Consider the following 57,671-nt stretch of genomic DNA (forward strand, 5'->3'; position numbering starts at 1 on the left):
TTCGCAGTATAATTTTTCAATTGCCGACTCCCTAAAAGTTCTGGCTGATACTCTTGACAAAATCCTTCTCCGAGGGAATGAAACAGCCCTGCTTATCAAGGGTGGAAACAAAAAATCCAATTTCCTCCCCTTTATAAGGGGAGGTTAGGAGGGATAAAAATTATGTGCAGCTTCATATTAAATTGTTATTAGCTACTTGTTAATTCAATCCAATAACGCTCGTAAACTGCTTCAATTTCTTGTGCCAAAGGAGCAAGACGTTCGCATTTTGCCAAAATTGGCTCTGCAGGAAACAAGCTGGGATTGTTCTGTATTTTCTGTGGCAATTGCTCAAATCCAGCACGGTTGGGAGTGGAAAGACTCAAGCTTTGACTCATTTGGGCTGCCACATCTGGTTGTAACATCAAGTTCATCCAAGCATAGGCTGCTTCAAGATTTGGCGCTGTTTTGGGAATGACGATGGTGTCAGTCCATAAGGAGGAACCACTGGTTGGAATGACGTATTTTAATTTAGGGTTTTCTTTAGCAATTTTGACTGCATCTGATGAATAACACATTGCGATAAGTAAATCTCCCGCAACAATTTGATTGCGCCATGCATCGGTGGTAAAGGCTGCAATATCTGGTTTAAGGACTTTCAATGTGTCATAAGCTTGTTTAATTTCATTTTCGTTGGTGGAGTTGTAGGAGTAACCAAGCATCCGCAACACGGCACCTATCACTTCTCGGACATCGTTCATCAAGGTCATCCGCTTTGATAGGAGTTGTTTGTTCTCCCAAAGATAGTCCCAGTTATCAGGTGGGACTTTTAGCTTCTCGGAATTATAAATAAAACCTGTAGTTCCCCAACTAAAAGGAATACTGTGAGTGTTGCGAGGATCGTAAATAGGATTTTGAAATCTGGGAAATAAATTATCTAAACCAATTAAGCGATCGCGCTCTAATTCCTTTAACAATCCCAAGTCTACCATTTTTCTGACCATATAGTCACTTGGGTAAATCACGCTATAGGCGCTACCTCCACCAGCTTGGACTTTACTAAGCATGGCTTCGTTAGAATCATATAAATCTGCAAATACTTTGATCCCTGTTTGGGTGCTAAAAGTTTTTAATAATTCTTTATCAGTATATTGCTCCCAAGTATAGATGTACATTTGGTCGCGGGAACCTGTTGTAGCAGATGCTCGAACATTTCCCAATCTCCAACCACAGGCTGATAAAGACAGGCTTGATAGTGCTAGTGCTGCTTGAATAAATTTTCGTCTGTTTGTCATTTGACTCTTGAATCTTAAGTATTAACTAAAGCCAAACAATCACTTTCCAACCACCAGGCATAGATTGGTGTTTCGCGGTCTGGCAAATTAATAAATGTGTTGGGTTGTAGAACATTGATACGCGAACCATTTAACAATTGCACAACATAATTAATATGGGTTCCCAAATACATAATGTTAACTAGCCGTCCTTCAAAGTAGTTATTTTGTAAACTGGGTTTGTAGAGGGATAGCTGTATTTTTTCGGGTCGCACGCTGACAACTACCGATTGTGATAATTCTGTTGGTGTGTTTTCTTGACGGGTAACGACAATTGAAAGCCCGGTTTTTGTCATAATTCTGATGCTAGAAGCATCTACACCTGTGATTTCACCTGCTAGTAAATTGGTATCGCCAATGAAATCAGCAACGAATACTGTTTGCGGTTGTTCGTAAATTTCGCTGGGGGTGCCTACTTGTTCAATTTTGCCTTGGTTCATCACGGCAACCCGATCCGACAAGGAGAGCGCTTCTTCTTGGTCGTGAGTTACCATGATAAAGGTCAAACCCAATTCTTTGTGTAAGTTAGAGAGTTCAACTCTCATTTCTTTTCTCAGTTTTAAATCCAGCGCCCCAAGGGGTTCATCTAAAAGTAATACTGCAGGACGGTTGACGATCGCTCTTGCCAAAGCTATCCTTTGCTGTTGTCCCCCTGAGAGTTGGCTGGGAAAACGCGATCGCAAACCCTCCAATTTCACCAGTTCCAAAGCCTGTTTCACTCTGCTTTCAATTTCTTTAAAGCGGAATTTTTTCAGCCGCAGTCCGAAAGCAACGTTATCCCACACGTTGAGGTGGTTAAACAAAGCATAGCTTTGAAATACGGTGTTAACGGGTCGGCGATATGGGGGAACATTGGTCATAGATTGACCTCGAATCAACACCTTACCCGAGTCAGCCCTTTCAAACCCAGCTATCAAGCGAAGAGTTGTTGTCTTGCCACAACCAGAAGGACCAAGGATACTGAAGAATTCTCCTTGCCGGACATCGAAATCTACTCCATGTACTGCTCTTTCTTGGTTAAAAAACTTAAAAACGTTAAGCAGTTCCACATCCAGTGCTTCAAAAGCTGCTGTTCCCCCCCGATCCTGCATTAGAGTTTGAGCCATAATTGTTTGTTTAACCCTGAGAGTATAAGTGTTTTTGTTAATTAATGTAGTCGATTAGGCAAACGACAAGTTACACTTTGGTTTATTCTATCCGGCAAAAACAACTTACAGAAAAAATATACTGTTCGGTTTATTTTTCCCGTAAATACACTTAAGAATATCAAGATATTTTATCTCAAAAAAGAGTTATTGCAGAATTTGGTTTCGGTTTATGGAATTAAAGTCATCTAAATTTAGTGGATTTATTGGAAATAAAGGTTTACGCACTGTAGGAAAAAATTACCAGTCCGTCTTTTTTATCGCATTTACCATAATAATGATGATTGGTATTAATGCTCGTTTGGGGTATTTACAGATTGTTGAAGGCGCAAAACTCCGAAAAAGAGCAGAAGCCAACCGAGTTCGGACAATTCCCAAACAACCAGAACGCGGCAACATTTTCGATCGCAATGGTAAACTGTTAGCGACAACTCGCTATCCCCGTTCCGTGTACCTTTGGCCGATGGCGCACACGAAGCCATCATGGCGAGTCGTGGCATCGCGTTTAGAGCAAGTTCTCAAAATCCCTAAAGAGGAGATACACAAGAAATTACAAGAAGCGGGTCCAGATTCAACATCACTTGTACGGGTTGCGCGTGACCTGAATGAAGCGGAAATTACGGCATTGAAAGAGTATGAAAACGAACTTCAAGGAGTGGAAATTCATACGGAAGCTGTACGCTACTATCCTAACGGAGAAGCGATCGCCCATATCATAGGCTATACTCGCGAACTAACCCCCGAACAGCTGAAACAAAAGCGGAAAGAAGGCTACCGAATGGGTGATGTAATCGGTCAAATGGGGGTAGAAAAGGCGTATGAAAATCTCCTACGAGGTGAATGGGGCGGTCAGCAAGTAGAAGTCGATGGGAAAGGTCGCCCAATTCGCGTATTGGGAGAAAAGCAAGCTCGTTCTGGGAACGATGTTCGCCTGACCATAGATTTGGATTTGCAAAAAGCAGCAGAAAAAGCTTTAACCGTCCCCAGAGGTGCTATTGTCGCCCTCGATCCAAACAATGGTGCTGTCTTAGCACTGGTATCTCACCCCACCTTTGACCCAAATATTTTTTCCAAACAAAAGCTGACCCAAAAAGACTGGGAAAGCGTACAAGGCAAAGCTCATCCTCTCGTCAATCGTGCCCTGAGTGCTTTCCCTCCCGCCAGTACATTCAAAATCATCACCACCACTGCTGGATTGGAATCGGGAAAATTTTCTCCTGACACAGTACTGCAAACCTACGGTTCCCTGACTATTGGTGGGGTGACTTTTGGAGAATGGAACCACGCCGGATTTGGCCCTTTGGGATTCCCAAGAGCGATGGCAATGAGTAGCGACACCTTTTTCTATCAAATTGGTAGAGGTGTTGGCGGTCCAACCTTAATCTCTTGGACGCGTAAGTATGGATTTGGTAAGAGAACTGGAATTGAACTTTCAGACGAAGAATCAAAAGGTTTAGTTCCAGATGAAAAATGGAAGCAGAAAGCATGGAAAATCCCTTGGACTATAGGTGATACCATAAATATGTCCATCGGTCAAGGGGCTTTGCAAGTCACCCCACTGCAAGCCGCTATCATGTTCTCTGTCCCGGCTAACGGTGGATATCGGGTGAAACCACATTTGCTCAAAGACCGCGAAGAAGCTAAAAAATGGCGCGAATCTTTAAATATGAAGCCAAGTACCATTAGAATTCTTCGTGATGGGCTGCGGAAAGTCGTCACTGAAGGCACGGGTCAGCGTTTGAACGTGCCATCAATTGCCCCAGCCTCCGGTAAAAGCGGTACTGCTGAAGCTGGAGTTGGTCGTCCAAATCATACTTGGTTTGGGGCATATGCTCCAGCAAATAAGCCAGAAATCGTTGTTGTGGCATTTGGTGAAAACTCTGGCGAGCATGGGGGTAGTCTCTGTGGACCAATGGTTCTACAAGTCTTGGAAGAGTATTTTCACAAGAAGAATCCAAGTAAGTATAAAAAATCGGAGCTTAATTAACACCCCTTCCCATTGTAAGTCACGTGTAGGTTGGGTTGAGGCACGAAACCCAACAATTCTACAGTGTACGTACAAGAGACCAGGTTAATGTGTAAAAAAATACGTATGTAGAGACGCGCTGTTTGAAGCGTCTCTACATTATGTAACTGATAGTGTCAATTAAACCTTATTGAGAAGCGGCAACATCTTTGTTCAATCCGCTGCATCATCATGAGCAAATTTGTTGTATAAAAAGTCAAGGGCGCAGTTCCGCAATTCGTAGAACTTTGGATCTTCCATAATTCGGGCACGATTGCGGGGACGGGCAAATGGGATTTCCAAAATTTCGCCAATTTTCGCTGCAGGGCCGTTGGTCATCATCACCACACGATCTGCCATAAATAGGGCTTCATCAATGTCATGGGTAATCATCAAAATAGTGACTCGATGCTTCCGCCAAATTTTGAGCAGTTCTTCTTGGAGTTCTTCTCTGGTAATGGCGTCCAACGCGCCAAATGGTTCGTCTAAAATCAAAACTTGGGGGTGAATCGAGAGGGCGCGAGCGATCGCAACGCGCTGTTTCATCCCACCAGAGATTTGAGTTGGTTTCTTTTGTGCAGCTTCTAAAAGCCCTACCATTGCCAAATGTTCCTTGACAATGGCTCTTTTTTCTGCTTCATTTTTTTTGGGGTAGACTGAATCAACTGCCAAATAAACATTTTCAAAAACGCTTAACCACGGCAGCAAACAGTAGTTCTGGAAGACCATCATCCGGTCTGGTCCTGGTTCTGTAATTGGCTGGTTTTGCAGCAGCACTACTCCATCAGTAGGCGTGTTGAATCCAGAAATCATATTGAGCAAGGTTGATTTGCCGCAGCCAGAGTGACCGATAATACAAACAAATTCACCTTCATTTATAGTAAGGTCAATCCCATCTAGGACGGTATAAGGTCCATTGGCAGTGGAGTAAATTTTTGTCACACCCTCAATAACCAGAAATGGTTCTGGTTGTTGTGTTTGAATTTTATAGTTCTCGGGTTTGCGTTGAATTTTATTTAAAGATTGCATAGTTTATTTGGAAGGTAGTGGTTAGGAGTTAGTAGGTAGTAGTTAGTAGTTAGTAGTTAGTAGGTAGTAGGTAGTATTCTTAGTAACCACTAACCACTAACCAATAACTCCTAGATAAATACTTCTTCAACACGCAGTTGCCGTTTAATTTCGAGGCTGTTAAGATACTCGATTGGGTCGGAAGGATTAAAAACCTTACCATCAAATAGCTGGATTGGAGCATCCTGGCCAATATCAAGGAAACCAAGTTCGCGTGCGGCGGCACCGAATACATCTGTAAGGCAAACCCTTTCAATAATGTCTACCCAGTTCTTCGGAAACGGTATTAAGTTCCAACGTGCAAACTGGGTCATAATCCACAGCATTTCACTGCGTTCGGGGTAATTGCTTTTATTGACTTTAAACTGGTTGTAGGTTGGCAGTTGTTGGGGTTGGTTGCCATCGCCACGAACGTAAGGGTCAATGAAACCAAGACGGGTGTATGCTGGATGCGTCCCCAAGTATTCAGGACGACAAAGTATTTCTAAAATTTCTTCACGGTTTCGGAGGTCGTCGCAATAATCGCAGGCTTCTAAAAGTGCTTTAACAAGGGCAAGGTGTGTTTCTGGATTGTTCTTTGCCCAATCTTCCCGTACTCCCAATACTTTTTCTGCATGTCCCGACCAGATTTCTAAGTCGGTGGCGATGACGTAGCCGAGGTCTTCATGAACGGCGGATGAGTTCCAAGGTTCGCCGACACAGAAACCATCAATTGTCCCAAGTTTGAGGTTAGTAACCATCTCTGATGGAGGAATGACCACTAAGCTAACGTCTCTATCCGGGTCAATACCTTCAGCAGCTAGCCAGTAACGCAGAATGAGGTTCTGCATTGATGCCTGATGTACTATGCCTAAGGTATGAGTCCGATCCAGATGCTTGTTAAATGCAGCTTTTAAATCTGCTAGAGTTCTGACACCTTGATTGTAGAAGTTTTTGTTGAGAGTAATTGAGTTACCGTTCCGGGAAAGTGTGAGCGCTGTGACGACGGGTACTGGGGTTTTACCACCAGCGCCTAAAGTGAGGGCAAGGGGCATACCAGCAATCATTTGGGCGGCATCCAGTGTTCCAGTACCAACGCCTTTGGCAATTTCCTTCCAGCTGATTTCGCGATTGAGGGTAACCTTTTCTAATCCATACTTTTCAAATAAGCCTTTTTCCTTGGCAACTATCAGAGGTGCAGCATCGGTTAGGGGAATAAAGCCAATTTCTAAATGGGTTTTTTCTAAGCCCGTGGCGGTTAAAAATTCTGGTGCCTGAATTTTTGCTTGGCGTTTTTTGGCCAGTTTTTGTTGATTGAGGAAGTAAATGATTTGGTTGCGTAAGTTGTAGTAGCTGGGATGATTGACGACTTCCAAGCGTTGGCGGGGACGGGGAATAGGTACTTCTACGATTTGCCCAATATGCGCTTCTGGTCCATTGGTTAGCATCACAATGCGATCGCTCAATAAAAGAGCTTCATCTAATAATTAAATCTTTGGCTCGACCTGTAATGAAGAGTTCTCCATTGTGCAAAAAGCCTAAATCACCAGTGCGTAAAAATGGTCCCTCTCCTGTGTCTTTGAGATAGGCATGAAATGTTTGCTCTGTTTCAAGAGGGCGATTCCAATAACCCTGACCAATACTAGGTCCTGATACCCAGATTTCTCCAACTTCATGACTGTGACAACTCATGAGCGTCTCTGGGTGTGCGATCGCTATTCGTTGTTGTGGTACAGTTTGACCGCAACTAACAAAGGTCTGGATATCATCACTATCGGCAGATGCTTCAACAATGCAGTTTTTCTCTAATGAAGATTTTGCAACAGTTTTGCAAGGAGGTAAAGCCTTCTTGACCCCACCGGAAACCATCAAAGTTGCTTCCGCCATGCCGTAACAAGGGTAAAATGCTTCCGGACAAAAACCACACTCCGCAAAGGTGGCAGAAAATCGTTCCAGAGTCTCTTGTCTAATAGGTTCAGCACCGTTAAATGCAACACTCCAACTACTTAAGTCGAGAGTTGACCTTTGCTCAGGGGTAATCCTCTGAATGCATAACTCATAAGCAAAGTTGGGACCTCCGCTTGTCGTACCACGATAGCGAGAAATTGCTTGTAGCCATCGATAGGGACGTTGTAAAAAAGCTGTTGGAGACATTAAGACGCAAGGAAACCCACCATACAAGGGTTGCAGTATTCCGCCAATCAGCCCCATATCGTGATATACAGGAAGCCAAGAGATAAACTGGCTCTCTGGCGAATGTTCCATAACTTGATAAGTGACAGCAGCGTTGTGCAGCAGGTTGCCGTGATTGAGCATTACACCTTTGGGTGTACCTGTAGAACCTGATGTGTATTGCAGAAATGCTAACGTTTGTGCAATTATTGCACGTTCTTCCCAAGAATCTTCTATCCCTTGTGGCAAGTCGTCTGTTGTCAACCAACGTAGATTTCCCTGGCTTGATTCTTTTTCAAGTAAAGATTGTATGGTGGGGAAAATCGTTGTTGTTGTCAAAATAATTGCTGCTTGTGCATCTTTTATAATTGCCTGAATCCTGGGCGTATTACGTTGATTGCGTGGTGGGTAAGCCGGAACAGCCACAATTCCAGCATATAGACAACCAAAAAATGCTGTTAAGTAATCCAGTCCAGGAGGATACAGTAGTATGGCACGCTCTCCACTCAAACCAAGGGCTTGAAGTTGAGCTGCTACAACCCGAGAGCGCCGATCCAACTCATGATAAGTCAGCGTTAATTCCTGCGTTTCTCCATCTTCAAGGAAGGTAAACGCTTGTTTGTATGGTGTCCTGAAACTGCGATCGCGCAGAATATCAACGACTGTCGCACACTGATGAGAATTTTCTGGGAAGTTATTGAGAATTTGAGTCATTTTTAAGTCTCAGGCAATTAAATGCACGCAAACAATATTAAACAGGTCAAGTTGAAGACAAACGCCATTCTGTGTAAGTTGGAGCAACGCCTTTAAATCTTCGTATTATTCAGTTGAGAAAGTTTTTCTGAGTAACCTCTACTATGTCCTTATAGAGTATATAGCGGAATTGCTTGCTAGTTGAGCAAAAATAGATTGAAATTTGCTGCAAGTTATTCTTGTTTAGCTTTTTTCACTCTAAAAGAAAATTACTATGTTTGCAACCCCCCGATACATAGACAATAGTTATCATGATTTACTCTCGCCATAGGCTATAAGTTATTCAAGTAAATACACTACTTTTGATAGATGCTAAAACTAAAATAATACTTGTTTAAAGATTTTATATAATTTATGTGATTAATGGTAGCCGATCGAAAAGAGCTTGCTGCTTAATGCTATCTCTATTTCTACGGAGAATTCTGTGGTGTAGGAATGAACTCGTACCACGCAATTTTTTTAAATACCAACTTCACATAAGTGCGAAATCTGAGGGGTAAGTGAGAAAGTATAGCAATAAATTAAGAAAAACTCGCTGAGTATATGCAAAATTTATTGACTATAGTATTATTAATACTTGCAAAATGACTGATAATGACTTTCAATAAGTTTACAGTAACTGTCTAATCCAACGAGCGGCAACTCAGTGGTGTGATGGAGTTTAGAGGAAAAGGATGAAATTAAAGCGATTCGTTCCCAACTTGTTGTTATCAAGCTCAATAGCTGTGTTGGTCACAACTCCTGCCAAAAGCAAGGAAGTATCAACAAGTGAAGTTCATAAGAGTGCAGCATCTGCTGACAACACTCATGTGAGTATTCGCCCGTTCAATTAACCAATCACGATCCCAGTTATCAGAGGTAATGCCAATGGCAAGGGCACAAAAAGTAAATAGAGAGCAGTTGTGGCAATATCCACTTGTGCAAGATTTGCACATTCACCAAATGCTTCATAAACATTAATAAAGTTGCAAGCTGTACGCCGACTCCAACCAAATTCAGCTTTCAAGCACATTTCAAACTGACCATGCTACAGTTAACGACCATCAGGAGTATTTATGTTACTAAAAATTTTTAACTAAAAAGCCTTAAATAGAGGGAAACTACTCTCATTAAGGCTTTGCCCACCATAGGAGCTTAAAAAATTGAACAATAAGACTTTACGTCCAAAAATGATTGTTAAAGTCAGGAAACCCTGATTTAACAACAGTAACTTAAATCAAAATCAAAATCAAAAGGAAAGTCCTAGTGCAACTTAGTTAAATTTATTATCAGTAATAATTTTTACTATAAGTTTTTATTAAAAGCAATTGTCTCTATGTATACTTCCGACTCTCTCAAAGCAGAACTTCGTAACAAAGGTTATCGACTGACACCACAACGCGAACAAGTCTGGCAACTATTTCAGCATCTTTCTAGAGGGACTCATTTAAGTGTCGAAGAAGTTCATCATTTGCTTGTACAACGTGGAGAGAAAATGAGTTTGTCCACGGTGTACCGTAACATCAAAGTTCTGGCAAAGATGGGAATTTTGCGAGAGTTGGAACTTGCAGAATCATACAAGCAATATGAACTCAATACAACTTTCCCTAATCATCACCATCATATGGTTTGTATCCAATGTAATCAGACAATGGAGTTTGAGAATAGCTCCGTTCTCAAGCAAGCGATGAAACAGGTGGAGAAAGCCGGACTGGATATGATCGACTGCCAGCTAACCATTCACACTATTTGTCCAGAGGCATTGCGTTCGGGGTGGCCAGCACGAATATCAAGTCGTTGGATGTGTTCCCGAGCTATTGCTTTGATGAAAACTTCACTTACATCCAAATGATATCATGTCCGGGTAAAAACTTATCATTAAGGCAGATGGGGAGATGGGGAGAGGGTTTTCCGGTTTTTGCGATTATTGTTTAATAATAACTAATTAACCGGACTTAATATGAATTATAAGCACCTGTAATAATCTGGCGTGCATTAAAACTCAAATGAAATAGTTCCCTGTACTGTGAATGGTTCACCAGGGAAAACATTTAATCTATTGTTTGATGCCGTCTCAAAATAGTCAACATCAAATAGGTTTTTAAAATTCAGAGATGCGCGAAATTGTCTACGTTTGTAGAAGAGCGCAGCCTCTGTTATAAGATAGCTGGGCAAGCGGAAAGTATTGGCTAAATCCCCTTCTCGCTCCCCCACAAAGAAGAATCCTGCACCAACCCCAAAACCCCGTAGTGGAGCTCGTTGAAATTCATAGCTCGTCCACAGGTTGAAGGTATTTTGGGGGATTAGGTTCAACTGATTGCCCACAAGATTCGTGTTATCTTGTGTGATTTGTGCGTCAGTGTAGGAGTAGCCCGCAATGATATTCCACCCCGGCACAATCTCTCCGGCAAGGCTCAACTCAAAACCTTTGCTCCGTTGTTCTCCCGTTTGAATGGAGAAGCCTGGAGGTATTCCCAGTCTTGTGTCGGCAGTCGAGACATTCGATCGCGTCAGGTCAAAGAAGGCAAGTGTTGCGGAGAGGCGAGCGTTTAAGTCAGCCTTGATCCCGACCTCGTACTGCGTACCCCGTTCTGGTTGAAAGGCACTGCCCTCAAAGGTAACTCCTGAGATCGGGTTGAAGGAGCGAGTGTAGCTAGCATAAAGAGAAATTGGGGTAATCGGCTGATAAACAATACCGATGCGTGGACTAAAAGCATCGCCAGAAACTTCTGGTGTGAATGTTTCGGTTTCCGATCGGCTATTGAAGGTGTCAAACCGCACGCCTAACAGCAATTTCAAGTCTTCGGCCAGCGTCACTTGGTCTTGTATATAAATGCCTAGAGTATCTGTTTTGCTGTAACTCTCGCTGTTGCTAATAAAATCACCAAGAGGGCGACCATATATAGGGTTAAATAAGTCAATTGGAGAGGCTTGTCTGGTAGAATTGACGAACCCAAGTTCATCTCTGGTAAGATTAAACCCTGTAACGAGTTGATGCCGAATGCTGCCTGTAGCAAACTGACCGACAACGTAAGTGTCAATGTTGAAGAATTGACGAAAAACATCGGATACGCTGAAATTTCTACTTACAATGCGATTGTTTATAGCTAATCCGACGTTAGTGAACAATTCCCTGCTAGGAAAATCTACTCGTGAAAATCTGAAGGCATTGCGGATTTGCCAGTTATCACTAAACTGATGTTCTAGATCGTAGCCAACCCGAATGGCAACCGAATCATCAGTGGCATCTGGTTCACCGAGGTTGCGGTTACGCGGTATCCTGCCATTCGGATTGGGCAACACCGTACCAACGACTGGTAAACCTTGCTGACCTGATGATTTTGGTCGATTGAGATATTCGGCAGTTAAAGTCAGCCTGGTGCGATCGCTAATCTGCCAGGAGAGCGTTGGGGCCACAAGGTATTGCTGTCCATCATAAAAGTCAATAAAGCTTCCGGTTGTCTGGGCTGCTAAATTTAGCCGATATAACACCGTTCTGCTTTCATTGAGAGGACCAGTCAAGTCAATAGCACCACGATAAAAGTCGTAATTACCAACCGAGAATTCTGCTAAATAGAAAGGGTCACGCAGCGGCTTCTTAGTTACTAAATTGATTGCCCCACCGGGCGACCCTTGACCAAAGAGAACAGAAGCGGGTCCCTTCAAAACTTCAATTCGCTCAATGTTAGCGACATCAAAACCAGTATTAGAGTTTGAAGTATCTCTCAATCCATTCCTTAAAATATCGAGGGTGGCATCAAAGCCTCGGATCAAAGGAAATGCAGCTAACCCACGAGTTGATGGGTTAGTTCCTTGCGCTGTACCTGGTATGTTTCTGAGAGCTTCACGTAAAGTCGTTACCTGTTGATCTTTTAGCACCTGTTGCGGTACGACTTGAATAGATTGGGGAATGTCGCGTAGAGGTGTATCGGTACGGGTTCCTACGCTAGTATTAGGTACGCGATAGCTATCTGGTTCACCCGTCACGACTAACTCAATCGGCTCATCACCCCGCGCTGCTGGTTCATCTGAGGGTGTTTCACTCGTTGTCGGTTGCTCAACTTCAGGCTGCATTGCCGTTGTCGCAGATGTCAGAGCAAAAATCAATCCTTCATCAGTGTCAAATAACTCAACTGTGGGCAATCCTGTTTCACCTACTACTGTCACCCGAATTGTATTAGCATCAAAGTTAGTAACCGTTATCTTACTAATCCCCTGAATGGGATTTTGGGAACTGAATGTGAACGCATCACCATTGGATAAACGTAGTTGAGCATTGAGAATATCTGCAATAAAGTTATTCTCAGCACTGCGATTGGTGATTTGTAGTTTTTCCCCAAGAGTTGTTTGTAAAATCACCTCCACACCTTTTTCAGTGGGAATAGCTTTTACTCCTGTTACTTCAATCACACCCTGCTGCTCAGGGGGGTTAGTCGGTGTTGGCAACTGCACCAACATCATGGCGCTAGTGCTGGGACGCTCTATTTCACTGATTTGGCGAACTTTTTGCTCCCCTTTACCCTTCTGCAAAAGTAGAAAATCATCGCTCTCACCAGACAAAACCGAAACTTTGTTTAACTCATTGACCTGCTTTTTCCGGTAGTGTACACACGGTTGGCTCAAAACCTCATCCTTGCTTTTAACTAGACTACAATCTTTCCCTGTGGGAAGTTGAGACAGAAATGCCGCACAAGCTACGGTGAAGTTGCGTTGGGATATTTTTCCTGGGGGTGTAGGTTTGATTTGTTGAGTTGAATTGTCAATACTTTTTAGTATAAGTTTATCCTGATTCTCAAGTTGAGATTTCGCCCCAGCAGGTTGAGTAACGAAAACACTTATAATTCCTACCATACTGGAGGCAATACATAGATATAATATATAGAGCGATTGCCAAGTTTGCATATCTCTTCTCACACAGTTTTGACTCACAGACTTATTGCAGATAAGTAGCTAGGCGTAATATCATGTCTGGGTAAAGACTTATCATTAAGGCAGAGGGGGAGAGGGGGAGAGAGGGAGAGAGGGAGAGAGGGAGAGAAGGAGAGGGGGAGCGAGTTTTCTGGTTTTTGCGATTATTGTTTAATCATAACTAATTAACCGGACTTAATATAATTAATAATTGCTATAGCCAAATCATAGTTATTATCAAACATCTGCCCTTCTACTCCCACATCAAAGCCCAAAATTAGGTAATGCACAGTCCTAAGTCAGCCTAAAAGAATTTATCCACAGGCTTGAACAAGAAAAAGCCTTTTTTTGCTTGAATCAATTTACGGCTTGCGACCAGATTGTTTGTGTTGAGAATACTAAGTGCTTCGTGACACAACTCATTTAGCACTCATGGCTCAGCACTACTTTGGTCAAGCCGGAAACGCAACTTGAACACTCCTCCTAAGATAGGGATTGAACGTAAATTATCTCTTGTGTTCATTCAAGCATTAATGAAAATACTTGTCAAATACTTGAACACAGATGAGGTATGGCGAAACTTCGCTCAAAATGTAGTCAAATATAGTCATTTCTCATGGAGGTGCATCAAGCTGTGCTATCCAGGCTCAAACAATATCTGATATCAAGGCCATAGAGTGTATTAATGTTATTGCTTTGGCGATCGCTCAAAAAATTAAAGTTAAAGATTTAGCCGATTTAGTTCCTCTTTTTCCCAGTTTTTCGGAATTTTTAGGTCAAATAGCTTTTTCTTGGAGTCAGCAAAAGCTCAATAACAATCTTGCTAGGCAAGACTTTCTTGAAAGCTTTTTTCACTTCAGGCGTAATTGGAATATTTGAGGGGTTAGGAGTTAGTAGATAGTGGTTGGTGGGTAGCGATTCCTTCTGTGCTGGCTGTAGATTACCTCAACCCTTAAGTGGGCAATGCTTACCCTACAAAAATCCATAATTTTTTTGTCACAAGGAAGCCACAGCCCAAATTAATCCCTAACTACTAACTACTAACGTTTATTTCTTTCTTTCTGGTAAAGAAACATTACCAATTCCTTGAATAATACCGCGAGCGATTAAACCAATACCCCGACCAACAATCCGTGTTAAAACAAAGACAATACCATTCCCTAAAAAAGATAATAGTGATTGTAAGCGAGGTGTTAGGGCATCCCGAAATTCCAGCCCTAAGGTCACGATAAGCGGCACTCCAGAAAGCTGTGCTAATTCTTGAGTGCGAGAGGCATAAATTGAAATCATAGCAATTCCCCGAGGGGCAAAAATAAATAGTTCATAGCGACTTTCAAAAATTGCTTTCGGCTCCAAGACATAATTTCTTAGACGATATTTCCAGGACAAATTATTTCTAAATTTTTCTATCTCTCTTGTAGAAATTAATTGTCGATCGTAAAAAACTTGCTTGATTGCTTCTACATCTGCTAAAGAGTTAAGCAATGGCTGAATCACACCATTAGCAATCTGAATCAAGATATTTTCAAGAATATTTTCTGCGTGTACTTTTGCTTCAGGGCTACCAGCTGGATATAAGGTGTTGTCTATCTGTAAATTGGTTTGAAACAATAAGTATGAAAACATCTCTACAACCAGAGGAATTTGACTGAGAATTTCTCTTTGAACAACAGCGGCATCTTGTAGTAAGATATTGACAATTTCTAAACTGCGATCGCTGACTTTTATCCTAGAGAATTTTCCAAAAAAATCTATGGTAGCTTCTCGCCATATATCAAATAATACTGTATCTTTTAAACTATAGAGTTGATGAATTTCAACTTGAGAAGCACGCATTTCATCCAAAGCATCTGCAATTTTTTGCAAAATAAGATAAAACAGTTCTCTTTTCTTATCCCAACGCAAAATATCAGTTTCTAAAGCTATATCTGTTAAATTTCCTAAAGGAAACTGAAGTTTGGCAATACAAGATGCAAACAATGCTGCTTGTAGTGCTCTTGGGCTAAGTAAAACAGGTGTTTTTGAAGATTTTAAGAATTCAGAATTGGAAAGCGCAGAACTAAGGGGAGGGTCTGGAGAAAACTGTGACTGATTTGAAGCAAAATAATTTCCGTGGGGAATACCAGGCGTTAGCGAATCTTTTGTATGGGAGGCATCCTGCTGTGTTTGTTCTCTTTCTAAGGATGAAGTTAATAAGCGATGGAGTAACCAACGGGCAGCTAGGAGTTCTCGACGTTGCCCTGCTAAAATTGCTCGTTCTAGCAGTGGTAGTCCGGGAACTTGCAATTGCTTCGTTACTGTTGCCAAATTAGCATTGATATAAAAAATGCCTGATGAGTGAAAATGATTTCGCAGCCTTGTAAAAGGTAGGCGGTAAGACTTGAGGCGACTGGTAAACGCGGAGGACAGCACGGAGAAACTTTCTCCATTGTCCACGTCGCTGCGTAGCTGTATCTCCGTATCCTCTTGTTTCCCATGCCAATATGAGCCACCTGAAGCAACTGCTTGCATCGCAGCAACTAATTCGGAAACAGATGTACCTTTGGCGCAGTAACCATTTACCCCAGCCGCTTTAGCAGCTAAAAGCAGTCCTTGTTCCTGAGTAGAACTGAGGAGCAACAGTGGCAAGTTGGGGTATTGTATTTTCAATTGTTGGCAAAGTAGCAAGCCTAGTTGCTGGCTGGAGATGGAACGTCCATTACCCAATTCCAAGACGACTAAGTCTATATGATTAGGGTCATTTTGTGCAAGTTCTGCTAGAATCTGCAATGCAGTGGTATCGGTTTCGGCTTCAGACACCACCTGTAGCTCGGGGGCTGCTTCCAAAGCAACCTGTAACCCTAGCCGAAAGATAGGGTCTTGGTCAATTAACAGTAGTTTTAGAGGGCGATCGCTCATATTCCGTTAAAAAACAAGACTTGTTTTCATCCGGTGACAAATAAGCCTTATAAATTAGCTTAATTTCCTTATTGTGACCTGTTTCGGCTGCTGATTAATAAATAAGTGGTATTCCTAATTTAAGAATGAGCTTGAGTCTTCGACATTGGTTAGCAGAACACGATCTTGAAATTCCCCATATAAACAAATTTTCATCGGGGCAGATAGCAGGTTTGGCATTCCGTATCCTTCAAGATATGGAAGCCAAAAGCCTTAGCATATTTGATATTTGTACCTTAGTAGAAGTTTTAGAACTACCTCTAGGTGCTGTCTGGGAGGAGATTCCTGTTTTTGCCCAAGTCACTCAGAACCTAGTAAGTAATCTTAGCCTGAAAAAACCCTTAAAACGCAGTGAAGGAACTTGGTTGGCATTCCAGATTGCTTACCTTCGTGCTTTAGAGCAAATTCTAAATCAGGAGAAAAACCTGCACCGACCTTGGTTAGGTAGAGTGACGATCGCCGATAAAGGGACAAGAGGACTTGGGGGACAACGGAGACAAAGCGAATTTCCCCATTACCCCATCTCCCCTTCCTCTTCTCGTCCTCTCCAAGATCCACAACTGCAAGTGCTACTAAAAACTCTTCGCCCTGGAAAGTTAACTGATACTCAGGCTGAGCAAGCACTGGCGATAGTTGCAGATTCATTACTCGTGCAACAGATGAATAATGCCGTTGTGGCTTGGTTAATAGCTAATAGTGCGGAAGAAGTAGAAGCTAAGCTAATAGTACAGCGCTTAGTCAATGGGCTTCCCGGACATTTGCTGGCAGTTATCGCTGAAAACGCTCCCGCGTTCGCCCAACTACAAAAATTCTTTCGGTTGGGGAATTCCTTAACTCCTAATTCTGGAAGCCTGACACCAACAGTAGAACCAGTGGAAAGCATCACGCCAACAGCATCAGCTACTGGTGATAGAATTGACCTGTACCGAGAACTCTACCGAGCTAGTTTAATTCAGAGCTACTCAGAGCCATTGTTAATAGAATCTTTTTCTCTCAAAGATATTTATGTTCCTCTCAAGGGGACACCCATTGAGAAGAAGACTTTACAACAGGTTTCAAAAACTTCTCAGGTGGTTGATTTAATGGCATGGGCGCAGCAACAGCTATCTGATTTAAAAACTGTGGCTCTAATTGAATCGGACGCAGGTTACGGAAAAAGCAGTTTCTGTCACATTTGGGCAGGGGTGGTAGCACAGGAACTTTATCCTAACTGGGTGCCCGTACAGATTCGCCTGTGTGAGGTAACACCCAGCGAAACTTTAGAAGAAACGTTGAATACTGGTTTCAAAGGAAATTTTCACGTTAACCTTTCAGAATGGTTGGAATTAGATTGTCCAAAATGCCTTCTGCTTTTGGATGGTCTAGATGAATTACCGCCTTCTTATCAAGGCAATAGAACAAGAGCTATTTTTATTCAGCAGTTGCTTGACTTTCAGTCCAAGTGTCAACACAAGATTTTTTTGACCAGTCGCTCAACTGCCGTGCAAGAACTTGCTCAAGAACTGCCATCGCAATTCAAACGAATTACCATAGATCCTTGGGAACAGGATGAACTCAGACAGTGGTTCCAGCAATGGGCAAAAGTACAATCTTTGCCTACTGCTCAAAATTACTTTACATTTTTGAAACAGGCAGGTGTCTTCTCTGCGAAATCAAAGCTAAAGGAACTCTCTGCCTTTGTTCGCCAACCTTTCATGCTCTATTTATTGGGCATTTTGCACCGTGATGAATTCCTAAACGATGAAATCTTGCAGTTAGCAGCCCAAATACAGCCAGAAAAAAATGCTTCTCTACTCTGGGAAATTTACTATTGCTTGAGTAGATGGCTATTAGGATACCCTCAAACTGGTGGTATTAAAACAATGCAAATGCGCTGGGGATTGAGCCATATTCATCGCACCCAAGAGGCTTTAGCCGAGCTATTACAAGCTTGTCATCCTCAAGAGTTACTTGAAAAAATGCAAGACATAGCGCTGCGTATTTTACATTCAGGACGCTGTCAAATAACTTTAGCTGGTGCATATGATAAATTACCAGCTTTTTACTTTCGAGTTCAAGATTCTCATGACTCATCTACACTCGAAGGCAGTGCCTTGACAAGCCAGAGGGTTGCTTTGGATTCCAAAGTTGAAATGGTTGCCGTGCAAAGAAGTTTCATTAAATTTTCCCACCCTAAGTTAGGAGATTATCTCTGTGCGAAAGCTGTAATTGCCGGATTGAAACGCTTAACTCAACGCCAACCTAATGCTTATGGTGAAGCTAATTTCGTCTTGGATTCAAGACATGAAATTGCCCAGCACCTCTACAAATTACTCGGTTATGGTGTGGTCGGCCAGGAAATTGAAGCACTTGTTATTGAGGGATTGCGGCGCTTGCCAAAGACAGAGTTGTCTTTTGAGGTATTGTGCTATCGACTGTTACCTTTTTGGTACGCCTATTGCCGGGGTTATTGGTTAAATGAGGGCATAGGACAAAAAGCTTTGAGTTATTTTCAAACGCTGCAAAACCCTGTTAATCTTGAGCAGGTCAATGCCGCAGTAGGCTTGAATGTTTTTTTATTGCTTGTTCACAGCCATCAGGAAGCGAAAATTCCCTTTTTGCCTTGTGGGAATCCAAGTTCTTTAACTGAATTTAATCCCGAAGCTCTCATGTGGCTGATAGGCAGAACATCAGTTTTGGGTAAAAACATTCTGAGAGAGCGCTTTTTCTCAAAATCTTTTGCTTGTGTGAACCTATCAGGAGCTTATTTGCACGAAATGATGCTAGCAAAGGTAAATTTTGCACAGACAAATTTATCAAATGCTAAGTTAGTTGGGGCAAATTTAACAGAAGCTAATTTCCAAGAAGCAACCCTTGTTGGTACAAATTTCACGGGTGCAAATCTAAAAGGTGCCAACTTTATGGGAGCAGACCTTACAGGTGCAAATTTTATAGGTGTGAATCTTGATTCTGTAAATTTGACGAACGCCTGTTTATTCCAAGCTTTATTAACAGATACTGATCAAGAAATTGCTTTAAACAAGGGTGCTATATTCTCTTTAGAACAATTTCAAGCTATCAAAAACTTGCTGACACAACAATCCCAAGTAAATGCTACTAATAGTACAGAGAATACAGTTGCCTGGATTAATAATGTGCCGGAAAGAGGACATATTGAGAGCATAGAAGGAGATTTAGTTATGCCAGAAAATTTATATGATGATTATGGAAACGATGCGACAGTTGTCAACCCAAACCAGCAACTGGGTAGTGATTATTAATAATTGTAGAGATTTCCTGTTGGAAGCTTACTTAATGTCTACTAACCACTAATAGGTCATTTATAAAGTAAATCTTAAATTTTTAAAAATATTATGTAGGTTGGGTAAAACCCTTGTGTTACCCAACATTTAATTAAATTGTTGGGTTTCGTTCCTCAATTCAACCTACGCTCTAACAGCTGATTAGCTTTCTTTTAAGTTACGATAACCGTAAAAGTTGATACTGTAGTCACTAATTTTTACTCCCGTTTGTTCTTCAACTTGGCGAATAAAATCTTCGGGTAATTCTATATGAATATCTAAAATCTGATTTGTATCCAAACAGTTCACGTGACTGTGGGAATCACTAATATTGCCGTATAAACGCCCATCACAGCGTTCGATACACTCAATAATGCCTTGACTTGATAAAGCTTCTAAATTTTGATACACAGAAGTATGACCAATCGCTTTTCCTTGTATATTTAAACGATCGTAAATCTCTCGAGCAGAAAGATGCTCTTTTACATCCCATAGGAGTTCCAAAATAAACCGACGCTGACGGCTAACCCGCATACCCAACGCTTGACAGCGATCGAGAGCATCTTCTAAGGAACGAATTGGTGTTGTAGATAACGCTTGTTTTTGCATATTTATCTTAAGTTTTTTAACTTAATTGGCTGACTGTGCCTTCTAAACGTTTATTTGTTAATTTATGTACCAACTGCTTTTGCTCTTGTAGGTTTACCCTTCCCTGTGATTTCGTTTGGCTTTTTGAGGAAACCACAGGTTGATGTAGAGTATCTTTTTTGCCTTTTAAGCCTAACTTTGCCACACCCTAATTTAAAACAAACTCATTACCACTTTAGCTTAAAATCACTGTGAACGTCTACTTTACGGCTTGTCTGTTGTCAATAGTTAATAATTATTTGCTATACGAGTGCGGTTCCGCTGAAAATTACCCCCCTTAATCAAGCTAGTATGATGGTGAAAAAGTTGGATTTATCCCCCCTTAATTCATGCCACTTGCGGGACTGTCGGGGAACCGCGATGGCGCAGTGGTTCCCCCCGATCGAGGGGGAAGCAAGAAATCAAATTGCCGGACTTTTATCAGGTCTGGGCTAGGGAGCGGTAAAACTTGTAACCTTTTTCAGACTTGTACACGGGGGTAATCAACTAGCGACTTAAACGAAAAGGTCAAGGAATGTAATAACAAGGCAACTTGGTGATACTCTGGATTATCGGACATACTCGTGAGTTTCATTTTGTAACTGCTGAGTCAATGAAGATCGCAATCACACTCAATACCGACCACATTAACTCGTTAAATCTCTCTCCTGCCATATCAGTTATTGAAAAACTGGTGCAAGAGGGAGCGATCGCGACTAACGAGCAGCAGTTGAGCTTTGATATCAACTATCCGCTAGAACAAGGCGATCCGAGGGAATTCTCAGAAGTTCCAGAAATTCGGTTGTGGTTTATCCGTTTGGATACTCGCTATCCTTGGTTGCCATACAATTGCGCCACAATCCGAACACTTTTGAGATGTTATTCTCGGATTGACTGCAATGACTGTGGTATCAAACTTTGTTAAGAGTTCCCTTCTTCGATAAATGTGCAGACATAGTTCGACGGAGGCATAAGCTTGTTTACTTTCCTCTATGTATTACAGGCAACTAAGAGACGCTAGATTTTGGTCAGCTGCAATATCCCCGATATCTTCAAGCAGCCCGATAACTAAGCAAGCGTCAGTGTAGAACCCCAAATACAAATATAGTATAAATATTTACTGATATTTGAAATTTTATCGGATTTTTAAGGATAAAGCGGGCATTATTGAAATACGAAGGAAATTTGTTCGCTTTGCTATGGGTACTGTATGTTTATGTTTTCAAATCCTTATCCAGATGTTCCTTGACTGACAGGAAGTTATTAACATGACGAATAAAAAGTACAATTTCTGTTGAAACTCGATCTCATCCCTCTATTTGACTTATGAGCCATCGCTCCTCTCTAACCATTTTGCTGATTGATGATTGCACCCAAGATCGGGTAAGGTTTTGTCGCTTTTTGCAGCAGGACAGCCTGTATACTTATCGCATTTTAGGGTTTAAGACGGCAACAGCGGCAGTGAAATGGTGTCAGCAGGAGATACCAGATGTAATTTTGCTGGATTGCGTGTTACGTGATGGACATGGGTTAGAGTATCTTCAGCAATTCAGGGAGCACCTGGGTAATACTCAATCTGCTATCATCATGCTAACAGAAAAGGGGGATGCACTCACTGGTATCCGCGCTATGAAAAGTGGTGCCCAGGATTATCTGGTTAAAGATAAGCTCACGGCTGAAATCCTTCAAAGTACAATTCATAGTGCAGTAGAACAGATGCATCTCATTCGCCAGCTAGAACAAAGTCGGGCACAACAACAACTGATTGGCGCGATCGCAAGACGAATTTGTCAGTGTGTGAAACTAGAAGAAAATCTGCGTGTCACAACAGAAGAAGTGCGCCAGTTGCTTAAGGCAGACTGGGTAGTAGTTTATCAATTGCAGCCGGATATGAGTGGCACCATTGTTGCGGAGTCCGTTGTGCTAGGTAAGAAAATGGCATTGGGGACATTGAGTCAGGACAGCAGCTCTCAACAGGGAGGTGGAAGCGACTATACCAAAGGGAGAAAAGGGGGGATCGACCATATTGAGCCAGCAGGGTTAACGGGCTGTCAAGTGCGACCTCTTGAAAAACTTCAGGTGAAAGGCAATTTGGTAGCGCCCATTCTGGTTAAAAATCGGTTATGGGGAGTATTCATTGCCCATCAATGTTCTCCATCTCATCAGTGGCAATCCGTTGAACTAGATTTTTTAGAGCAAGTCGCAGTGCAAATATCGCTCGCGATTCAGCAGGTGAACGCCGATGAGCGGGTACAAGTAGAACTGGCAGAACGTCAACGGGCAAAAGCAGCGCTACGAGATAGCGAAGAGAAACTGAAGCTCACCCTGAATTTCGCTCACATTGGCTATTGGGAGTGGAACCCCATAACGAATGAACTATTTGGCAGTGAGAATGCCCTTCGCTGTCTGGGCTGTGAACCCAGCAGAGTAAACGTAACATATGAGGAGTGGGCAAGTCAAATACATCCAGAGGATCGTCAATGGGTTGAACGGGAACTTAGGGTGGCGATGGTTAGCCAAACCGAGTTGGATGTGGATTATCGGCTCATCTGGGACGATGGCAGTATTCACTGGCTATCTGCCAAAGGACGGGGAGTTTACGACGAAAACGGACAACCGCAACGGATGCTGGGGGTGGTGATGGATATTAGCGCTCGCAAACAAGCCGAGGCAGCTCTGCGGGAGAGTGAAGAACGGTTGCGCCTTGCCCTGATGGCAGCGAATCAGGGGCTCTACGATCTCAACCTGCAAACAGGGGAAGCCATCGTTAACCCGGAATATGCTACCATGCTGGGCTACGAGCCGGCAGAATTCCGTGAAACCAATGCCAAGTGGATAGAGCGATTGCATCCAGAGGACCGGGAGAACGCAGCCAGTATTTATCGAGCTTATGTGGCAGGGGAAATTCCAGAGTACAAGGTGGAATTCCGCCAGCGTACCCAGAACGGTGGTTGGAAGTGGATTCTTTCCCTGGGAAAAATTGTAGCTTGGGATACAAATGGTCAACCGTTACGTATGTTAGGAACCCATACGGATATCAGCGATCGCAAGCAAGCAGAGGAAGAGCGACAGCGAGTGGAGAAACTGCAACTGGAATTGCAAATTCTCGAGCACATCCTGGAAACAACCCTTGCCGGTTACTGGGACTGGGATATCCCTGGGAATCGGGAGTATTTAAGCCCAACTTTCAAGCGGATGTTCGGCTATGAAGATTGGGAGTTGCCAAATACACCGGAGACATGGCAAAGTCTGATTTTTCCGGAGGATTTAGAGAGAGTTTTTGAATGCTTTGACCAACATATCAAAAGTCGCGGACAGATACCCTATTACAACGAGGTGAGATATCGACACAAGGATGGTTCGACCATTTGGGTTATTTGTTCGGGTCACGTTATTGAGTGGGATCGAGACGGCAATCCACTCCGCATGGTTGGTTGCCACTTTGACCTTACCGAACGCAAACAAGCAGAGGAAGAACTCCGGAAGAGCGAACACCGTTACGCAACGTTGGCAGAAGCGCTTCCAGTTAGCATTTTTCGGTTCGATACTGCGGGTCACTGTGTCTACGTCAACGATCGCTGGTGCGAAATGATGGGTAGACCGGTAGAGGAGGCGTTGGGAATGGGTTGGGTACAGACGATTCACCCAGAAGACTGCGAGCGCATAGTTATGGAATGGTCTCAATGGTCTCAAGCCGTTAAGGAAAGGCGGCTTTACCAGAACGAAGGCAGGTGTTTGCGCCCGGATGGCAGCATCATCTGGTTTTACTGCCAGATACTACCCGAAACTGACCTCAATGGCAATGCGATCGGTTACGTTGGTGTACTGATGGATATCAGCGATCGCAAACAAGCCGAAGCACAACTGCAGCAAACGAACGAGCAGCTTGCCAACGCTAACATGGAACTTGCCCGCGCTACTCGGCTCAAAGATGAATTCCTGGCAAACATGAGCCATGAATTGCGAACCCCTCTCAATGCTATTCTAGGGATGTCTGAGGGTTTTCAGGAAGGGGTATTTGGTTCTATAAATGAAAGGCAAACAAAAGCGATCGGCATTATCGAGCGCAGTGGCAGGCATTTGCTCGAATTGATTAATGACATTTTAGATTTGTCTAAAATTGAGTCTGGCAAACTGGAACTGCAAATCGGTGATGTGTCGGTGAGTCGCCTCTGTGATATCAGCCTCACCTTTATCAAACAGATGGCGTTGAAGAAAAATATTCACCTCAGTACTCTGACTTGCGACAACCTGGGGAGCATCCAAGTAGACGAACTTCGTCTGCGGCAATTGCTGATCAACCTGCTGACTAACGCCGTCAAGTTTACCCCAGAAGGGGGGTCTGTAGCACTAGAAGTCTGGCCGGAAAAAGCTGAGGAGCAAAAGAGCACAGACATCTGCTTCTCCGTCACTGATACTGGTATCGGCATTGCCCCTCAAGACATCAGCAAGCTGTTTCAGCCCTTCGTGCAACTTGACAGCGACCTCAACCGCCAGTATAATGGCACGGGTTTAGGTTTGGCATTGGTACGGCAAATTGCTTCCCTGCATGGAGGAACGGTCTCAGTTAAGAGTGAAATAGGGCAAGGCAGTTGTTTCACCGTCCGCATTCCCTACCGTACCAGCGATAATTCTCCAATCTTGCGGGTAGCAACTTCCTTGCCCAACTATAGCTTAACTGCCGAGAACGCTCAAGTTTTGATTATCGAAGATTCGGTTCCTGCAGCTGACCAGATTACCCGGTATCTCAGCGAGCTTGGGCTGCAACACGTTGTCTATCCGCGAGGCGAAGGAGCCGTAGAAGAAGTGCTGCGCGTTCAGCCTGCTTTGATCGTCCTGGATCTTCAACTGCCGAACTTATCGGGTTGGGACGTCCTCGCGCAACTCAAGGCAAACTCACAAACCAAAGAAATTCCCGTGATTATCGTTTCAGTTATGGATGAGCGTAGCAAAGGATTGGCGCACGGAGCTTTTGATTATTTAGTGAAACCCATTACCAGAGCTGATTTCCAGGCAACTCTAGAGAAACTGCAGCATCCCCAAGGTTCTGATTCTGCTGGTATGATTATAATAACCGAACCGAAACCGGAAGCACCTCTGATTCTACTGGCAGAAGATAATCAAGCAAATATTGATACAATGTCAAGCTATCTGGAAACTAGAGGATATCGTCTCCTGGTAGCCAAGAACGGACAACAAGCCATTGAGCTTGCTAAATCTCAACGCCCTGACTTAATTGTGATGGATATTCAAATGCCGGAAATGGACGGACTCGAAGCAATGCGCTGCATCCGTAAAGAGCAGCAATGTCTTGGTGTTCCTATTATTGCACTCACGGCGCTAGCCATGCCCAACGACCGGGAAACCTGCTTGGCAGCTGGAGCTAACGAGTATTTGTCCAAACCCGTAAAACTTAAACAGCTTGCAGTGACAATTCAACAACTTCTGAGAAGTTAGGAGCATCAATGGACACTCAACCCTCTGTTTTGGTGATTGATGATGAACCGGATAACTTCGATGTAGTTGAAACCTTGCTCGATGGTAAGAACTACCAGTTATATTACGCTCCTAGCGGTCAACAAGCCCTCGATCGCCTCAATAGTTTTCAGCCCGATGTCATTTTGCTGGACGTAATGATGCCGGATTTAGATGGGATGGAAGTTTGTCGCCGCATCAAAGCTGATGCCCAATGGCAAGTCGTTCCTATTATTATGGTGACAGCATTAAACACCAAAGAAGATTTGGCTCAGTGTCTGGCGGCGGGCGCAGATGATTTCATTAGCAAGCCGATTAATGGTGCGGAGTTACGCGCTAGAGTTCATTCAATGTTGCGGATTAAGCAGCAGTATGACAACTTGCAGGCATTAATGAAACTGCGAGAAGATATGGTTAACATGATTGTCCATGATTTGCGTAATCCCCTCGCCAGCATTATCCTATCGAATGACCTTCTCCAGTCTGCAAATTTGTCTCCCCAACAACAGCAAGTTAAATTCGAGCGGATTGGCATCGCAGTACAACAATTGCAATCCTTAATTGATAGCTTGCTGCTCATGGCAAAGTTAGAATCCGGCAGAATGGTGCTTAACTCTATAGAGGTAGACCTGTGTGCGCTATGTATGTCAGCTTTGGCAGATATTGAGCCTCTTGCTGCTTCAAAGAACCTAACTATTGTGTGTGACTTACCCAAACCAGGTGGTTTTGTGAATGTAGATGCAGCTATCTTTCGTCGAGTGATAGATAATTTGCTCTCTAATGCGATTAAGTTCTCGCCCTCTAACAGTCAAATCACCCTGCGAGCAGAGTATTTGGAAGCAGGCGGTGCTAAAGTTCAAGTGAGCGATCGTGGTCCTGGTGTTTCACAAGAATTACGGCAAAGCATTTTCGAGAAGTATAATATTGGAACTTTGATGCAAGAAGTTTCCCAAATTGGTTTGGGGCTCGCTTTTTGCAAAATGGCGATCGAAGCACATCACGGCACTATTACTGTCGAAGATAATCATCCACGGGGTACTATCTTTACAGTATTGATATGAACAACGCAAACAGGGGTTTCGCGCCTTTGCTGGTTTTACTGAAATACTTAGAAAGCTGGTATGAACCCGCAGTACCGGGTATAGGCTTGCCGTAAAGCAAGTTATGCCGCATAACCCTACCTACGCCTAACGGTAATGTAGCTGGTGCGAAGATTTTTGTAGGGTGGCAGTGCCCACCGTGGCAAGTTATGGGGCACAACCCTACCTACGCCTAACGGTAATGTAGCTGGTGCTAAAGGAATCAGAACCGCTAATAAGTAATTAAGCAGACTTAATATGATTCTTTTCCAAAACTGCATAACTGGATATCACTTGCATCTATTTATACTATTTAGGTTATTAGACATTGCAGATTCGTATCTATCTAAAGACAGGTTTTTGTTAAAATTTCTTTTTTAGTAAACTTTTTCCAAACTAGTTATGTGAAAATTTAAACGTCAAGTAGACTGTTAACATATGCTTTTTATGTTGCTCTTTCACTTGACATGGCTGCAATTTTCTGCATCCAGTGTCTACTTCTGATGGTACGTATTGCTTGTAAATTCATAGCGAGGTAATTATGACAGTTACATACGTAGATGGATTTCAGAGGTACATTGTTAGTAATGATGGCAATGACACAGTTCAAGGCTTCTCTAGTGAAGATATGATTCGTGGATTAGGAGGAGACGACATAATTGACGGAAATGAAACTAAGAGCGATTCAGCTGAAGACCCGCGACACGACGGAATGATTAACGACCCTGTATGCGATCGCCTTTACAGTGGCAAGGATAATAATACGACAGATGGTGATACGTGGTGGCGCTGGCATTGACGCCATTTATAGTGAAGATGGCGATGGTATTCTACTTGGTTCTGGTAGCAATGACAGTGTTTAAATCTCTGAGATAATCGGCGATACGGCTGTCTTCTGTTAACTTCCCTATCGCACTTACGAAACAATAATTATTTTACTTCTAGCCCAACAATTGTTATTAGTGCATATTTGTATATTATTTAATACCGTTTCTATATAAAGATGCATGCAAAGAACCCCACCGCCTCCTAACCTCCCCAAAGTTCGGGGAGGTTAGGAGGGGTAAAAATTGTGTGCAGCTTCATATGAAATTGGTATAAAAATATTTTTTGAATTAAACTTGAACATAATTAAACCGGAACAACAGTAGCAGAAGGCAATCGCTCAGTTACGCTGTAGAATGACAACCGGATTTTTGTATTCTTCGTAATTGCGATTGCCCTATTGTAAATAAATCAAACAAAAAGCGATCGCACTCAGCTTGGATTCTGTTTTGGTGTAGCCATATATCTTAGAGCGGTAATACTAGGGAGAAAGCAGTAAGCACCTTCTGCAAGAATTAGAGCAGTTGTTAGCACAAGCCGAGGTGTTCAATGGGTATTCGTGAAGAAGTTTATTTTGAAGGCGGCCCCCATGTTGGGGATTTGATTGTAAATATACTGATAGGGCTAACTGTGGTTGGTATACCATTGACAGTCGGGGCAATTGTCAGAGCACTATGGCTGCGTTTCCGCATCACAGATCGCCGGGTTTCCGTGACTGGAGGCTGGATGGGGCGTTCGCGGAGCGATGTGATATACTCAGAAATTGTGAAAATTGTCAAGGTGCCTCGTGGTATTGGCTTGTGGGGAGATATGGTATTAACGATGAAAGATGGTAGTCGTCTGGAAATGAGAGCTGTTCCAAAATTTCGGGAACTCTACAACTACATCGAAGAAAAAGTTATCGCCAAAAATCCCAGCTATATCGCTGCTAACAAAAAGGGATAGGGATTTGTTAGTGGTTGGTCGTTAGTAGTAAAACAACTAGCCATTAACCGCTCCTCACACAAAGTGCGGCTATCCGTAGTATGCGTTCATTCGCATATGGATCGCGATTTAGATAAATTAGATTAAGTCAATTCACAGTACCTCAGGTTGAATTCAGAATAATGGATTTTGGTATCGGGTTTCTCTCGAACAACGTAATGCTGCCAATCATAGACCTGTTCTATAGCGTTGTACCTAGCTATGGATTGGCGATCGTAGCATTGACCTTGATCATCCGCTTTGCACTCTATCCCCTTAGTGCTGGTTCAATTCGCAATATGCGACGAATGCGGATTGTACAACCTCTAATGAACAAGCGGATGCAAGAAATTAGAGAACGGTATAAGGACGATCCGCAAAAGCAGCAGGAGGAAATGCTTAACGTCCAAAAAGAATTTGGCAATCCACTTGCAGGCTGTTTGCCATTACTATTGCAAATGCCGGTTTTACTGGCATTGTTTGCCACTCTGCGGGGATCTCCTTTTGCTGGGGTGAACTACAGCATTAACTTGCAAATCTTCCCTGCCGAACAAATTGAACGAATTCAACCCCAAGCCTTTGCCACTCCTCCCCAAAATATTTACGTTGCTGAGGGTGAACACCTGAAAGTCAGTGCCATTCTGCCCGCAGGCAACAAATTAGCAGTGGGAGAAAACACAAAGATAGAATATCAAACGCCTGAAGGCAAACCATTTGAGGCACTGCTAGCAGAACACCCTCAAACTCAGTTAATCCCTGAATGGAAAATTATCAAAGGGGAAGAAAGGGTAAAGATTGATGCTGAAGGGAACATAGAAGCATTACAGCCTGGAGATGTTACAATTCAGGGAACGATTCCCGGATTGGCAGCAAATCAAGGTTTCCTTTTTATTGATGCTTTAGGCAGAGTTGGTGCAATTGACCCAGATGGCACAATTCACTGGGATGTTGTAGCAATGGTAGTGTTGTTTGGTATCACCCTCTACATCAGCCAAATTCTTTCTGGAACACAGAATACTGCTAGTGCTAACCCACAGCAAGATACAGTGAACAAAATTACCCCTGTTATTTTTTCCGGGATGTTCTTGTTCTTCCCATTGCCGGCTGGGGTATTAATGTATATGGTGATTGGTAATATTTTCCAAACTCTGCAAACCTATATTCTCATGCGTGAACCTCTACCTGAGGAACTGCAAAAAATGGTAGATACTCAGGAAAAAGAGGCAGAAGGCACACAGCAAAAAGCACTGCCTTTTGAACCAAAAAGTTCTAAGAAAAAGGCTACAGGTTGACAATGACCGACAATCGGATGGAACGGGGTCAGAAGTGGTTAAAAACTCTCCTGCAAGTAAGCGGGCTCTCTGTAGAGGTCTTGGGTGAAATAGAAACAGCCCCCGCATCCCAAGATTATGAGGATTCCCAGGAAACAGATAGCTACTGGTTGACAATTGAAGAAACCAATTTAACACCAGAACAAATAGCAATTTTTACTGGCCCTGACGGTTCTGTGCTAGATGCGATTCAGTACCTCGCAAATACTATTCTTAACTTAAACCAACCACAAGAGGAGCAAGCTTCCTATACTGTTGAGTTGGACGGTTACCGTGTTAGAAGATACGCGGAAATTCGCGCCATGGCAGAAGCCGCTGCAGAGGAAGTGCGTTCTTCGGGTCAAGAAGTAGAAATTAAATCTCTCAGTTCTGCGGAACGCCGCCAAGTTCATACCTTATTAAAGGAATTTGGCGATTTGGAAACTTTTAGCCGAGGAAAAGAGCCTCATCGCCAGCTTGTTGTACGCCTTGCTGAATTATGATTTATCGTAGAGACGCGCCATGGCGCGTCTGTACAGCAGTGAAAATTTGAGAATTCATTACCATAACTTTTTTGAAAAAATTTCGGAAATCCGAATATGAAAACTATTAAAGTAATTTGTAGAAAAGCTAGACTTAGAGATGTGCATCGTTAATGATACATATAAGTTTTAGTGAGGATGTCTCACAAGTCTCATGGACGCGATTTATATTCCACAGTTAACCAAAGCGCCTGAGCGAACAGAAGAAATTCAGGTTCAAGAGTTTTTGCCCGGTCTGGAAACTTTAACACCAGTACGAGGTCGTATCCGCGTACAACATCATGGGAATTATTTAGAAGTGTCAGGTCAGGCAGAGACAATTATTACCTGTACTTGTAATCGCTGCTTGCAAAACTACAATCAGCGTTTGGCAGTTGATACCAAGGAAATTATTTGGTTAGACGAAACAGCTGAGCGAACAGATGACTTACCCTTGGAACGGGAAGTCGCTTTTGACGATCTCGTAGAATCCCTGTCTCCCCAAGGGTATTTTTATCCGAATGAATGGTTGTACGAACAGATGTGCTTGGAACTCCCACAGCGACAGTTGTGCGATCGCAATTGTCCGGGTATTGTACCCGTTAGTGTCAGCAATTCAGATAACCCTGTTGACAAACGTTGGGCTTCTCTAGAAGCTTTGAAAAAGCAGTTTCCAGGATAACCCCACTTATCATACTTTCTTCCCGCTCTATAGTTACCAACTTTTTTAGGGTGGGCACTGCCTTGCAAGATTGTACTGTGGGCAGTGCCCACCTTAAGCCTTTAGGTATTTTTTGTTGGAAAGGGGTCTTCAGTATAAATGAGGAACTTAATAAGTAGTTCAACCTGAAAAATATAAGCTTAATATTAAACCTGCGTAAATTTTAGGTTTTGTTTCAAATTTCTACATACTTATAAAATTTGTTCATACCATAGAACAAGCTTTAATATCCGGTAAAGCAGGTTAAGGCGTTGATGTGCCAGACTAGAAAGTTAGTTCATAGCTTTCGTTGGCTAAACTTAAAGAAACTGAGTTGTTAGAATTAGCGAACCAATATTCTAGAGCCATATTCCAATAAAAATCTTGATTTTTGCTAGCTGTTTGATAGTTAACATATAAATAAACTGTTACTATGTGGGATTTATTTCGTCATTTTATATCTCCAGAAAATTTTATTCCTCACGGGCACTGTTATCTTTGGCAACCAACACTTGTCTGGTTGCATTTACTTTCAGATTTAATTACAGGGCTTTCCTATTATTCCATCCCAGCTTTTTTGATTTTCTTTGCCCGCCAACGCCGGGATTTGCCCTTCCGCTGGATTTTCTGGTTATTTGGAGCCTTTATTATCTTTTGTGGCACTACTCACTTATTGGAAATTTGGACTCTTTGGCATCCTGCTTACTGGCTTGCTGGTGTGGTTAAAGCAGGAACAGCTGCTGTTTCTCTATACACTGCCTTGCAGTTGGGAACGATAGTTTCTATAGCTTTGGGTTTGCCAAGCCCAGCCGAATTAGAAGCAGCAAATTTGGCATTACAAGAAGAAATTCAGGAACGCAAGCAGATAGAAGAAGCACTGAGACAGGTGCAAGTATCTTTAAAACAGACCAACGAACTTCTAGAACAGCGTGTGAACGAACGCACTGCAGAAGTTGAGCATTCGCTGTCTTTGCTTCAGACCACTTTGGAATCTACAGCAGATGCAATCTTAGCAATTGATTTGAAAGATAAGATAATTACGTACAATCAAAAATATGTAGATCTGTGGCGAATCGAGGATAGCATTCTCAAAAAAAATGACCACCGCCAAATGGTGCTGTGTGTTTATCAGCAATTAAAAGATCCAGAAAGCCTTCGAGTTCAAATTGAAAAAGAGATCGCTCACCCTGATTGCCAAGGATATGGCATATTTGAACTTAAGAATGGCAAAATTTGCGAACGCTATTCCAAACCTCAATTTTTAGGCAGTCAAATTGTTGGTAGGGTCATCAGTTGTCGGGACATTACCGAACGCAAACGGGCGGAAGAAGCCTTAAGGCGCAGTGAAGAACTATATCGTACCCTTGTTCAAAATTTTCCCAATGGTTCGGTCATGCTATTTAATCAAGATCTACGATATACCTTAGCTGAAGGAAGGGGGTTAGGAGAGGTTGGACTGAGTCGAGCAAAACTAGAGGGAAAGACGCTTTGGGAAGTTTTGCCAGCACAAACCAGCACAGTGTTAGAACCGTTCTACCGTTCTGCTTTGACAGGGGCGACCGTCGTAGCAGACGTTCCCTATGGCGATCTGATTTACCATGTTCATGTCGTACCGGTGAGAAACGAACAGGGAGAGATTTTTGCCGGAATGTCGATGTCCCAAAATATTACCCTGCAAAAACAAGCAGAGCAAGCACTTCGAGAAGCACGAGATGAACTGGAAATCCGAGTGCAAGAGAGAACCAGTGAATTGCATACCGCAAATGCTACTTTGCAAGAATTAAATACTGAGTTACAACGTTCTAACCAAGAGCTTGAACAGTTTGCCTACATTGCATCTCATGATTTACAAGAGCCATTGCGGGCAGTAGCAGGTTATACCCAACTTTTAGCAGAAGAATATCAAAATATTCTGGATGAAACTGCTCAAGAGTATATTGCCTACACAATAGATGGGGCAACACGGATGCGTCAGTTGATTCAAGACTTACTTGCATATTCTCGTGTTGGTACCAAAGGAAAAGCATTTACTCCCACAGATTGCAACGTTGTCGTGACTCAAGCACTTAACAATTTACAAGTCCTAACTGCAGAGAACAACGCCAACATCAGTTACAATTCCCTACCAACTGTCACAGCCGATCGCACTCAAATGGTACAATTGTTTCAAAATTTAATTGCTAATGCTATTAAGTTTCGCCGTGAAGAAACACCTAAGATTCAAATCAGAGCAGAATTACAAGGTGAGGAGTGGTTATTTTCCATCACGGATAATGGGATAGGTATCAAATCCCAGTATCTCGAACGCATTTTCCAAATCTTTCAGAGACTACATACTCGTAAAGAAGTTCCAGGAACTGGTATTGGGTTGGCAATTTGTAAAAAGATTGTTGAACGTCACCACGGGCGTATTTGGGCTGAGTCAGAACCAGGCGTGGGAACAACTTTTTACTTTACAATCCCTACAGCTACAAATTAGCTTTGGCGTCAAGAGCGCCAAGCAGAGAAATTTAATGATTTAGTGCTTTGACTGTAGCGATCGCCAACTTCAAAATATAATCACGATATTGTACAAATCTACCAATTTGTCATCTAACGCGAAGAACAGCTATCTATGGAGGATTATGAAGCCAAAAAACAGGGCTTGTTCCAACACCTATTGCTTAATTCCTTTTCTCAGTTGCTGCACAAACGCTTGATGCTCTGGTGAACTTATCCCATCTTGTAACACGGCCAATACCCGTTGCATTTCTCCCGCCACTAACGCTGGTACATTCAGCCACAATCCTGGAAACACTTTACTTTGAATTATACCTGCCGCATCCGATATCAACGAAACGTATTCACCATCCTCCAAGCTAAACCAACTTACAGTGCTTTCAAAAACCTGCCAGACAACATATTCCTGAATCCCATTACGACGATAGGCACGTTTTTTGTCGTGTAAATCTTTAGTCGCACTGCTCGCTGCAATTTCTGCCACTAATTCTGGCGCACCTTCCACATAGCCATCAATACTTATGTGAGACCGTCCGCCACAATTGTTATCAATTAACAGAATAGCATCGGGTTGGGGTTCATTGTCCAAGTCCAACCGAACAGTTGGGTTATCACCCATCCTGACACCGGGCGTTGCCACTTTGTAATTCCCAAGCCAAATCATTAAATCTCCATGCGGTTCGGCATGAGGTTCAAAGCGTAAAGGAGATGCCACGTAAACGATTCCTTCAATCAATTCAGCTTTCTTGACATCGGGCATAGCATTATATCGCCGCTCAAATTCAGGACGCGTGAGGCGATCGCCACTTTCCAACGGTGGTATCCGCGAAGTAAAATTACCTGGCGTCCTTGCTTGGGAGGAATGGTTGACCATAGTCGCGGTTCTTCTTGCTAATAAGCACATTCTACCGTGTTGATGGTGTGACATCAGCGATAAATAGTGGACACGGTAGTAGGTAGGGCTAAAGCCCACCATTGGTTTATACTGCAGCGGAAGATTCAATTTGTGCTATCTTATCTTGGGCAGATTTGACTAGAGGTTCATAGTTAATAGCAGTAGCGAGTTCGGCTGCACGATGCAAGCAGTCAATTGCCGCGTCTTGCTGTTTCATATTTAAATGGACATCAGCGATAAATAGTAGGTTGCGGCTTTGACTGTAGCGATCGCCAATTTCAACATATAGATTTTGGGCTTGTTGTAGATATTCCAGTGCTTGTATGCGATTGGCTTCTAATTTACCCAATTCTTGTAAAACGTTTGCTTCCCCCAAACGAGCGCCGATCTGACGGTAGAAATCCAAAGCTTGCTCGTAGCGTTCTAATGCTTCATCGCGGCGGTCTAGGAACTGCAACACATCGCCGATGGCTTTGAGGGTGTTTGCTTCCCCCAAACGAGCGCCGATCTGACGGTAGAAATCCAATGCTTGCTCGTAGCGTTCTAATGCTTCGCTGCTGCGTTTGAGGAACTGCAACACATCGCCGATGGCTATGAGGGTGTTTGCTTCCCCCAAACGAGCGCCGATCTGACGGTAGAAATCCAATGCTTGCTCGTAGCGTTCTAATGCTTGCCGGTTTTGAGGATGAAGGACGCGTGATTCCTTTGGAACAAATGCCCAGGATTGAGGATATCTTGGGTATGCCAACAGGTGCTGGAAGCAAGTAGAAAATCCCGTAGGGTGGGCATTGCCCACCATTAAACAAGTGAAAGCATTCCCGCTAGAAGATTACTTATTAAAAACCGCCAAGACGAGCCAGTGCGTTGCGGGGCTTCCCCCCGTTGAAGCATCTGGCGTCGCCAAGATCGCCAAGGTTCAGTATCGGTAATTTTGCACCGGGAAGGTGGGCATTGCCAGCCCAGCCCTTTCAAGGCGTTCATTTGTACTATTTTTGCTCCAAAATCGATGCTTAATTGACAAGATATTGATTCTAATTGAGGATGTTATGTGGAAAAATGCTATATAATAAGCTTACTTGAGGTAGTTATACGGAAAAATTCCCTATAATAGCTGAATATAAATGTTACAGCACATTCTAGGTAAATGAAGTACACCCGTAGGGGCTATAGGCCGAGAGCCCTTACAGCAATCTGTACCTCTTCCGCATTGCAATCTGCTGTATGTAGAAAAATACTGTATAATCACCCGAATTGGGGTAGTTATATAGAGGGTTTGTGCATAATTAAGTATGTCAACTCATCGGACTGTTCTTGTGATTGCTGACTCTAACAAGAACGATAACAATTATGAGCAGCAATTACAGCAGGATAAGAATGTTGCATACAAAGTTCTCACAAAGCAGTACAACATATCGGTTCTGCCACTGTCTCAATTACAGCAGGTTGATGGCATTCTCCTAGAAATTCACTTTCCCCATGCCAAGAGCATCAATCTGCTTTGTCAACTAAAGGAACAGATGGGCGATCGCTGCCCGCCGATCGTCGTAATTGGTAGTGGAGACACGAAGACTGCCGTCCATGCGTTCAAAAATGGAGCGGCAGATTATCTGGTCAGAGATCGGATAACTCCCGACGATTTGCGCCTAGCGATGCGGAGTGCGATTGAAAATGCAGAGTTGCGACGGAAACTGCAACGCAGCCAGGAGCAGTTTCAAACCTCGGTTGAAAATATGCTGGACTGCTTTGGTATCTTCTCAGCCATACGGGATGAGTCGGGGCAAATTCTAGACTTTCGCATCGATTATCTCAATGCGGCGGCGTGTGAAAACAACCAGATGCCCAAAGAGATGCAGATCGGTCGAGGCTTATGTGACGTGCTGCCGGGACATCGCGAATCGGATCTGTTTGACGAGTATTGTCAATTGGTTGAAACGGGAGAACCCTTAATCAAAGACTCGCTGATCTACGAGGACACCTATGGAGGTGAGCAGAGGTTAGAGCGGGCGTTTGATATTCGGGCGACCAAGTTGAATGATGGCTTTGTTGCCTCCTGGCGTGATGTCACCGATCGCAAGCGGTTGGAGTTAGAGTTGAGCCAGACGATAACAGACCTACAACAGCAGCAGAATTGCTTACACCGGCTGATTGACACGGCTCCGATCGGCATTGGCATTGGTAGCGCAGACGGTAAGGTGAAGGTGATTAACAACACCATGCTGCACCTGCACGGGCTAACGCGGGAAGAGTTTGAGCAACAGGAGATGAACTGGCGTAACTTTATCCCGCCAGAGTACTCCGAACAAACAGACAGGGCGATGGCACAGATACAGCAACAGGGCTTTGCTCCACCTGTGGAAAAGGAACTGCTCCGCCGTGATGGAACGCGGCTCCCAATTTGGATTAGCAGCACGCAGTGGATAGATAGCACGGGTGAACATGTCGCATTCGCTATCGATTTAAGCCAGCAAAAACAAGCGGAAGCCGCCATTCAACAACTTAACCAGGAGTTAACCAATCGGGTATCGGAATTGCAATCGCTGTTAGACATGATTCCGGTAGGAATTGCAATCGCCACCGATTCAGCTTGTACTCAAATGCAAAGCAATGCCTACCTTCGGCACTTGCTCGGTGTCGATCCTGGTAACAATATCTCGAAGAGTGCGCCTGCCAACGAGCAACCAACCTATCGAACCTTCCAAAATGGGCAGGAAATCCCGGCCGAGAATTTGCCGATGCAAGTAGCTGGTTCCTTAGGTGTAGAGGTGCGCGATGTAGAGTTTGACATTCTGCTGCCCGACGGCACCCTGCGCCAACTTCTATGCTATGCAACTCCCCTACGGAGCGATCGCAATCAAGTCCGGAGTGTCATCGGAGCTTTTTTAGATATCACAGACCGGAATCAAGATGCTGCAGCTCTCAAAGCCAGCCAACAACGGTACCGAGAGTTAACTGAAGCTATGCCCCAAATGATTTGGACAGCCGATGCAGCCGGAATTGTCAACTATCGGAATCAACGCTGGTACGAATACACGGGGTTGAGTGAAGCAGAGTCGATAGGCGTGGCGAGAGCTAATGCAGTTCACCCCGATGAACAAGATCGCGCCTTGAGGCGATGGCACGAGGCGATCGCGAATGGCGAGTCATTTGAAATTGAATGCCGCTTTCGCCGTTGGGATGGCGAGTATCAGTGGTTTATCTGCCGAGCTGTACCAACGCAAGATAATCGGGGACAGATTACAGGCTGGATTGGCACGATTACGAATATCGATAACCAGAAGCAATTAGAAGCAAGGCTGCTGAAGGAAATTATTAACCATCAGCAAACCGAAATTGCCCTGCAACAAAACCAGGAACGGCTTGACCTGGCAATGGCAGCCGCTCAGATGGGCAGTTGGGATTGGGACATTCAGACGGGTAAGGTCAACTGGTCTACCAATTTAGAACGCCTGTTTGGCATGGCTCCCGGTAGTTTTGATGGGCAGTATGCAACCGTCAGGGCAATGATTCATCCCGACGATCTGCCTTGGATTGAGGAAGCTATTCATCGCGCTCAGTATGAACGGGAAGACTACAACATTGAGTTCCGCTTTATTAAGCCCGATGGAACAATGCGCTGGGCATTGGGTCTGGGACGCGTGTTCTATGACGCCACCGGCAATCCAGTCAAGATGACTGGGGTTGATATGGATATTTCCGAGCGCAAACAGGTAGAAGCCGCCCTGCGAGCCAGCGAAAAACGATTCCGTGACATGGCGGATAACGCTCCTGTCATGATTTGGGTAACCGATCCTACAGGCGACTGTACCTATCTCAATCGGAGTTGGTACGACTTCACCAGTCAAACCGAGGAGACCGGTCTGGGATTTGGCTGGCTCAATGCGGTACATCCCGAAGACAGTGAATCTTCCAAACATATTTTTTTGAGGGCAAATGAACGCCGTGAAGCGTTTCGATTGGAATATCGGTTGCGCCGCCAAGATGGTGTATATTGCTGGGCGATCGATGCGGCAAATCCCTGGTTTGGGGAAGATGGCGAGTTCAGAGGTTATATCGGTTCTGTGATTGATATTAGCGATCGCAAACAAACCGAGGAAGCCTTGCGTGTTTCTGAAGAACGTTATCGCACTTTGTTTGAATCGATGAATGAAGGCTTTTGCGTTGCTGAAGTGCTGTTTGACGAGCAGAACAAGCCAATCGATTACCGTTTGTTAGAAATCAACTCAGTTTTTGAGAAACACTCCGGTCTGAAAGATGCACAAGGCAAAACCGCCCGCGAGCTGCACCCACAATTGGAACAGTACTGGATCGATCTCTATGGCAATGTTGTGCTGACCGGTGAACCCGTTCGGTATGAAAACTACTCCGAGGCATTGAATCGGTGGTTCGGTGTTTCTTCTTTTCGGGTTGGAGAGCCAGAAAGTCGAAAAGTTGCCATTTTGTTTGAGGATATTAGCGATCGCAAACAAGTAGAAGCCGCCCTGAATGAAAGTGAGAACCGCTTGCGCCTGACAATGGAGTCAGCCGAACTCGGAACGTGGGATTTTAACCCCATCACCAAAGTCTTGAAGTGGGACGATGGGTGCAAAGCAATGTTTGGGCTACCACCTAGTGCTGAAATTACCTGGGACGTTTTCCTGGCAGGGTTGCATCCAGAGGAACGCGATCGCACCGATCGCGTTGTGCTGGAATCGTTCAATCCTGAAAGCGGCGGCAATTACGATATTGAGTACCGCACTGTGGGACTTGAAGATGGCATCGAACGATGGGTTGCAGCGAAGGGAAAAGCATTGTTCAACTCAGCTGGAGTTGTCGTTCGTTTCATCGGTACTGTTCTCAACATTACAGAAAAAAAGCGGGCTGAGGCAGAGCGAGAACAATTGCTGCAACGCGAACAAGCTGCCAGAGCCGAAGCCGAACGCGCTAATCGGATTAAGGATGAATTTTTGGCGGTGCTGTCCCATGAATTGCGCTCTCCGCTGAACCCAATTCTAGGCTGGACAAAGCTCCTGCAATCTCGCAAGCTTGACGCGGCTAAAACGGCTGAAGCCCTCGCCATAATCGAGCGGAATGTCAGATTACAGACACAACTCATCGATGACTTGCTTGATGTTGCCAAGATTCTGCGTGGCAAACTCAGCTTGAATATGGCTTCTGTCAATCTATCCAGTGCGATTGAAGCGGCGATCGAAACCGTCAAAGCTGCTGCCGGTGCAAAGTCCATCACCCTGCATACCGTATTGCCCAACATCGGTCAAGTGTCTGGTGATACCGCCCGCCTGCAGCAAATCGTCTGGAACCTGTTGTCTAATGCGATTAAATTCACGCCTAATGGGGGACGGGTAGACATCCTATTGGAGCGGATTGGCGATCGGGCACAACTTACCGTAAGAGACACGGGAATTGGCATCAGCCCAGACTTTCTGCCCCACATCTTTGAATCGTTCCGGCAAGAGGATGCTTCGATTACGCGCAAGTATGGAGGATTAGGGCTGGGCTTGGCGATCGTTCGTCAATTGGTTGAGGCTCACGGTAGCACGATCGCGGCTGATAGTCCTGGTGAAGGATTAGGAGCAACGTTTACCATCCAGTTCCCGTTGCTAAACATTGAACCAAAAATGCGGCAGCTAAACGAATTGCCCCAACAAGAACTCGATCTGACAGGAATTCGAGTCCTTGCCGTTGATGATGAACCGGATGCCCGCGAACTATTAACGGTATTACTTAGCCAATATGGAGCAGAGGTTTTGATGGTTACCTCTGCCACAGAGGTACTGGCAAATTTAGCAACCTTTCAACCCGATGTGTTAGTTAGCGATATTGGAATGCCCGAAGTCGATGGCTACACCCTGATCCAACAGGTTCGTACTTTGCCTCCCGAACAAGGGGGACAGATTCCAGCGATCGCATTGACAGCCTTTGCCAGAGAAACAGATCACCAGCGAGCCATAGCGAGCGGTTATCAACGGCACGTCACAAAGCCACTTGAGCCAGAACGGTTAGTTCAAGCTGTCATGATGCTCACACACAGTTGATTACTCAATCGCTTGGTTGGAAAATCGGGAAGCGGCGTCAACGTAGAATTCCCTATCCTATTGTCAGCATCTCTGGGTCATTTTTCAGCACATAAAGAGCGTATCTTCAAACTAAATTGGTTATTAAACCAAAGTTTTGAGCATTAATTTACAACTTCGAGGATCGTCAATGCCTTTAAATACTAACTCCCCATTATATAAATAGGTTTTATACTCTATCTCTTTTATTGCCTGGAAACCATATTTAGCTCGTATGTGTTGGGTAATAGCTCCCGTGCATTCTGCAATTATACTTTTGTAACCATTATTTTTCGCTACATTGAATATTTCTTCCATAAGTTTTTGAGCAATTCCCTGACCCCTATACCGTTCATCAACTCCAGTCATAAATAGATGTAAGACCTCCCCAGGTTTTAGTTGGTAGTTACTTTTATACCAGTCATCAAGTTCGCTCAGAAGATTCAGAATAGGAAGAAATCGGGTATCAATACCATCTAGTTTGGGAAATTCAGATACAAAGTCTTCCAAGATACTAAAACCGATAACATCACCAGATTCCTCATCTTTAGCAACCAGAGATAACTGCTCTTTGATTGCTTTTCGACAAACTATTTCAGCAAAAGGACTAAAACTGTTGGCATTAATTTCTAATGCTTTAGACATAGTTTCTTGAGGGAAGGTATGACTGAGACAATAAATAACTTGCTCTAAATCATTCTTGTCAAGATTTACAATATAAACCATGATTTTTCTCCTATAATTTGTCTAAAAACCTAGATTTTGTTAGATTTTTGTACATATTCGCTTGAATAATTATAATAAAAATACCCCTCCTTAACCCTCCTTATGAATTAGGAGAGGATGGCGTTAGTCCCAGAGAAGTCGCTTGCAGGGAACTCGACTTTACCCAAATACAAACGTCCCATTATTCAAATATCAGATTCTAAACCCCAAACTCTTTTAGCTAACTGCGCTAGTATTTCTTGACGTTTATCTATAGCTGTAGAATTCCAAGTATCAAATTCTTGTATTCCTAATGACTGTATAGCACGGTTTAACTGCGTATTACCTCCTACATTAGGTTTCTCGACCAATGAACGTGTAATCAATAGTTGTGACTCTCGATACCCAAGCTTCTTTTGCTCATAAACTTTATCAAATATTGAACTATTTATCGTTTTTTCTAAAAGAGTCAAGTTTCCCAATTTTTGGACATATATGCTATATTTGCTCCGGGTATGTAATAAATACAGTTATAGCCTAAAGATAGTAATTGGCTAGAGAGGAAAGTGATAAACAAGAACAGACAGAAAGTTGGGAATATCTCCGTCAAGCATTTGATGATGACCGTCTTTCTAATCGCCCGTTGTTTCCATAAGCAAGCGTGTCTTTCTGAATTCAGGTTCCCTGGGAATGGTGGCAAATGCCAAACCTACGCTTCTAACTTTAGAATGCCAATGGAGGCTCAGTAAAAGTCAGAAGTTGTCTTTGTAGAACGGGTATTGCCCACCCATTTTTATATGCTATATTTGATACTAGTAATTGTCAAAGTGTAAGTAGAGTTAATCTACCCTTATGTATTACGTACTGACCTAACCCCCCAACCCCCTTCCCTTATAGGGAAGGGGGGGAAAGAATTCCTGACTTTTCATGTCATGTGGAAAATTCTACAAAACATCTAACTTTCAAACCCAAAATTCAAAGTCTCTCTCCTTATAGGAGAGAGATTTAGAGAGAGGTTTTCCTTTCGGACTCTCCCTCAGCAGTACGTGGAGTCGATAAGCTGATTCCAGTGGACGTTTACTTGCCCGGTTGTCCGCCACGTCCAGAGGCAATTATTGACGCGATTATCAAATTGCGGAAAAAAATAGCTGATGATTCGATACAAGAACGACATCGGGCTAGGCAAACTCACCGCTATTACAGTACAACCCACAAACTCAAACCAACAGAGCAAATCCACACAGGTCAGTATTTGCTGTCTGATACGCGTGTAGCACCGCCGAAGGAATTAACCGAGGCGATTGGTTTACCAGTACCACCTGCTCTCCTGACAGAGAAAGCGAAGAAGGAGGAAACAAACCGTGGCTGAAGAAGAATCGAAACCAGTACCAGCTGGCGAACAGTCACTGGTAAAAGCAGGTAAAGTGTCACAGTGGTTGGCAGAAAATGACTTTGCTCATGAGTCTTTAGAACCAGACCACAATGGTGTGGAGGTGATTAAGGTCGAGCCAGATTTCTTACTTCCACTTTGCACTGCACTGTATGCCTACGGATTTAATTATCTTCAATGTCAATGTGGAATTGACTTGGGACCTGGGCAACAGTTGGTCAGTATGTATCATTTGATCAAAGTCGGTGACAATGCCGATCGCCCCGAAGAAGTCAGACTCAAAGTGTTCCTACCTAGGGAAAATCCCAGAGTCCCTTCAGTTTACTGGATTTGGAAGACAGCAGACTGGCAGGAACGCGAATCTTTTGATATGTTCGGCATTGTTTACGAAGGACACCCAAATCTCAAGCGGCTGTTGATGCCGGAAGATTGGGTTGGTTGGCCCCTGCGTAAGGATTACATTTCACCTGACTTCTACGAATTACAGGACGCTTATTAAAATAGCGTCATATCCAGTAAGCCCTTCTCTGCAAACGGAGAGGGGTTTTTTAGTGACATTGATAGTAGCTACGGAACACAAAGAGCACCACACTTGACGACAATCCACGCACAAAGACCAAGTACGACGCTGCAGGTTGCTAAATCGAGACCATCGACGAACTGGGGCGGGTAACGAGGTATGTCTATGATTTACTCATCTGGATACCCAATACTATGGATTGCCGTGCCCTGCGTGGGATTTTTGTACGCGCTTGCTCAAAACTCTCTATGTATCTAAATTTTGGGATAGAAAACCCGGAAGTTTACCCCAGATTAGTACAGTAGCCTTTCCACATCCGCATTGTCAACTCATAGAGCAGCCATCTTAGTATTTTCACGCATTCAACTGCCAACCTTACAGCCAAATTAAGTAGACTCATCGTTGTGATATAGATAACCAACAAGCCATTATGCAAGAGGGAGTTTGTACCAAAAACAATACTCTCTTTTTTGCTGGCTCTGTCATCTACCCAAACTCTCTATGGCTCAAATTCTCCAATTTGGGAATCGCACAGTTACAGAAGCAGAGGTTTTTCGCCTGCTAGCTGAGTACCAAATGCTACCCCAGTTATGTCGCTTCATGATTATTGACTCTGCTATTGCTTCCGTCACACTGACTGTGGAAGAGAGAAACAGCGCCATAGAGCAGTTCTACCAGAAAAACCAAATTACCACACCCGAGCTACTCCAAACGTGGTTGCTAACTTATGGGATGACAATTGAGCAACTAGAAGCACTAGCAACAAAAGAACTCAGGATTGAGAAATTCAAAATTGCCACATGGGGAGCGAAGATTGAATCCATATTTCTCAATAACAAATCCCAATTAGACAAAGTTGTCTATTCCCTCATCCGCACTCCTTCCATGGAAGTTGCTCAAGAACTGTTCTTCCGCATACTAGCAGGAGAACAGACCTTCGCTGAATGTGCTAAAGAATACTCCCAAGGTGCAGAAGCACAGACAGGAGGATTGCTCGGTCCGGTTCCCCTGTCACAACCCCATCCTACCATCGCCAAAATGCTTTCCACCTCCCAACCGGGGGAACTGCTACCACCAACCAAGTTGGGAGAATGGGTAGTTATCCTGCGATTGGAGAAATTTATCAGCGCCCAGTTAGATGATGCCATGCGTGCGTTTTTGCTCAATCAGATGTTTGAGACAATGCTTGCAGAAGCCGTTCGCAATGCCCAACCAACTATTCTTAACGATACACCTACCCCAGTTCTCCTCACAAGATGACATCCAGCACTACCACTATTCTTGATTTTCTCGCTCAACACCACCCCTTCAACCAGCTGGATATCAGAACTGTTGAACGCATTGCCTCAAAACTCCAACCACTGCGCTATCGCATGGGGCAAGCCATCTTTGTGCGAGAGACCATGCCCGATAAAATTGTCATTATCTACTCAGGTGGAGCGCGTCTTATCGGTTACGCACCCGGAGCCAAAGTTCCAGAAACACTGCAATCGTTGAAAGAAGGAGCACTCTTAGGCGCATTAAGCTTGGTGAGGGGTGTTGCTTGTGAAACCGCGATCTCCTCTGGTGAAACGCTCTGTCTTACCCTAAGTGCAGCCGATTTTCGAGAACTTTTAGAACTCGAACCAGTCTTAAGAAATGCATATAGCAACCACTGTTCCTTAATTGAAGTGTATGACCTCTTAGGTGCAGAGCTAGAAAGAAGGGCATTGGGGAATGCCAATCTTAAAGAACTGGCAATTCAGCATCACGCATCTGCTACTGTTCTCAACTTACCTCCAGGCACAACGCCACTTCAACAGTTAGACCCCAATTTCCTATGGCTGGTGAGTGGCGGTAGTTCCAATTATGCTGTAGGCTGCAGCCTTTCTCTAAAGGAGGGGGGGAGGGGGAGAGAGGGAGAGGGGGAGAATTTCTCCCACTCTCAGACTCAGCAAGCAAAAGGAAATGATAAAGAAAACTTACACGCCTATATTGAAGTTAAAGGTCCCGCTCCACTTCGTTTAATAGGTTTGCGGGAACTAACAATATCAGGGGAAACTGTTTCTTCCCTCTCCCCCTCTCCCCCTCCTCCCCTCTCCCCCTCCTCACTCTGGCAAGATGCACCCTACGCTCCAGAACGCCCGGAGGAACCAGAAGAACCAAGCTCCCAATCGGTCAAATATCCTCATGTTCGTGGTAGGGGTCCGGTGGATGCATCCCTTGCCTGCTTCCAAATGCTAGCTCAATACTGGGGAATGCCGTTCAAGCGAGATGTTATCAAACGTGCCTTGGTCAACAACTTTCAGCGCACGGGTGGCATTTCCATTCAACTGTGCGGTGCGCTCTCCGAACTGATGGGACTCACCTCCCAACTGGTACAAGTTCCTGCCCTCAGTGTCCCTCGCCTACCAGTACCAGCACTCCTCCCCTGGCAAGACAGTTTCGCCATTCTCTACAAAGCTACTTCCAAAGAATTGGTTTTGGCAATACCAGAACAGGGCATCAGACGTTTAAACCCCACAGCATTTGCCGATATTTGGGGGGAAGAAGGTCAAGCTTTACTGCTGCAACCTACAAAAGAAACACCCAAAAGCCGCTTTGGTTTGAGTTGGTTTCTTCCTGCTATCAAAAAGCACCGCACGGTCTTAATTGAAGTCTTTATTGCTTCCTTATTTGTACAACTCTTGGGACTGGCTAACCCCCTCATTACCCAAGTCATTATTGATAAAGTTATTATCCAAAACGGTGTCAATACCCTCCATGTGTTGGGATTTCTATTGATAGCAATGGCTGTAGTGGAAGGGGTTATTACTTGGCTGAGAACCAACCTCTTTGTCGATACCACCAACCGCATCGACTTAAGCTTGGGTTCGGAGGTCATTGACCACCTGCTCAGATTACCACTACGTTATTTCGAGAAGCGCCCTGTCGGGGAAATCTCCAGCCGCATCAACGAACTGGAGAATATCCGCTCCTTCCTTACAGGAACTGCCCTAACCGTAGTCTTGGATGCTATCTTCTCTGTGATCTACATTGCGGTGATGGTCATCTACAGCTGGTTGCTCACAATAGTAGCACTTGCAACAGTACCCCTATTTGCCCTGCTGACATATATCTTTGCCCCCATCATCCGCAGCCAAACCAGAACCAAAGCAGAACGCAATGCCGAAACGCAATCCTACTTAGTCGAAGTAGTATCTGGCATTCAAACTGTCAAAGCACAGAATATCGAACTCAATTCCCGATGGCAGTGGCAAACCCGTTACGCACGTTACATTAGTGCTTCTTTTGAGAACGTGCTGACGAGCAATACCGCAAGTTCCCTCAGCAACTTCCTTAACAAACTTTCTAGCTTGCTCTTGCTGTGGGTTGGTGCATATCTCGTACTTGAAGGTCAACTGACTTTAGGAGAACTAATTGCATTTCGTATTATTGCAGGTTATGTCACCAGTCCTTTGTTGCGATTGATACAACTGTGGCAGAACTTCCAAGAAACGGCATTATCTCTGGAACGACTTGCTGATATTCTAGATAATTCTACTGAAAGCGAGATTGCTGGGCGTAACAACATCCCAATGCCAGCAATTACTGGCGCTATCAAGTACGAGAATGTTACCTTTAGCTTTAGCAAGAGTCCCAATCCCCAACTGGTCAATATCAATCTAGATATTGGAGCAGGAACGTTTGTTGGAGTGGTGGGACAAAGTGGTGCTGGAAAAAGCACCCTCACCAAACTCATACCTCGCCTGTACGAACTTGATTCCGGTCGTATCAAAATTGACGGCTACGACATCAATAAGGTCGAACTTTACTCCTTACGCCGTCAAATTGGCATGGTGCTGCAAGATACCTTACTCTTCGATACGACAGTACAAGAAAACATTGCCCTGACTATGCCTGATGCCACTCCAGAAGAGATTGTAGAAGCTGCCAAGATTGCTTGCGCTCATGACTTTATCATGAATTTACCCAACGGTTACGAAACCCGTGTTGGGGAGAGAGGTTCTGCTCTATCCGGTGGACAGAGACAACGGATTGCGATCGCCCGTACCGTACTGCAAAACCCACCACTATTGATTCTAGATGAAGCGACCAGTGCTTTGGATTACGATACCGAACGCCAAGTGTGCTTAAATCTAGCACAAGCATTCAAGGGAAGAACAGTATTTTTCATCACCCATCGTCTTGCAACTATCCGTAGTGCCGATGTTATTTTGATGATGAGTCAGGGTTCGGTTGTGGAACAAGGAACTCATGCAGAACTGATGGCGATGATGGGACGCTACTACTGCTTGTACCAACAGCAAGAGGCACAAGGGTGATGGGGATGTGGTTCTCCAAAGCTCGCGCTCAATTCAAAAGTCGAGCAGCAGTTGTCGCAACCACTCATTACCAACAACTAACAAAGTTCTTACTTATCATCAATCGCGAATTATTAATTATTACTTATCACATCTCTAACCTAACAACTGATTATGAGTATTAATAATGGAAATAGCAATGGCAACGGCAATGTTCATGGTAATGGCAACGGCAATGGCAATGGCAATGTTCGTTTACCTAAGTTAGCGATCGCGAATATCCAACAATTAGAACAGAATACCAATAAGGAATCGACTATTGAACCGAAACCACCATCTACCGCACCGCGCTATATTCCTAAATTTGACCAGCCTGTAATTCTTACTCAACCAAGGAAGTGGTCCAGAGCAATATTGTGGAGTTTAATGGCAGTCACTGCGGGTGCTGTCATTTGGGCAAACGTAGCTAAGATTGAAGAAGCAGTTTCAGCCACTGGTAAGTTGGAGCCAACAGGTACCGTCAAAGAAGTACAAGCCCCTGTAGGTGGAGTCGTAAAACAAATTCATATTGAGGACGGACAGCACGTAAAGAGTGGAGAACGTCTCCTGAGTCTTGACCCTACAACAGCTTTAGCACAGCTTGCTTCTTTGCAGAAAATACGTGTTTCTTTAGTTCAAGAAAATCAATTTTATCAATCCCAATTGCGCGGTGCTTCTTCTGGTGTTATCCCTTTAAGAATCCCAAACGAAATGCTCGACCTGACCAAAAGTCGAGCAGCGTTAGTTGCTGACAACCAAGTGTATCGCGCCCAATTTGATGGTTTAAGAGATCCCAATAAGTTAACAATAGAACAAAAAGAACGCTTGCAATCAAACCGAGCCGAATTGAATGCTCGTGTTGCTGCAGCCAAATTAGAGATTGTCCAATTGCAGCACCAAAGACAACAAGCTGAAATTAAACAAGCTTCAACTCTTGATACCTTGGCAATGAACAAAGGCATTTTGGATAGCGTCACTCCATTGATGCAAGATGGAGCGATTTCCAAAATTCAATACTTCAAACAGCAACAAGAAGTGAGAAACGGTCAGTCCGAAATCGACCAACTCGTTCAAGAACGAGCGCGTTTAAATTCAGCTATTTTTCAAGCACAAGCCAAGCTACAAAATACAATCGCTCTCTCTCGTCAAGATTGGCTACAGCAGATTGCAGATAACAACAAACGCATTGCAGAAATTGACTCTCAGTTAACAAAAGCCATAGTTGAGAATAACAAAAAGATAGCAGAAATTGATTCTCAATTGAGTCAAACTCAGATGAATTTGAAGTATCAAGAAATCAATTCCCCGGTAGCTGGTACAATTTTTGAACTCAAGGCACACACTCCAGGATTTGTTGTCACTTCTAGTGAACCAATTCTTAAGGTTGTTCCTGATGATGCACTCATCGCTAAGGTATATATCACCAACAAAGATATTGGTTTTGTCAAAGAAGGAATGACAGTGGATGTGCGAATCGACTCGTTCCCCTTTAGCGAATTTGGCGATATCAAAGGTCAGCTCATTTCGATTGGCTCTGATGCTTTGCCACCAGACCAAATTTATCCGTACTACAGATTTCCTGCTAAAGTGCGATTGTCACAACAGTCGCTTTTGGCGAACGGACGCAAGATACAGCTACAATCCGGGATGTCGGTGAGTACCAATATTAAGATTAGGGAGCGCACGGTCATGAGCATTTTTACTGATATGTTTAGCTCCAGTGTGGAGAGCCTCAAAACTGTGCGGTAGCAGTGATTATCAACAATTGCCAATTACCAAGCGTTATGCACAGTCTATCAACTCCAAGTCTTATCCCGACTTATTTTCTAGATTCTTTATTCTTGAACGCACCCCAACTAATTGCAAGCAATATAGTTAGGGATTCTTTCGCTAAGAAACCGCAAGATTTCTCAACGTTGCAGTTATTGGCGCTAGTTCTAATGCAACAATGATTTATTCACTCGGGTACGCAGCTTGTCGATTTTATGAGGCAAAAATAGATGAAACAAAGTCGTTAACTTCCGAAGAGACGCTTGCAGAACTCAAGCAACAAAGTGAAAATTATTTAGAAAAAGCGATCGCTCAAGAAGCTGTCATGGATCAAATTTTGGTTCACATGGTTCTTGCCAGCCATCCAGAAAAAACTTGGGAAGAAATTTTGCCAGAGTTGCAAGCTTTGAATCTCAGTTCCAACTCATTAGAAACTATAGCTCAACATATAAATACCCCACAACCTTTAGATACGCTTCTCAATCAACTGAATCGTGATTTTGCTATCCCATTGTTGGCTCAATGTTACAGAATTGCTCAGAATCACAATGAAATAACATCTACTGAGCAGAATATTGTAAACGCAATTGCTACTAAATTTAACCTTGATGTCAATTCCATCAAGTCATTGATTGATAGTAGTGATAACATATCTTAGAACAAATAATTCAAAAGTAAAGGTTAAGTAAACTGCAACAAAACCTTTTGCTTTAATTTTTACAGATAGCAAGCGGCTAAAAACCCGGTCTCTTTAAGAAACCGGGTTTTTCGCTCCTGAATAATTCAACAAAAATCTATCTCAGGTTAATTCTACAAATAATGCCAACTGCCTTAAGTTAGATTTTAAGGATGCTTTTTAGTAGGTCGGTGCAAATAAGACCAGTTATGTTAATAGCCTTAAAGCCTAGTAACTACTAACCGCTAACCACTAACAGCCCCAACAGATAATTGTGTTTATTTACGCCAACCTACTTACTTATTGCTTTTGCCTTAATCTACATAATGTTAAAGATTATTTTGCTTCTAAAGTTTATTAGACAACGGAATTCTGAAATTGGGGTGAAGAAGTATGTATAACCTCACCGTCGCGAGAACAATTTCAAAAGCTGCTAGTGCCATTGTTATGTTTGTGGGGTGTATCGTACTGATAGCTTGGATACTTGATATATTCCTGCCCAAAAGTGTTATTCCAGGGCTCTTTACGATGAAAGCAAATACAGCACTCGCTTTCGTACTAGCAGGAGTGTCGTTGCGGTGTTCATTGGGAGAAGAGGGGAGAAAACGCAGCCCAATTGCTCGCTTAAGTGCGATCGCGATCGTGTTAATTAGCTCCATAACCATATGTCAATACGTCTTTGGACGGAATATAGGAATTGACGAGCTGCTGTTTCGAGATTCACAAGAAGCTATAAAAACCTTTTATCCAGGTCGAATGGGGGCAAATACTGCCGTAAATTTTTTGTTAGTAGGAACCGCACTGTGGTTGTCAGAGCGGAATACAAACCGCAGTTATTGGCTGTCTCAAGGCTTGACCTTAATTGTTGCTTTAATATCTCTTCAAGCATTAGTTGGCTATATCTATGGAGTGAGAAATTTTTACCAGTTCGGCGCTTATACTACCTCAATGGCGTTACATACAACACTAACTTTTGAGGTGCTTTGTGTGGGAGTGTTGTACATCCGTCCGGACTGCGGGTTTATGCGGACAATTACCAGTGAATTAAACGGCGGTATCATAGCCCGTATGTGGATACCGAGCGTGCTTGTATCGCCCCTAATTTTGGGGTGGATAATTCTGTTAGGACAAAGGGCGAAGCAATACGACACAGCTTTTAGTGTATCGCTGTTAGTGGTATCGCTAGATGCCATATTTTTGGGACTCATTTGGCAAAATGCCAAGTTTCTCAATAAATTAGATGGAAATCGTCAAAAAGCAGAGGTAGCGCTGCGTGAGAGCGAAGAAAGCTATCGGGTGCTTGCCGAAAATATTCCCCAAATGGTTTGGACGAGCCGTCCTGATGGCTGGGTAGAGTACTTCAATCAGCGCTGGTTGGACTATACGGGGTTGCAATTGCATCAAACCTTGGGATGGAATTGGCAGCAGGTTGTTCATCCAGAAGACCTACCAGAAGCTATCGAACATTGGACAACCGGGCTGAAGACAGGAAGCCGAATTGAGGCACAATATCGCCTCAAACGAGTGGATGGAGTTTACCGTTGGCACGTAGCACAAGCTTTACCGTTATGCGATCGCGACGGTAAAATCATCAAATGGTTTGGCACCTGCACCGATATTGACGATCGCAAACGTATAGAAGTCGCCTTGCGCCACAGCGAATCGCGGCTGCGGCTGTTTGTGGAATCGGACTTAATCGGTACGATTGCCAGTGACGTTGATGGACTTCTGAGAGAAGTAAACGATGCCTTTCTTCGCATAGTTGGCTATACCCGTAAAGATCTCCTGGGAGAAGGAATGCGCTGGACGGATATGACACCGCCAGAGTTTCTTGCCCTGGATGAGGCGGCGCTTGCTGAAGCAAAGGCAAAGGGAACCTCTAGCCCATATGAAAAAATTTACATCCGTAAGGATGGAACTCGTGTTCCAGTGTTGATGGGCTGCGCTATTGTTGGAGAACAACAGGAAGAGGCGATCGCTTTTGTTTTGGATATTAGCGAACTTAAAAGAACACAAGCAGCCTTAACAGAGAGCGAGAGCCGCTTTCGCCATGTGGCAGACACTGCCCCGATGATGGTTTGGATGTCCGGTACAGATAAATTGTGTGACTACTTCAATAAGCCTTGGCTGGATTTTACCGGACGAACAATGGAGCAGGTATTGGGTAATGGTTGGACAGAAGGCGTACATCCGGATGATTTGCAGCACTGCGTAGAAACCTATGTGACTGCGTTTGACGCACGTCTTAATTTCCAAATGGAGTATCGCTTGCGACGGTATGATGGAGAATATCGTTGGGTCTTAGATATTGGCATACCAAGGTTTACCTTAGAAGGTGAATTTCTAGGTTACATTGGCTCCTGCATAGAAATTGAAGACCGCAAGCAAGTTGAAGCTCAAATTCGCCAAATCAATGAAACCCTGGAAGAAAGAGTCAAACAACGCACAGCTCAGCTAGAGGCTGCTAATAGGGAATTAGAATCATTTTCTTACTCGGTGTCTCACGATCTCAGGGCACCCTTACGGCACATCACTGGGTTCGTTGACTTGCTGCAAAAACGTTTAGCAACAGCGACACTTGATGAAACCAGTCAGCGTTATCTTAACATTATCACCGAAGCCACCAAACAAGCGGGTAAATTGATTGATGATTTGTTAACTTTCTCCCGTGTAGGGCGTTCGGAAATGCGCCGCACGAATGTAGATATGAATTTACTGATACGGGAGGTACAACGGGATTTATTGCCAGAAACGAAAGATCGTCTCATTTCTTGGCAAATAGAAATACTGCCCTTGGTGCATGGTGACCCCTCAATGTTAAGACTTGTTGTCCGAAACTTGTTGGAGAATGCCATCAAATATAGCAAAACTCGTTCCTTAGCAAAAATTACCGTAGGGAGTACCACCGATGAACAAGAAGTGGTATTCTTCGTGCGAGATAACGGTATTGGTTTCGATATGCGATACGCGCACAAATTATTTGGAGTTTTTCAACGCCTGCACAGCGATCCTCAGTTTGAGGGTACGGGTGTGGGATTGGCAAACGTCCAACGCATTATTCACCGACATGGCGGACGTGTCTGGGCTGAGGGTGAAATAGACAATGGAGCGACTTTTTATTTTTCGCTACCAAGGGGGTTTGGAGTAGCGAGTGGAGAGTAGAGATCAAACGATGGAACTAAAGCGCATTCTCCTAGTGGAAGACAGCATTAACGATGTTGAGTTAATCCTGACTTCACTGGCAGAAAACCATTTGGGTAATGAAGTTGTTGTTGTCCGAGACGGTGAAGAAGCATTGGATTACCTGTACCGCCGTGGCTTATATCGCTTGCGCCGTGAGGGTCATCCGGTTGTGGTGCTTTTGGATCTCAAGCTTCCAAAAGTTGACGGAATAGAAGTTTTAACACAACTCAAAGCCGATCCAGAGTTGCGAATGGTACCAGTCGTAGTGCTCACTTCCTCCCGTGAAGAGCAGGATTTGACTCGCTGTTACGAACTTGGTACCAATGGCTATGTTGTTAAGCCCATTGATTTTCTTGAATTTGTTGATGTTATCAAAGGGTTAGGATTATTTTGGGCAATAATTAATGAACCGCCTCCTGGTTCCATACCTCCGGCACGCAGTAGTCAAGGATTTGTAGGAACATAAAAATGTCAGGGCTTAAGTTTCTCTTGCTCGAAGATAGTCTATTGGATACAGAGCTCATCTTGACCATCTTGAGTGAAGGTGGTATCCTCTGTCAATTGGTTCAGGTGAAGACGCAAGCTGAATTCCAGAGGGCACTAGAGCAAGATAATTTTGACCTGATTCTTTCAGATTACTCTCTGCCCGGTTTTGATGGAATTTCTGCTTTGGAAATAGCACGGCATTTGGTGCCTAATGTGCCCTTTATCTTTGTGACGGCAACAATGGGGGAAGAGGTAGCCATTGAGACGCTTAAAAGCGGTGCCACTGACTATGTCCTCAAGCAACGATTGGAGCGTATAGTACCTTCGGTCAAGCGAGCCATGCGAGAAGCCGAAGAACGACGTGCCCGAGAAAAAGCAGAAGCTGAATTAAAACAACAAAAAGAAGAGTTAGAAAGGGCAAATCGTATTAAAGATGAGTTTTTGGCGGTGCTTTCCCATGAATTGCGATCGCCTCTCAATGCCATTCTCGGGTGGTCAAAAATACTGCGAACCCGCCAGATAGATAGCGGAACTCTTATGCGTGCGCTAGAAACTATTGAGCGGAATGCCAAGCTACAAACTCAGCTGATTGAAGATTTATTGGACGTATCTCGTATTATTCGCGGCAAATTAACCCTGCGTCCAAGTCCTACAAACTTGATTCCTGCTGTTGAAGCAGCAATTGATACGATGCGTTTGGCTGCTCAAGCCAAATCTATTGATTTGCAATTTGCGATTTTAGATTCTGAATTGGGAAGTCAAAGTGAGAGTTCGGAATATTTAATTGCTAATAATCAAGCGATCGATCCAATATCCACAATAACGCCCTTTGTGGAAACAAAGGACCTCTCTACTGACACTGCCCTCAACTCTGGAAACCAGAATACGGAAGTATCAGTTCTAACTCGATGGGCTGCTCAGCCAAAATTTTTGGTCTTGGGAGACCCCAGTCGATTGCAGCAAATCGTTTGGAATCTCCTCTCAAATGCAATCAAGTTTACAAGCCAGGGAGGAAGGGTCGAAGTGCTGTTAGAACGGGTAGAGGCTCAAGCCCGAATTACAGTCAAAGATACGGGTATTGGTATTCATCCTGACTTTCTGCCTTACGTATTTGACTCCTTTCGGCAAGCAGATGGTTCAACCACTCGCAAACACGGTGGTTTGGGCTTGGGTTTGGCAATTGTGCGTCACCTTATAGAACTGCATGGTGGAACTGTGACAGCCAGCAGTCCGGGAGAAGGACAAGGGGCAACATTTATAGTAGAACTGCCAATTCTTAACACAAGTAGGGAATTGACACTCAAGAATCGAGGTCAATCCCCCCAATCCCCTATTCCCAGTGTCGAACCTCTACTAGCAGGAGTGCGAGTCCTGGTAGTAGATGACGAGGCTGATTCTCGAGATTTTATCGTGTATGCTTTGCAGGACTGTGGAGCGATCGCCGCCACCGCCCATAATGCCGCTTCCGCACTAGAAATGCTAGCATCTTTCCAACCAAATGTACTCGTGAGCGACATCGGAATGCCGGATACAGATGGCTATGAATTAATCCGCCAAGTGAGAGCACTGCCCAGGTCACGGGGAGGACAAATTCCAGCTATTGCACTCACTGCTTATGCAGGAGACAGAGATCGCCAACATGCGATCGCATCTGGCTTCCAAAAACATCTTTCTAAACCCGTGATGCCCGATGAACTAGCGAATATTGTTGCAGAATTAGTTAAGGGTTAGTAGTTAATAGTTAGTAGGTATTAGTATATTTATACTAATACCTACTAACCACTAACCACTAACTCATATACTTTTACATAAAATGCAGGAAATGGAGATTCGAGCGACTAACACCCCACTTTTAGAGTGGACGGGGGATGGTTTAGCAATTGGATTATTTGAGGATGCAGTAGAACTCGGAGGAGAACTAGCAACTTTAGATGAAAAGTTGGCTGGTAGCATAAAAGAACTGATTGCCGAAGAAGAATTTAAAGGTAAACAAGGCAGCAGTATCTTCATCCGAGTTGGTAGTCATAGCCCAATTCGGAAAGTCATAGTTGTTGGTTTGGGAAAACCTGAAGCCTTAAAACTGGAAACCCTACGGAGAGGGGCAGCAGCAGCAGCTAAAACAGCTAAAAAGCAAAAGTGCAAGACCTTGGCAATTTATTTGCCAATTTGGAATGATGACCCAGCACAAACTGCTCGAGCACTGGCTGAAGGAGTTCAACTTGCACTCTACCAAGATAATCGCTTTAAATCCGAACCAGAGGATAAAGGACCCCAAGTTGAACAAGTCGATTTACTCGGACTTGGCGAACAACAAGCAGCTATTACCCTTGCCAATCAAATTGCCTCAGGTGTCTTTTTAGCACGACAGCTAGTAGCAGCTCCTGCTAATTCCGTCACACCAATTACTATGGCCGAAACTGCTACAGATATCGCGTCCGAACATGGTTTGCAATTAGAAATTCTAGAACAGGAAGACTGTGAAAAGTTAGGTATGGGTGCTTTTTTGGCTGTCGGAAAAGCTTCTGACTTGCCATCTAAATTTATTCACTTAACTTATAAACCAGAAGGTACGCCCAGACGCAAGCTAGCAATAATAGGCAAAGGTTTAACCTTTGACTCCGGTGGGCTTAACATCAAAGGAGCCGGCAGTGGCATTGAAACAATGAAAATTGACATGGGTGGCGCTGCGGCTACTTTAGGTGCTGCTAAAGCCATTGGTCAAATTCAGCCGGATGTAGAAGTTCACTTTATTTCTGCCGTGACTGAGAATATGATTAGCGGTCGCGCCATGCATCCTGGAGATATTATCACTGCATCTAACGGTAAGACGATTGAAGTGAACAATACCGATGCCGAAGGACGTTTAACCTTGGCAGATGCCCTGGTCTTTGCCGATAAACTGGGAGTTGATGCGATCGTTGATTTAGCAACCCTCACAGGTGCGTCCCAATCCTCCCACTAAAATTGGTCGCCGCAAATTCACAGCTTTAGTTCTCCGTGCTCTTTGGATCGTCTCTACTTTAGATTAGCTTACAAGCCCGCTTGTCCGAGCTCCATTGGTGGATGCACCAATTTTTCTTTACATACAGCAGCTTGTGCGATCGATTCCCAAGCGTTGCGGTAAATTGCAGAACGCGGTTTGCGCTGCCGCTTCAAGTTTCCTACTTGGTGTATTTTACTACTGTATTTGTCTATTCACCACTAGGAGTCACGATGTCTCATAAAACAAATCCCCGCAACCTTCTAGGATTGCAGGGATTCATTACTTTTAGTTGGTGGCGGGAAGTGGATTTGAACCACTGACCTTCGGGTTATGAGCCCGACGAGCTACCAGGCTGCTCTATCCCGCGTCGCCTCCTTGTCTTTATTTAATATAACACCAGATTTAAAAATTTGACAAGTGCAAATGGAAAATTTCGCAAATTATAAAAACGATAATTCTCCAAGCACTTCCAAACGCTTGTATTTACCGAAGTTCATAAACTTTTCCGACAGGGCTTCGGCAACACTGGGAGAAATCCAGCCCAACTGTTGAAGTATTTGAATGGCTGCCGCATGTTTTGCTCGTTTTGCCCCATCCATGACTTTGATTGCCAATCCCATGCCCTCACCGAGTCTGCCAATGCACTGCACTCCTTCAGCACCGGACTTACTCACTATTTCTCCTGGAGTTAAGCGCATCAGTTCCGTGTCAAATTCTCCATCCCCTGCTACCATGACTGGGTGATGGCTCATAGCACGGACTATACGCTCCATATCTAGGGTGCTGCGAGAAGCCAGTTGAGCGTACAGCGATCCCATCTGACCAAGTTGCAACAAATAAGTAGGTGCGCCGCAATCGTCATGAGCGCTGATAAATTCCTCAGATGGCATGCGGAGCAATTCTGACACTTTCCCGAGAATCAGTTGCTGCACTGGGTGTTTGCGCTGTAAGTAGTTATTTAGCGACCAATTGCATTGCTGGCAGACGGCTAGCATTCCAGCGTGTTTGCCAGAGCAGTTGTATTCCAGAGGGCTGCGTTTGCCTTCGGGAATGGGGCATTGGAGTGCTGAAGGGTCTACATCAGCCCGCCAAAGGATATTAAATACCTGTCGTACTTGTTCTATGGTTCCCTTGTGGGAGCTAGTGATAATC

Annotated in this window: 34 protein-coding genes, 1 tRNA gene and 6 pseudogenes (1 of these 41 running past the window's edge); 24 read left to right on the forward strand and 17 right to left on the reverse strand. The window is 43.9% G+C overall.

From position 1 onward, the window contains the following. Window positions 1-188: 188 nt before the first annotated feature. Window positions 189-1,274, reverse strand: a complete 1,086-nt coding sequence (locus ACYRY3_RS09030; RefSeq protein WP_460201362.1) for a polyamine ABC transporter substrate-binding protein — start codon at window positions 1,272-1,274, stop codon at window positions 189-191. A gap of 14 nt (window positions 1,275-1,288) precedes the next feature. Continuing rightward, window positions 1,289-2,419, reverse strand: a complete 1,131-nt coding sequence (locus tag ACYRY3_RS09035) for an ABC transporter ATP-binding protein (protein ID WP_460201363.1) — start codon at window positions 2,417-2,419, stop codon at window positions 1,289-1,291. Window positions 2,420-2,630: 211 nt separating this feature from the next. Between ACYRY3_RS09035 and mrdA the strand changes: the two genes are divergently transcribed. After that, window positions 2,631-4,445, forward strand: coding sequence for a penicillin-binding protein 2 (gene mrdA / locus ACYRY3_RS09040; protein WP_460201364.1), 1,815 nt, complete (start codon window positions 2,631-2,633; stop codon window positions 4,443-4,445). Between the two features lie 192 nt (window positions 4,446-4,637). On the opposite strand, the gene ACYRY3_RS09045 is transcribed toward mrdA, so the two are convergent. The 3 genes and pseudogenes from ACYRY3_RS09045 to ACYRY3_RS09055 all read right to left on the reverse strand — a co-directional run. After that, window positions 4,638-5,492, reverse strand: a complete 855-nt coding sequence (locus tag ACYRY3_RS09045; RefSeq protein ID WP_460201365.1) for a nitrate ABC transporter ATP-binding protein — start codon at window positions 5,490-5,492, stop codon at window positions 4,638-4,640. A 110-nt stretch (window positions 5,493-5,602) separates the two neighbouring features. Further along, window positions 5,603-6,994 (reverse strand): annotated as a pseudogene (locus tag ACYRY3_RS09050) (CmpA/NrtA family ABC transporter substrate-binding protein); the annotation flags it as partial. Beyond that, window positions 6,993-8,396: pseudogene (locus ACYRY3_RS09055) on the reverse strand (fatty acyl-AMP ligase); the annotation flags it as partial. The pseudogenes ACYRY3_RS09050 and ACYRY3_RS09055, both read right to left, overlap by 2 nt. A 713-nt stretch (window positions 8,397-9,109) precedes the next feature. On the opposite strand from ACYRY3_RS09055, the gene ACYRY3_RS09060 reads away from it, so the two are divergent. Then, window positions 9,110-9,268 carry a hypothetical protein gene (locus tag ACYRY3_RS09060; RefSeq protein ID WP_460201366.1) on the forward strand — a complete coding sequence of 53 codons (159 nt, stop codon included), beginning with the start codon at window positions 9,110-9,112 and terminating at the stop codon, window positions 9,266-9,268. Here ACYRY3_RS09060 and ACYRY3_RS09065 read toward each other — a convergent pair. Beyond that, the gene (locus tag ACYRY3_RS09065) at window positions 9,265-9,447 is read right to left on the reverse strand and encodes a hypothetical protein (RefSeq protein ID WP_460201367.1); all 183 of its coding nucleotides are present in this window, start codon (window positions 9,445-9,447) and stop codon (window positions 9,265-9,267) included. The genes ACYRY3_RS09060 and ACYRY3_RS09065 overlap by 4 nt on opposite strands. A 303-nt stretch (window positions 9,448-9,750) precedes the next feature. Here ACYRY3_RS09065 and ACYRY3_RS09070 point away from each other — a divergent pair, with 303 nt between their 5' ends. Continuing rightward, window positions 9,751-10,266 (forward strand): Fur family transcriptional regulator, encoded by a 516-nt coding sequence (locus ACYRY3_RS09070; RefSeq protein WP_460201368.1) that lies wholly within the window; start codon window positions 9,751-9,753, stop codon window positions 10,264-10,266. Window positions 10,267-10,409: 143 nt separating this feature from the next. Here the strand turns inward: ACYRY3_RS09070 and ACYRY3_RS09075 are convergent, their stop codons facing one another. After that, a complete protein-coding gene (locus tag ACYRY3_RS09075; RefSeq protein ID WP_460201369.1) occupies window positions 10,410-13,316 on the reverse strand; it encodes a TonB-dependent siderophore receptor in 2,907 nt (968 codons plus the stop codon). Window positions 13,317-14,369: 1,053 nt separating this feature from the next. Continuing rightward, window positions 14,370-16,220 (reverse strand): DUF3685 domain-containing protein, encoded by a 1,851-nt coding sequence (locus tag ACYRY3_RS09080; protein WP_460201370.1) that lies wholly within the window; start codon window positions 16,218-16,220, stop codon window positions 14,370-14,372. A 125-nt stretch (window positions 16,221-16,345) separates the two neighbouring features. On the opposite strand from ACYRY3_RS09080, the gene ACYRY3_RS09085 reads away from it, so the two are divergent. Continuing rightward, window positions 16,346-19,519, forward strand: coding sequence for a pentapeptide repeat-containing protein (locus ACYRY3_RS09085; protein WP_460201371.1), 3,174 nt, complete (start codon window positions 16,346-16,348; stop codon window positions 19,517-19,519). 183 nt (window positions 19,520-19,702) lie between these two features. Here the strand turns inward: ACYRY3_RS09085 and ACYRY3_RS09090 are convergent, their stop codons facing one another. Continuing rightward, complete coding sequence (locus ACYRY3_RS09090; RefSeq protein WP_460201372.1) at window positions 19,703-20,149, reverse strand: Fur family transcriptional regulator; 447 nt, start codon at window positions 20,147-20,149, stop codon at window positions 19,703-19,705. 631 nt (window positions 20,150-20,780) lie between these two features. On the opposite strand from ACYRY3_RS09090, the pseudogene ACYRY3_RS09095 reads away from it, so the two are divergent. From ACYRY3_RS09095 to ACYRY3_RS09135, 9 genes and pseudogenes are all read left to right on the forward strand, one after another. Next, window positions 20,781-21,014, forward strand: a pseudogene (locus ACYRY3_RS09095) (chlororespiratory reduction 6 domain-containing protein); the annotation flags it as partial. 479 nt (window positions 21,015-21,493) lie between these two features. After that, on the forward strand, window positions 21,494-25,624 hold the full coding sequence (locus ACYRY3_RS09100) for a PAS domain-containing protein (protein ID WP_460201373.1): 4,131 nt from the start codon (window positions 21,494-21,496) through the stop codon (window positions 25,622-25,624). A gap of 8 nt (window positions 25,625-25,632) precedes the next feature. Next, window positions 25,633-26,703 (forward strand): hybrid sensor histidine kinase/response regulator, encoded by a 1,071-nt coding sequence (locus tag ACYRY3_RS09105; protein WP_460201374.1) that lies wholly within the window; start codon window positions 25,633-25,635, stop codon window positions 26,701-26,703. Window positions 26,704-27,262: 559 nt separating this feature from the next. Then, complete coding sequence (locus ACYRY3_RS09110; RefSeq protein ID WP_460201375.1) at window positions 27,263-27,520, forward strand: hypothetical protein; 258 nt, start codon at window positions 27,263-27,265, stop codon at window positions 27,518-27,520. A 575-nt stretch (window positions 27,521-28,095) separates the two neighbouring features. Further along, entirely contained in the window at window positions 28,096-28,491 is a 396-nt protein-coding gene (locus ACYRY3_RS09115) for a PH domain-containing protein (RefSeq protein ID WP_460201376.1), read from the forward strand. Between the two features lie 161 nt (window positions 28,492-28,652). Further along, on the forward strand, window positions 28,653-29,801 hold the full coding sequence (gene yidC / locus ACYRY3_RS09120; RefSeq protein ID WP_460201377.1) for a membrane protein insertase YidC: 1,149 nt from the start codon (window positions 28,653-28,655) through the stop codon (window positions 29,799-29,801). Between the two features lie 2 nt (window positions 29,802-29,803). Next, complete coding sequence (locus ACYRY3_RS09125) at window positions 29,804-30,322, forward strand: Jag family protein (RefSeq protein ID WP_460201378.1); 519 nt, start codon at window positions 29,804-29,806, stop codon at window positions 30,320-30,322. 193 nt (window positions 30,323-30,515) lie between these two features. Beyond that, window positions 30,516-31,022, forward strand: coding sequence for a YceD family protein (locus ACYRY3_RS09130; protein WP_460201379.1), 507 nt, complete (start codon window positions 30,516-30,518; stop codon window positions 31,020-31,022). A 451-nt stretch (window positions 31,023-31,473) separates the two neighbouring features. Further along, on the forward strand, window positions 31,474-33,519 hold the full coding sequence (locus tag ACYRY3_RS09135) for a sensor histidine kinase (protein ID WP_460201380.1): 2,046 nt from the start codon (window positions 31,474-31,476) through the stop codon (window positions 33,517-33,519). 177 nt (window positions 33,520-33,696) lie between these two features. Here ACYRY3_RS09135 and ACYRY3_RS09140 read toward each other — a convergent pair whose 3' ends face one another. The 3 genes from ACYRY3_RS09140 to ACYRY3_RS09150 form a co-directional block, all read right to left on the reverse strand. Continuing rightward, window positions 33,697-34,413: a Uma2 family endonuclease gene (locus ACYRY3_RS09140; RefSeq protein WP_460201381.1), complete on the reverse strand. Its 717-nt coding sequence runs from the start codon at window positions 34,411-34,413 to the stop codon at window positions 33,697-33,699. 106 nt (window positions 34,414-34,519) lie between these two features. Next, window positions 34,520-35,080, reverse strand: a complete 561-nt coding sequence (locus ACYRY3_RS09145; RefSeq protein ID WP_460201382.1) for a tetratricopeptide repeat protein — start codon at window positions 35,078-35,080, stop codon at window positions 34,520-34,522. A 152-nt stretch (window positions 35,081-35,232) separates the two neighbouring features. Then, window positions 35,233-35,415 carry a hypothetical protein gene (locus ACYRY3_RS09150; protein WP_460201383.1) on the reverse strand — a complete coding sequence of 61 codons (183 nt, stop codon included), beginning with the start codon at window positions 35,413-35,415 and terminating at the stop codon, window positions 35,233-35,235. A gap of 308 nt (window positions 35,416-35,723) precedes the next feature. On the opposite strand from ACYRY3_RS09150, the gene ACYRY3_RS09155 reads away from it, so the two are divergent. Continuing rightward, window positions 35,724-40,466 (forward strand): PAS domain S-box protein, encoded by a 4,743-nt coding sequence (locus ACYRY3_RS09155; protein ID WP_460201384.1) that lies wholly within the window; start codon window positions 35,724-35,726, stop codon window positions 40,464-40,466. Between the two features lie 123 nt (window positions 40,467-40,589). On the opposite strand, the gene ACYRY3_RS09160 is transcribed toward ACYRY3_RS09155, so the two are convergent. Together ACYRY3_RS09160 and ACYRY3_RS09165 are read right to left on the reverse strand one after the other, a co-directional pair. Further along, window positions 40,590-41,210 (reverse strand): GNAT family N-acetyltransferase, encoded by a 621-nt coding sequence (locus ACYRY3_RS09160; protein ID WP_460201385.1) that lies wholly within the window; start codon window positions 41,208-41,210, stop codon window positions 40,590-40,592. 185 nt (window positions 41,211-41,395) lie between these two features. After that, complete coding sequence (locus ACYRY3_RS09165; RefSeq protein WP_460201404.1) at window positions 41,396-41,719, reverse strand: HNH endonuclease family protein; 324 nt, start codon at window positions 41,717-41,719, stop codon at window positions 41,396-41,398. 485 nt (window positions 41,720-42,204) lie between these two features. Here ACYRY3_RS09165 and ACYRY3_RS09170 point away from each other — a divergent pair. From ACYRY3_RS09170 to ACYRY3_RS09215, 10 genes and pseudogenes are all read left to right on the forward strand, one after another. Beyond that, window positions 42,205-42,558: pseudogene (locus tag ACYRY3_RS09170) on the forward strand (NADH-quinone oxidoreductase subunit B family protein); the annotation flags it as partial. Continuing rightward, window positions 42,551-43,078, forward strand: coding sequence for an NAD(P)H-quinone oxidoreductase subunit J (locus tag ACYRY3_RS09175; protein ID WP_460201386.1), 528 nt, complete (start codon window positions 42,551-42,553; stop codon window positions 43,076-43,078). The pseudogene ACYRY3_RS09170 and the gene ACYRY3_RS09175, both read left to right, overlap by 8 nt. A 522-nt stretch (window positions 43,079-43,600) precedes the next feature. Next, window positions 43,601-44,359: a peptidylprolyl isomerase gene (locus tag ACYRY3_RS09180; RefSeq protein WP_460201387.1), complete on the forward strand. Its 759-nt coding sequence runs from the start codon at window positions 43,601-43,603 to the stop codon at window positions 44,357-44,359. Then, window positions 44,356-47,403, forward strand: a complete 3,048-nt coding sequence (locus ACYRY3_RS09185; protein WP_460201388.1) for a peptidase domain-containing ABC transporter — start codon at window positions 44,356-44,358, stop codon at window positions 47,401-47,403. The genes ACYRY3_RS09180 and ACYRY3_RS09185 overlap by 4 nt, the downstream gene beginning before the upstream one ends. A gap of 153 nt (window positions 47,404-47,556) precedes the next feature. Continuing rightward, on the forward strand, window positions 47,557-49,170 hold the full coding sequence (locus tag ACYRY3_RS09190) for an HlyD family efflux transporter periplasmic adaptor subunit (protein ID WP_460201389.1): 1,614 nt from the start codon (window positions 47,557-47,559) through the stop codon (window positions 49,168-49,170). Window positions 49,171-49,339: 169 nt separating this feature from the next. Next, window positions 49,340-49,849, forward strand: a pseudogene (locus tag ACYRY3_RS09195) (hypothetical protein); the annotation flags it as partial. Window positions 49,850-50,260: 411 nt separating this feature from the next. Next, the gene (locus tag ACYRY3_RS09200; RefSeq protein ID WP_460201390.1) at window positions 50,261-53,029 is read left to right on the forward strand and encodes a PAS domain-containing sensor histidine kinase; all 2,769 of its coding nucleotides are present in this window, start codon (window positions 50,261-50,263) and stop codon (window positions 53,027-53,029) included. A gap of 10 nt (window positions 53,030-53,039) precedes the next feature. Next, entirely contained in the window at window positions 53,040-53,516 is a 477-nt protein-coding gene (locus ACYRY3_RS09205; RefSeq protein WP_460201391.1) for a response regulator, read from the forward strand. Between the two features lie 2 nt (window positions 53,517-53,518). Beyond that, complete coding sequence (locus tag ACYRY3_RS09210; protein WP_460201392.1) at window positions 53,519-55,267, forward strand: response regulator; 1,749 nt, start codon at window positions 53,519-53,521, stop codon at window positions 55,265-55,267. A 91-nt stretch (window positions 55,268-55,358) separates the two neighbouring features. Beyond that, window positions 55,359-56,480 (forward strand): annotated as a pseudogene (locus tag ACYRY3_RS09215) (leucyl aminopeptidase); the annotation flags it as partial. 86 nt (window positions 56,481-56,566) lie between these two features. Here ACYRY3_RS09215 and ACYRY3_RS09220 read toward each other — a convergent pair. The 3 genes from ACYRY3_RS09220 to ACYRY3_RS09230 form a co-directional block, all read right to left on the reverse strand. Further along, window positions 56,567-56,692 carry a hypothetical protein gene (locus ACYRY3_RS09220; RefSeq protein WP_460201393.1) on the reverse strand — a complete coding sequence of 42 codons (126 nt, stop codon included), beginning with the start codon at window positions 56,690-56,692 and terminating at the stop codon, window positions 56,567-56,569. Window positions 56,693-56,809: 117 nt separating this feature from the next. Further along, window positions 56,810-56,886 (reverse strand) — tRNA-Met (locus ACYRY3_RS09225). A 73-nt stretch (window positions 56,887-56,959) separates the two neighbouring features. Further along, window positions 56,960-57,671 carry the 3' portion of an asparaginase gene (locus ACYRY3_RS09230; protein ID WP_460201394.1) on the reverse strand. Its footprint extends 242 nt past the window's final position, so the window shows 712 of its 954 coding nt (coding positions 243-954); its start codon lies beyond the right edge, outside the window — the gene reads right to left on this strand; it ends in the stop codon at window positions 56,960-56,962.

It is taken from the genome of Scytonema sp. NUACC21, assembly GCF_054684315.1.

Excerpts from the sequence above, each read along its gene's own strand:
- ACYRY3_RS09135 (WP_460201380.1), top strand. The coding sequence starts at position 31,474 with ATGTGGGATTTATTTCGTCATTTTATATCTCCAGAAAATTTTATTCCT.
- ACYRY3_RS09190 (WP_460201389.1), top strand. The coding sequence starts at position 47,557 with ATGAGTATTAATAATGGAAATAGCAATGGCAACGGCAATGTTCATGGT.
- ACYRY3_RS09140 (WP_460201381.1), bottom strand. The coding sequence starts at position 34,413 with ATGGTCAACCATTCCTCCCAAGCAAGGACGCCAGGTAATTTTACTTCG.
- ACYRY3_RS09185 (WP_460201388.1), top strand. The coding sequence starts at position 44,356 with ATGACATCCAGCACTACCACTATTCTTGATTTTCTCGCTCAACACCAC.
- ACYRY3_RS09045 (WP_460201365.1), bottom strand. The coding sequence starts at position 5,492 with ATGCAATCTTTAAATAAAATTCAACGCAAACCCGAGAACTATAAAATT.
- ACYRY3_RS09155 (WP_460201384.1), top strand. The coding sequence starts at position 35,724 with ATGTCAACTCATCGGACTGTTCTTGTGATTGCTGACTCTAACAAGAAC.
- ACYRY3_RS09115 (WP_460201376.1), top strand. The coding sequence starts at position 28,096 with ATGGGTATTCGTGAAGAAGTTTATTTTGAAGGCGGCCCCCATGTTGGG.
- ACYRY3_RS09065 (WP_460201367.1), bottom strand. The coding sequence starts at position 9,447 with ATGTGCTTGAAAGCTGAATTTGGTTGGAGTCGGCGTACAGCTTGCAAC.
- ACYRY3_RS09070 (WP_460201368.1), top strand. The coding sequence starts at position 9,751 with ATGTATACTTCCGACTCTCTCAAAGCAGAACTTCGTAACAAAGGTTAT.
- ACYRY3_RS09130 (WP_460201379.1), top strand. The coding sequence starts at position 30,516 with ATGGACGCGATTTATATTCCACAGTTAACCAAAGCGCCTGAGCGAACA.
- mrdA (WP_460201364.1), top strand. The coding sequence starts at position 2,631 with ATGGAATTAAAGTCATCTAAATTTAGTGGATTTATTGGAAATAAAGGT.
- ACYRY3_RS09180 (WP_460201387.1), top strand. The coding sequence starts at position 43,601 with ATGGCTCAAATTCTCCAATTTGGGAATCGCACAGTTACAGAAGCAGAG.
- ACYRY3_RS09035 (WP_460201363.1), bottom strand. The coding sequence starts at position 2,419 with ATGGCTCAAACTCTAATGCAGGATCGGGGGGGAACAGCAGCTTTTGAA.
- ACYRY3_RS09200 (WP_460201390.1), top strand. The coding sequence starts at position 50,261 with ATGTATAACCTCACCGTCGCGAGAACAATTTCAAAAGCTGCTAGTGCC.
- ACYRY3_RS09080 (WP_460201370.1), bottom strand. The coding sequence starts at position 16,220 with ATGAGCGATCGCCCTCTAAAACTACTGTTAATTGACCAAGACCCTATC.
- ACYRY3_RS09060 (WP_460201366.1), top strand. The coding sequence starts at position 9,110 with ATGAAATTAAAGCGATTCGTTCCCAACTTGTTGTTATCAAGCTCAATA.
- ACYRY3_RS09110 (WP_460201375.1), top strand. The coding sequence starts at position 27,263 with ATGACAGTTACATACGTAGATGGATTTCAGAGGTACATTGTTAGTAAT.
- ACYRY3_RS09205 (WP_460201391.1), top strand. The coding sequence starts at position 53,040 with ATGGAACTAAAGCGCATTCTCCTAGTGGAAGACAGCATTAACGATGTT.
- ACYRY3_RS09085 (WP_460201371.1), top strand. The coding sequence starts at position 16,346 with ATGAGCTTGAGTCTTCGACATTGGTTAGCAGAACACGATCTTGAAATT.
- ACYRY3_RS09100 (WP_460201373.1), top strand. The coding sequence starts at position 21,494 with ATGAGCCATCGCTCCTCTCTAACCATTTTGCTGATTGATGATTGCACC.
- ACYRY3_RS09125 (WP_460201378.1), top strand. The coding sequence starts at position 29,804 with ATGACCGACAATCGGATGGAACGGGGTCAGAAGTGGTTAAAAACTCTC.
- ACYRY3_RS09210 (WP_460201392.1), top strand. The coding sequence starts at position 53,519 with ATGTCAGGGCTTAAGTTTCTCTTGCTCGAAGATAGTCTATTGGATACA.
- ACYRY3_RS09105 (WP_460201374.1), top strand. The coding sequence starts at position 25,633 with ATGGACACTCAACCCTCTGTTTTGGTGATTGATGATGAACCGGATAAC.
- ACYRY3_RS09090 (WP_460201372.1), bottom strand. The coding sequence starts at position 20,149 with ATGCAAAAACAAGCGTTATCTACAACACCAATTCGTTCCTTAGAAGAT.
- ACYRY3_RS09030 (WP_460201362.1), bottom strand. The coding sequence starts at position 1,274 with ATGACAAACAGACGAAAATTTATTCAAGCAGCACTAGCACTATCAAGC.
- ACYRY3_RS09150 (WP_460201383.1), bottom strand. The coding sequence starts at position 35,415 with ATGAACGCCTTGAAAGGGCTGGGCTGGCAATGCCCACCTTCCCGGTGC.
- ACYRY3_RS09160 (WP_460201385.1), bottom strand. The coding sequence starts at position 41,210 with ATGGTTTATATTGTAAATCTTGACAAGAATGATTTAGAGCAAGTTATT.
- yidC (WP_460201377.1), top strand. The coding sequence starts at position 28,653 with ATGGATTTTGGTATCGGGTTTCTCTCGAACAACGTAATGCTGCCAATC.
- ACYRY3_RS09075 (WP_460201369.1), bottom strand. The coding sequence starts at position 13,316 with ATGCAAACTTGGCAATCGCTCTATATATTATATCTATGTATTGCCTCC.